This window comes from Streptomyces sp. SBT349, assembly GCF_001083795.1.
Classification (GTDB): Bacteria; Actinomycetota; Actinomycetes; order Streptomycetales; family Streptomycetaceae; genus Streptomyces.
The window spans coordinates 1-55024 of sequence record NZ_LAVK01000007.1; the positions used below are offsets into that span (position 1 = coordinate 1).

Below are 55024 nucleotides of genomic sequence, written 5' to 3' on the forward strand. Positions count from 1 at the left end.
CTGGTGAGTAGGGGGTGGGATTGTATGGCATGCAAGAGGTCAGGAGTTCAATTCTCCTTAGCTCCACAGGTCAGAGGCCGTCTCCCGTAGGGGAGGCGGCCTCTGTGGTGTGGGTGAGTGACTATCTGAGTGACTGCTGTGGCGGTGGCGCCGGTCTGGATGAGGGGTCGATCTGCTTTCGATGGATCCTCTCTGTGGTGGTTGTGCTGGTGTGGCCGACGAGGGGGGTGATCTTGTCGGTGGTGATGCCGTCGTCCGAGGGGACGGACACGAAGGTGGGTCGCCCCTCGCGTGGTGTCCATTCCGCGGGGTCGATGCCGTCGATGGTGGCGAGGGGGCATCGGGAGGCGCGGCGTCCATGGGGGTGCCCGTGGTGGTGGTGGAGACGAGCCCGGTGTCCCGCCAGGTGAGGGCGGTGGCGCGGCGGGTGGGGAGGGCGAGGGTTCTGCGGGATCGGTGGGTCTTGGTGTCTCCGGTGCGGCGGACGGAGCGCCGGACGGCGATGAGGGGCGGGATGAGTGGTTCTGTCTGGGGGACTGCGGAAGAACATCGTGAAGGTGATGGGCCGAGTCCAGTACGGCCGCGAACACATCCAGGCCGTGCGCTACCAGGACCCGCAGGCGGTCATCGTCCCGGTCGACTGGTACGAGCAGGCCTGCCGAGCCATGGGCGAGGAAGCCCGTCTCCCCACGGGAGACGACGACCCCGACAGCACCCCGCGATAACGCACCCTCCCACCGCCGGGACAACGCGAGCCTTATGCGCGCCCCGGCCCTCCGTCAACAAGCGCCGAGGCCGCGCCGCGGCTTCTGGTACGCGGGAACGACGAATCCCGAGGGCCGTCAAGGCCGATCCAACTGTCGAGCACCCCCGCCCGCACGCGGAGGACTCCGGCACCACCTACGACGACTGCGGCCGCCAGCTCACCGCCACCGATCTGACGGCCGATGTCAGCGTCACCGGCTCGGCCCTGACCCGCACCGCCCGTACCGACGGCCGCACCACGACCACCGTCCACAGCCCCGCCACGGGCTTCCCCACCACCATCACCGAGACCACACCGCGTGCCGATCCGGACGACGCGGCGAGCGCGCTGTCCACGACCACAACTCTCGACCCCCGGCGCGGCCTGCCCACCCAGACCACGGACGCCAACGGCAACGTGACGGTGCAGTCCTACGACGCGCTCGGCCGCTCGGCGCGCGTCTGGCTCCCCGACCGGCGTACCGCCCAGGCCCCCAGCTTCGAGTTCACCTACCGCGTCGAGGAGGGCCACCCAGTCAGCGTCGGCAGCCGCGCGCTGAACAACTCCGGCGGGCAGACCTCCACCTCCTACACCCTCTACGACGGGCTGCTGCGCGCACGGCAGACCCAGCAGCCGGGACCGGAGGACGGGATGCTCCTGAGCGACACCTTCTACGACGAACGAGGTCTCGTCCGCCAGACGTTCGCCTCCTACTTCGCCGAAGGAGACCCCGCGCCGGAGGTCTTCAAGCCCACAGACCTCGCGAACGTGCAGACACAGACCCGGCACGCCTACGACGCGCTCGGCCGCGAGACAGAGAGCGTTCAGGTCGCGGGGGACAGCGATGGCGGCGAGGTGCTCGCCACCACGACGACCAGCTACCGCGGCGACCGCGTGACGGTGATTCCGCCCGAGGGCGCCCCGCCACCACGACCATCTCCGACGCCCGTGGCCGCGCGGTCGAACTGCGTCAGCATCGCGAACGTTCACCGGACACCGACTTCGACACCACCACCTACGCCCACACCCCGGCCGGGCAGATCGAGACGGTCACCGACGCGGCCGGTAACGACTGGACGTTCGCCTATGACCAACTCGGCCGCACGGTCGAGACCACCGATCCCGACGCCGGCCGGACAACCAGCACATACAACGACCGCGGTGAGCTGACCACGCGTGCCGGTGCCCGTGGCATCACCCTCGCCCATGTCTATGACGGGCTGGGGCGGCAAACCGAGCTGCGCGAAGGGGACGCGGCGGGTGAGCTGCGGGCGGAATGGGTCTACGACACCGTCTCCGGTGCCCGCGGCCATCTGGCAAGGTCCACCCGCTACGACGAGGCCGAGGCGTACACCAGCGAAGTCGTCTCCTACGACCGGCTCTACCGTGCGACGCGCAGCCAGGTCACCATTCCGGACGCGGAAGGCGCGCTGGCCGACACCTACCAGTCCACGACCACGTTCCTGCCTTCGGGGCTGGTCCGGTCCACCGGCTTGCCGGAGGCTGGCGGTCTGCCGGCCGAAACCGTCGACCGCACCTACGATGACGTGACACTCCGCCTCCTCAGGACGGCTGCCACGGGTGGCGCCGCTGTCGACCTGACCCACACGCTCACCGGCAAGCCCGCCACGTTCGACTTCTCCAGTCGGGGCGCGGCCGTGGCCCGTGGGACGAACTTCTACGAGCGGGGCACCCAGCGGCTGGCCTCCACTTCCGTCCAGCGCTGGCTGCAGGATGAGAACGACCGCGACGAGACCTACGCGTACGACGATGCGGGCAATGTCCTGTCCATCGCCGATGTCTCACGCACCGGCACGGACGTGCAGTGCTTCCAGTACGACCATGTGCGCCGTCTGACCGAGGCGTGGTCGCAGGCCCCGCGTACCTGCGCGTCCGAGCCTTCGGACGCCGCCGTCGGCGGGCCCGCGCCGTACTGGCACTCCTACTCCTACGACCTGGCGGGCAACCGCCTCACCGAAACCCTGCACGAACAGGACACCGAACGCGCCTACGACTACCCCGAGCCGGGCGCGGCGCGGCCCAACGCTGTCACCTCGGTGACGCAGCGGACGCCCGATGTGACCTCGCTCGAACAGTACGGCTACGACGAGGCCGGGAACACCGCCAGCCGTCAACTCGGCGGCGATGAGCAGGAACTGTCCTGGGACGCCGAGGGCCGTCTCGCCTCCGTCGAGGAGGCGGACGGCTCGGTGACGGAGTACCTGTACGACGCGGACGGCAACCGGCTGATCTCCCGTTCCGAGTCGGGGACGACGCTCTACCTCGGCAGCACCGAGGTCACCCAGGCCACGGGCTCCACCACCGCGGAGGCGACCCGGTATGTCGACCTCGGCGGCGGCCATATGGCGGTGATCGCCGACGACGGATCGGTCAGCTTCACCCTGGCCGACCACCATGGCACCGGCCAACTCGCCATCGACGCGACCTCGTTGACCATCTCCCAGCGCCGGACCGCTCCCTTCGGCCAGATCCGGGGGCAGCAGCCGGAATCCTGGCCGGGCAGCCGGGGTTTCGTCGGCGGCATAGCCGACGGCACCGGCCTGACCCATCTCGGGGCCCGGGAGTACGACCCGGCGTTGGGCCGGTTCGTCTCCCCCGACCCGGTGCTGGTCACCGCGGACCCGCAGCAGTTGAACGCGTACCAGTACGGGGGGAACAGCCCGGTCACGGTCGCCGATCCGCTGGGGACGATGCTGCGGGAGTGCTGGTCGGGCCAGTACACATGCAGTCACAACAGCCAGGGCGACGTCACGGACGTCGACTACGGGAAGAACTACGGGCGCCAGACCGGCGCCAGCGGTGGCACCCCGGCCCCGCGGTGGGTGGGTGAGCAGCAGAGTAACTCCCGGAGCTGCCGCAACGATCCGGGCTGCTCGGGTACGGCGGCCCAGCAGATGCTTCAGGCGCAGAACGACCGGCGTGCGGAGTATCTGGCTGCCGTGCGGCTGGCGGAGCAGATGGCCGCTGCCGCCGCGGCGCAGCAGAACCAGTCGTGGTGGCAGACGGGTCTGAGTATCGCGGCCGATGTGACCGGCATCAGTGACGGGTGGGCCCGCATCACGCAGGGCGACGCGATGGCGTGCGCCATGACGGTTCTCACCATCGCCACGGGCGGCAGTGGCCGAACGGCGGCGCTGGCGCTGCGTTATGGCGATGACATCATCGGCGCCGCGCGTCAGGCTGAGAACACCATGGGGAGTTGTGCGCGGCACTCGTTCCTGTCCGGCACCGAGGTGCTGATGGCGGACGGCACCCGCAGGGACATCGACGATCTGGAGGTCGGCGACGAGATCCTGGCGACCGACCCGGAGACGGGCGAGACCAAGCCGCGGCGCGTGGTGGCCACGATCATCACGGACTCCGACAAGGAGTACACCCGCGTCTCCGTGACCGGCGCCGACGGTGACGAGAGCGAGATCATCGCCACCGCCCACCACCCGTTCCGGGACGAGGCCACCGACACCTGGACCAACGCCACCGACCTCACCCCCGGCGCCCAATTCCGCACCCCCGACGGCACCACCACCGAAGTCACCGCCGCCCTCACCTACAACGACACCGCCCGCACCTACGACCTCACCGTCGAAGAACTCCACACGTACTCTGTGCACGCGGGGGCGACGCCGGTCCTGGTGCACGACAGCAATTGCACTGTGGGGCGGTGGATGTCGGAAGATGAATATCGAGCGATGGGGGATACGGGACAGGTTCAGGCAGGCCGTGGTGGTGCTTCGACCTATGTAGCCAGTCCGGCTAATTCCGATGCCTATCGAAGGCAGGCCGCACCAGGGACGATCTATGCGGAGTTCGATCTTCCATGCTCGTGCCTGAAACCCGCTGGCGAGCCTGGGTGGGCGCAAATACCTGGCCCTCGCCATCCTCTTTACTCAAGGCTGAACGCCCGGAATGGTCTACCGCCGCCAGAGATTGCCTGCTTTCGGAAATATAAGGATTGTCGATAGGAAATGACTATTTCCTTGACTGGGATACTCGAGGCGCGGATCGAGAAGGTGCGCAAGCAGCTCGAAGAATCTGGTTTTACTCTGGAGCTGTTCAGCGGGCCGAGGCGTGCAGGAAAGGAATCCTTCGCTGTCTACCTACAGAGAAGGGATAGGGGGTGTCACTTTACTGTCTGGAACTCGGGTGAGGTGCAGGTTTCGGTCATTGACTACGGCCGCGACCCCTCCCCTAGGGAGACGTATCTGTCCGATGTCGGCGGAGATCGAATGGAATCGGAGCTCCAGAAAGTGATTGTTTGGGTTTCAAGCGGTTCCGAAGCGGGGTAAGGATATCGCTTGAGGGCCTTTGCTTCACTGGGATGTTCGGGCGGCGTTCGGTCATCGTGCCCAGGGGGAACGCCGACAGCAGGAACGTCGAGTTCGATCAGTCAGTTGATCTATGGCTTGGGGCGCCTCCGGGGGCTGCGGCTCGTGGTGAGCGTGCAGGGAAAGGTTTGGATTAATGGGGAGTCATGGCTCTATCGTGAATCGAAATCTCGGGAATCGGATCATCGAGATCACAGAAATCGATGACGTGTCATCCGGCGAGCGTGTGATTGAATTCCGTGACCCTGGAAGGTTCGAAGTTGGAGCCCATGTCGCAATCATCATCCCTGAGGGCGGAGGTTGGGCTGAGGCTATGGTTAGCATTAATCCTCATATCTCAGAGATTTCAGCAGAATTCATTGTGTGGCTTATTGGAACCGCGCAGGCCATCGTGCAAAACCCGTGATGGGCAGTGCTGATGGAGGGCGGGGGGCGAGGGGTGACATTGATGTTCCTCTGGTTGGTGTTGCCCCCTCTCGCGCCGTCAGGAATGGAAGTAACCGTCACCACCACTCGAACCACCACCACAACGGCGACGGTCCACAACCTCACCGTCGAAGGCGTCCACACGTACTATGTGCTCGTCGGCGGGACTCCGATCCTCGCTCACAACAGCAACTGCGGCGTGACCATTGACGACGGCAAGTGGGATTACTTCTTCGGACATGTTGACTCTAATCCGCACAATGCGGAGAGACCGACACGGAATGCTTATCGGTTGGAGTCGATCGGAATCCGTGACAACGCTGCCGGGCACGAGATCCTCACCGAGCACTTCAACGAGGCGATGAGGAGTGGAGTCGTGGATTCTCATGTGAATCCGAGAACTGGACTCACGAACGTGCGGACGGAGTCGCTCCTCTATGGACCGCGCGGCGCTCTCTTGATTCGCGCTAATTTTGAAATGACTGGCAGCGGAGCGAGGCTCACCACGATGATCCCTATTGGAGGACGGGGCTATGGCAGGTGATGTCATGGAGGTTCCGGGAGACCTCGAATTCATCGAGGTCTTCGGATCTGCCCCGGAGCCGACGGAGCATGATCCGGACGTATGGCGAGTCGAGACCTCCATAGGCGATGCCGACGATTCCGTGGCGCTGAGCTTCGATATTGGGGCGCGGTCGGTACGGTTGACCAGGGAGTCGATGGGCGAATGTGAAATCGAGATCTATCGTGAGCAGGTCGATCGAATTCTTCTGTACTCCCGGGGCGGAGAGCGTGGCATTGTTCTGGAAGTGAACGTTCCTGGTTTCGCATGCGAGCTCAGGGTCGTCGTGTTTCCCCGGTTTCGCCTGGTGAACCCCATGCTGTACGTGGGGCGTTGACAGATTCTCGCCAGGGTTGGGATGGAGAACGAGGGGGAGTGAGACCCTCATCGCTGAGGATGAGCGAAATCTGAGCGCCGGCGATTCATAGCGGCGCGATCGTCGCCGCCGTCGACCACGCGACCACGGCCGCTGCCGTGCACAACCTCACCGCGGAGGGCACCCACACCTACCATGTGCTGGCGTGGAACATAGAAATAGGCCGTACGTCGTATTCGAGCCCCGGAGCAGGTGGGCACTTGCGAGCATCAGAGCAGATCATCAATGAGGTTGCTCAAGGATTCCGCAGTTTGGAAAACGCTATGGCCTGGTTCTCTTCGCTGGAGCAAGTTCAGCAACGGGCGGTACTGCAGGAGGTTGTTCGCTACTCCATGCAGGCCCATGCCACGGTAAATGACGCACGTGAGGGACTACTGCGATCAGGCGTCAAGTCGACAATGACCTCGGCGGTGTTGATTGTTCAAGAACCGATTCTCGAACAAATGGGGGCGCATGACTCACGTGGATAGTCGGACAGGCTCACGTGTCGCCTATGATCAGACTCGAGGGGTTTTGATTATCGAGAACTCATATATGATCCATGGTTTCAGATATAGTGAGGACGCTTTCGCGACCAGCGGAAGGTACGTGATGCCGTGAAAGCAAGTCTGCGCGTCATGCGGGAGGGGCAACATTACCTGGTCCGCTTCACAGAGCCGCAACGTGACCTGGTTCGAGAGACGCTCTTGTTCGTCAAGGACCGCACGGGTGGAAATATCGCCTCCATGTTGCGTACCGGGGTCGACCGCGCAAGGCTGGACCAGGTGCGCGAGAAACTATCTGGATGCGAAGTGATGCTATCGGCGGCGGAAGTGCATGTCCTTTTCTCCGCGCTGGTCACTGCTGTGGTGGAAATTCGCACCGAACAGGAGTTTTTCACGCGCGTTGGGTTCTTCAAGGAGCAGGCGGTGTCGCTGGCGAATGCGCTGGTACGTGATATCGCATCAGCAGGTGATCCGGGCTGAAGAGCACCGTGAAGCACCCTCTGGTGTTCAGTTAGGTCGGTCAGGCGCTGCCACCTGGCTTGGTCGCCGAATTTTTCGCATGGTGGCGAACTCGTCACCTCGGAGCTGGCCGACATGATCCGGCCTGGCGCGACGATTGCCGACGGTCTGCACGGCCCCAGATTGGGACGGTGCCCCTGCGGTGCTCGTCAACGGCCCCTGCCGCTCGATCACCTTCGGACGGTGCTTGAAGTGCCGGAACAACCCCGCGGGCGGGGCCAAGCGGACACCTCCTGAACGAACTCGCGGATGACGCGGCCGCGCTGGCGGTCGTGGAGGCCGACTACAACATCCCATGGGGCCCGAGCCTGGAGGCCATCGACGCCGCCGCGCCGGACAAGCAGTACGGGACGACTTGGCGGCGGCTGCAGAAGATCCTGGGGGCGCCCGCCCGGTCTCCCGTGTGGTCGGCCGCCGAGGAAGCTCGTCGGCAGATCGCCGAGTACGTGGACGCCAGCGACGACGTCGACGCGATCGCTCTCGCAGCCCGGCCACTGATGCCGCGCAGGCCGGACGATATCGCCGAAAAGATTCTGCGTGACGGCTGGAGGATGAGCCTGGCCCGCCGCGACGTGCCGGCGGCCCAGTGCACGCGCCTGGGCAAGGAACTGGGGGCCGCTCAGCATTTTCCCAAGGCCTGTGAGATCACGGCTGACCCGTCTTCGGCGGCGGACCCCGAGCCCTGGCCTGGCTCATCACCCTGCTCCTGGACGACATCACCAACCGCGCCCCGGACCATGGCGCAGGCCGCCCCCCGGCCGGACTCGTCAGCGCCACCACCGAAGGCTGGCAAGGCCGCAGGCCACCGTTCATCCTCGCTCGCGGCGAGCTGGAGGCACTACGCGACAGTTGACAAAGTGATCGACGCGAAGCCCTACCTCTCGGTGACCCTGTCGTACGCACTCGCCGAAGTGGCCGTGGTGAGTGCGAGCGGCGATTCCCGCGACCTTCCGGCGCATGCGCATCACCGCTTTCCCCTGTCCCGTCGTGGGTGCTTTCCGCAGCCGAATTCCCGGAATGGCAAGCGTGGTTGGTGCCGGCCGCAGGTATAGTCACGGACGGGTTGTCCAGCACGTGTGCGCGGGTGTGGACAAGCAATGGTTGCCTGGGGGGGGGCAGTGATGGGACGTCCCGAGCGTGCACTGGATCCGGAGGCGGGGCCCGTTGAGCGGTTCGCCTTCGACCTGCGGCAGTTACGGGTGGCCGCCGGAAAGGTGAGCTACCGGGCGTTGTCCCGACGTGCGCACTTCTCGGTGACGGCGCTGTCGGAGGCCGCCGCCGGCCATCGGCTGCCGAGTCTGGAGGTCACCCTCGCCTACGTGAGGGCCTGCGGGGGCGACGTCACGGACTGGGAGGAGCGGTGGCGGAAGCTGGCGGCCGCGCAGCACGCCGAATCGCCGGACGAGGACCCGCCGCCCGCGGCGGACGCGCCGTATCTGGGGCTGGCGACGTTCGAACCGGGAGACGCGGAGTGGTTCTTCGGGCGCGAGCGGCTGGTGGCCCGGCTGTGTGCCCGGCTTGAGAGCACCGCGTTCCTCGCGGTGTTCGGCGCGTCGGGAGCGGGCAAGTCGTCGGTCCTGCGGGCGGGCCTGCTGCCCGCCGTCGCGAACGCCACCGCCGCGGAGGGCGGGGCCTGGCCGACCGCGCTGCTGGTTCCCGGCGCGCGTCCCCTGGAGGAGCTGGCGATCCGCCTGGCCAACCTCGGCGGGGTGGCGGCGAGTTCGCTGCACGGCGCGCTCCGGGCCGAGCCGGACGGCATCCGTCTCGTGCTGCGGCAGGTGCTCGCCGAGCGGTCCGAGAAGGCCCGTGTACTGATCGTTGTCGACCAGTTCGAGGAGGTCTTCACGCTCTGTCGCGACCAGCAGGAACGCGACCGGTTCATCGACTGCCTCGTCGCCGCCGCTCAGGAGCCGCGCGGCCGGGTGGTCCTCGGGGTGCGGGCCGACTTCTACGCCCGCTGCGCGGAGCACGCCGGGCTGGTGGCCGTCCTGGACGGCCACCACATGCTGGTCGGGCCGATGAACGAGGAGGATCTGCGCAGCGTGGTCACGGGGCCCGCCGGGCGCGCCGGGATCAGGGTCGAAGCGGAGCTGGTGGAGGCCGTCGTGGCCGACGCCCACGGCCAGCCGGGCGCTCTCCCGCTGGTCTCCCACGCGCTGCGGGAGACCTGGCGCCGGCGCAGGGGCGTCGCCCTGACACCGGCCGGGTACCGGGCGGCCGGCGGCGTGCGCGGGGCCATCGCGCAGAGCGCCGAGCGCGTGTACGGCAACTTCGACGCGGAGCAACGGCGCGTCGCGGCGGCGCTGTTCCTCCGGCTGACCGCGCCGGGCGACGGCACCGAGGACACCCGCCGACGGGCCCCTCGCGCGGAGTTCCTGGGCGGAACGGAGGGCCGCGCGGTGGCCGCCGTGCTGGACCGGTTGATCGCGGCCCGGCTGGTGACCGCCGACGAGGACACGGTGACCGTCGCCCACGAGGCGTTGATCCGGAACTGGCCGCGGCTTGCCGCCTGGCTGGCCGAGGACCGGGATCTGCTCCGCGCCCACCGTCGGCTGACCGATTCCGCGGCCGAATGGCACCTGCACGGGGAGGACGAGGCGCTGCTGTACCGCGGGGTGCGCCTCGCCGGGTGGAGGAGCCGCCCGCTCGACCGGCTCAACGCGCGGGAGTCCGCGTTCCTCGAAGCCTCGCGCGTCCGTGAGGCCGCCGAGCGCACGGCCGAGCGGCGGCGGGTGCGGCTGACCGTGACCGGGCTCGGCACGGTGCTCCTGGTGGTGAGCGTCCTGGCGGGGGTGGCCGCGGTGCAGGCGGATCAGGCCGCGAGGGAACGGCGCGTGGCGCACTCCCGGCAGCTGGCGGCCGAAGCCCGCGGGCAGTTGCAGGTCGACCCGGAACGTGGCCTGCGGACCGCCCTGCGCGCCTACCGGGTCTCACCGACCGCGCAGGCCGACGCGGCGCTGCGGCAGGCCGTGGCGGACGACCGGATGCTCGCGGTCGTGTCGGGGGGACGAGAGCGGGTGCTCGGGGTGGCGATCAGCCCGGACGGCACGCGGCTGGCCGACACCGACTCCGAGGGCACCGTCCGGGTGTCCCGCTTATCGGGTGGCGCCGTCTCCGACGCGCCTTCGCTCGTGCTGCGCGGCCACGGCACGGAGGCGTGGTCCCCGGCCTTCAGCCCGGACGGCACGCGCCTGGCCACGGCGGGACTCGACGGCACGGTTCGCGTCTGGGACCTCGGCGGCGGCGAGCCGCTCGTGCTGCGCGGACACCGCGGGCCCGTGTGGAACGTGGCGTTCAGCCCGGACGGCACGCGGCTGGCCGGCGCCGGCGACGACGGCACCGTCCGGGTGTGGAACGCGTCCGGGCAGGGCGAGCCGCTGGTGCTGCGCGGCCATCGCGGCCCCGCGGTGGGCGTCGCGTTCAGCCCGGACGGGCGGCACCTGGCGAGCAGCGGCCACGACCGCACCATCCGGATATGGGACGTGTCGGGACGGGGCGAGCCGCGGGTCCTGCGCGGCCACGAGGACGCGGTGAAGACGCTGGCGTTCAGCCCGGACGGCACGCTGCTTGCCAGCGCCAGCATCGATGGCACGGCCCGGGTGTGGGACACGGAAGAGGAGCGCGCCCCCGTCGTGTTGCGCGACCACGACGGCACCGTCGAGGGGCTCGCCTTCGGCCCGGACGGTCATCTCCTCGCCACCACCAGCGACGACGGCACCGTCCGGGTGTGGAACGCGGACGGCCGCAGCCCGCCCCTCGTGCTGCGTGGCCACCGGGAAACGGTCTGGGCCGCCGCCTTCAGCCCGGACGGCACGCGGCTGGCCAGCGCCGGCGACGACGGAACCGTCCGCGTCTGGGACCCCCGGGGCCCGGGGCGACCCCTAACGCTGGGCCGCCACACGGGCGAGGCGTGGACCGCCGCGCTCAGCGCGGACGGGCGGCGCGTCGTCAGCGGCGGGGCCGACGGCACCGTCCGCGTCTGGGACGCCGACGGCCGTTCGGACCCCCTGCTGCTGCGCGGGCACGGCGGGCCGGTGCTCAGCGTCGCCACCGACTCCCCCGGCCGGCGGGTGGCCGCCGCGGGCGAGGACGACACCGTGCGCGTCTGGGACACCGCCGGGTCCGACGGCCCCCGCCTCCTGCGCGGACACGGGGGATCCGCGTGGTCCGTCGCCCTCAGCGCCGACGGGCGGCGTGTCGCGACGACCGGCGACGACGGAGCGGTCCGGGTGTGGGACGCCGCCGATGCCGGCGAGCCACGGATCCTGCGCGGACACCGGGGCTACGCGTGGGACGTGGCGTTCAGCCCCGACGGGCGACGCCTGGTCACCAGCGGCGAGGACGGCACGGTACGGGTGTGGGACCTCGCCGGCGGCGCGGACCCGCTGATCCTGCGCGGACACGGGGGACTGCCGTTCGCCGTGGCGTTCACCCCGGACGGGCAGCGCGTCGTGAGCGCCGGTGACGACGGAACGGTGCGCGTGTGGGACACCACCGGCACCGGCCGGCCGCTGGTCCTGCGCGGGCACCAGGGGTTCGTGTGGAACATAGCGATCAGCCCCGAGGGGCGCTGGATCGCCAGCACCGGCAAGGACGGCACCGTACGCGTCTGGGACGCCGAGGCCGTCGAGGCCATGGCGGACACCGCGGAACCAGTCGTCCTGACCGGCTTCGCCGCCTCCGTCGAGGGCCTCGCGTTCCAGCCCGACGACGGGCGACTGGTCACCACGCACGGAGACGGCACCGTCCGGCTGTGGCACTGCGACACGTGCGCCTCCCCCGAACGGATCCTGACGCTGGCCGACCAGCGCATCGCCCAGGCCACGGCACCCGCACCTGCACCCGCACCCGGACTCGGAAGCCCTCATCCCTAAGCTGGCCCGTACGAAGCCGCCGAGCGTGGGCCCGCTGGTCGAGCTCCACCGTCCGCGCCGTCGGCGAGAAGCGCGCACGTCCGAACAACTCCCGGCAACCCGCCCCGGCGGCCGCCCACGACTGCCGCAGCTCGCGAGCGCACAGCTCAACGACCCCCGCCTCCGGATCCGGCGCACGCCGGGGACGCCCCCTCACCGCCCCCGGACGACCGTTGTTTGTCCACGGCCGCACCCACGTGCTGGACAACTCATTTGCGCCTATATCTAGGCATCGCACCACAAGGAACGCGCTTTCCGGCCCGGCACTGACACGGCCGGGGGGCGCCAGGCCATACGAGCGGGAAAGTAGGGGTGGACCCAATGAAGGTACGTTCACGCTTGATCAGAACGGCGACGGTGGCGGCGGCGGTCTGCGCGGTCGTCGGAGTCGGCGTCGCTCCTTCGGCGGCAGCGCCGGCGACGGCACCGACGACGGCACCGGCGACGTCCCAGCCCGGCACCATGGGCTGTCAGCCGGTCAACGTCGCCCTGTACTACTGGTTCTACACGTCCTCCGGCGCCCTCGACTACCGGATGTACGACTGCAGCGGGAACAAGGGCCTCAACTCCGACGGCTACGCGGTGGACGCCGGGAGCTGGTCCGGGTACGTCCGCTTCTCGGGGGGGAGCTGGACCTGGTTCTGCGACAACGAGGTGCTGTATCTCGAGGGCCGACGCGTCGTCCGCCTCGACATCGCCGCGTCGCGGATCACCGAGTGCGGCGGGCTCGCGTCGGCCGACGGACAGAACCAGCCGACCGACGGACAGAACCAGCTGAGCGCCGAGGACCGGCTCGCCCTCGTCGGGCAGGGGTCGTGAGGCACCAGCAGGGATGATCGGCGGGGCGCCCGGGACATCGGACCCGGGCGCCTACGCCCGCCGCGTCACGGGGTGTGGTTGTGATCGAGACGATGCGCCGGACGGACGACGCGCCGACGAGGGCGGTCGGGACCGAACGCGAAACACCGGACCAGAGGCTCACTCGGAGGCTGACGCTCTCCTCTCCGGGCCGGCCGTTGCCCAGGGGCCGAGGGCGAACCCACCACCCTCCCGCCGGACTTCCACGGCGCCCGCGCCACCGAAGTGCGCGGGGACGATGAGCTCCCGTTCATCGGCCGCCCGCCCGAGGATCCGCCGGCGACTGGCCACCGCCTGGTCCGGGGCCAGGCAGGCGTTGCTGTTGCAGCAGGGCTGGAGGATCTGCACCGGGCTGTGCAGCAGGTCTCCGACGAAGGCCGCCCGGTCGCTCCCGGACGCGAGGCGCAGCACGGATGAGCCGGGAGTGTGGCCGGGCGCGGACTCCAGGGTGAGGTGTTCGTCGATGCGGTGGAGGCCGTCCCACAGCACGGCCTGTCCGGCCTGCCGGACGGGCGCGACGCTGTCCTCGTAGATCAGGCGGTCGACCTCCAGCAGGCCGTTCCCGTACGCGTTCTCCGGACCGTAGTGGAAAGCGTCGGCGGCCGGGATGAGGTAACGCGCGTGGGGAAACGTCGGCACCCACTCCCCGTCCGCGTCAACGGTGTTCCAGCCGACGTGGTCGACGTGGAGGTGGGTGTTGACGACGACGTCGACATCCTCCGGCCGCACACCGGCCCTCGCCAGGAGGCCGAGGAGATCACCCCGACAGTGGTGGAACGGCGGCATGCCCGGCCGCTCGCGCCCGTTGCCCGCTCCGGTGTCGACCAGGACGGTCCGCCCGGCGCTGCGCAGCACCCAGGTCTGCAACGCGATCACCGCCAGGTCGCTGTCCGGTTCCCAGTGGTCCGGCGCCAGCCAGTCCTGGTTGTCCTTCCACACGTCGGCGGTTGCTCCCGGGAACATGGCGGAGGTGGGCGCGAAGGGCCTGTGCCACTCGACGACCCGGATGACCTCGACGTCCCCCAGCATCATGCTCTCCACGCGCTCGTTCCCGTTCGTCATGCCCTCGACCCTAGGAAGGCGGAACGATCCACTCAATGCCCGTCCGGCTCAAGGGAATACGCGTCCGTCTCACGCTTCGCGCGCGGCGATATCCTGGGTGGATGGATGTGGTGAGCGACGCGATCTCCGCCGCACACCTCGGGCACCCCTCCTCCCACCGGGTGCGGATGAGGGGGAGCTGGTGCGCGCGGCTGGACCCGTACGAGGGCGCGGGCTTCTACGTCGTCCTGAAGGGCACCTGCCGGCTACGCACCGACGGCGGCGCCCCGATACCTCTCGCCGTGGGTGACGCGGTGCTGCTGCCTCATGGCACGGGCCATATGATCAGCGATTCCGCGGTCGACGCGGCGGTCGCGGAGGAGAAGGCGGTGCCGTTCGCGCGGTGGCTCGCGGGGCCGGAGCCGCGAGCCCTGCCCGATCGCCACGAGACGGAGTTGCTCTGTGGCACGTACTGGCTCGACTGCAGCCGCATGCACCCGCTCATGGCAGAGCTGCCCGAGGTCGTCCACCTTCCCCACCGGGTGGGCGGCCACCTCGAACTCCGTGCCGCGATCGACCTGCTCGCCGGTGAGCTGGACGAGAGGCGGCCCGGCTCATGCATCGCGCTCCCGAACCTGCTCGACCTCCTCCTCGTCTACATGATCCGCTCCTGGATGACCGAGACCACCGACGGAGTCTGGCCCGGCGCACTGGGCGACCCGGTGACGGCCGCCGCCCTGCGGGCGCTGCACTCGAACCCGGCCGCGCCGTGGAGCATCGACCGCCTGGCCGGGGAGGCGGGCGTCTCCCGCCCCACCCTGGCGCGCCGGTTCACCACCCTGGTCGGCCGCCCGCCGATGGCGTACCTCACGTGGTGGCGCCTGATCCTGGCCGCCACCCTGCTCCGCGACACCCCGGAGACCCTGGCCGCCATCGCCGGCCGAGTCGGCTACGGCAGCCCGTACGCGCTCTCGCACGCCTTCGCGAGGGAGTTCGGCATCACACCGGGGCGGTATCGCGCGCAGGCCGCGGGTCGATCCGCTCCCCCCGGGTGATCCGCCGCGTCTTCGTGTGCACGCGTCGGCGCCTCCGTCGTCCGGGGGCGGGCTCGGGATGCCCCCGCCGTCGTGTGACGGCGGAGGCGGTGTTCCGTTGACGCTCTCGGTCCGGTCAGTACCAGCGCTGGAGCTGCCAGTAGGAGATCGGGCCGCCGCCGTAGCAGCGCATGGTCCAGTTGTAGCGGACCTGCAGGTCGAGCGCGGCGTGCTCGCACTGGTAGTAGAAGAAGAACTCGTCGATGGTGTGCCAACTGGCGGCGGCCTGGAAGTCGCCGGAGGCAGCCTCCCTGGACGTGACTCGCACGCCGGAGTCACCGCTGTCGGCCACAGCCGGGCCGGCGGCAAGACCCCCGGCGAGTGCGGCGGTGGCCGCGGTGGCGGCTAGAAGGCGTCGGATGCGCATGTGATGTCCCCTCCTGGTGGTTCGTGGGGGAATCGTGCGCCGCGGCCGGGTCGGCGACCAGGGGCAGGCCATGTCCAGGACGGATCCGGACATGGAAGAAGATGACCAGGCATGTCCGACGAGGACCGGACACCCACCGGCACCCCGCCACGGACGTGACGGCGTGGGGGCCGTTCTCGACCACCTCGTCCGGCGTCGCGCCCACCCGGCCGACCCCGCGCGGCCGGCGTCGGGGTGGCTTCGTGGCACGGGAGTCAACCCGGAGCGGACGGGCGCTCGTTGGCCCCGTTCAGAGATCCACGACGAGGACGGGGGCGCGGGCCATGCGGGCGGGCACCACCGTGAACGGGGCCCCCGAGGTGTTGACCTCGTTGACGAACGTCTCCTCGTACAGGTGCGTCTCGGGGGTGCAGCCAGCGCGGCCTCGCGGCCGGGTTGTCCTGGTGGGACGGTGCGGAGGACGACGGCGTTGTGGTTGAGGCAGGAGTGGGTGGCTTCGCCTTGGTGACCGGCCATGCCTCGACGTGGTCGATGGTGAGGTCGTTGAGTTCGATGTCGCCGAGGGCGGGGGTGATGTGGGTGTTGCCCAGGGTGCGGTAGTTGACCACCGCGTCCTCCACCGTGTGGCCAGCCGGGTCCGAGCGCTCGGCGGCGAGTGCGTCGCTGCTGGCGAGCAGCTCTTTGGTACGGCCGCTGGCGCGTTTGGTGTCGCGTGTGCCATCCGGGTGGTGGCCGAGGCTGGCGGTGGCTCCGCACCGCGCTTAGTTGGGAGTGAGGGCAGGTGATGCCCCCGGGAGAGGGCTTGCTCCTTGCGTCAGAACGCACTCGTAGCAGTCGGGCTCGCGCAGCCTCACATCCGGGATCTCAGCACATCGACCTCACAGCCCGGCGCGAACGCGTCGAAGCCGTGCTCGACCAGCCAGCGAACTCCCAGCAGGCTTCGCAACGACCACCACGCGTGGATCACGTCGAGGTCGACGTCGGTGCCATAACCGGCGATGACGTCGCTCAGGTGTTCCTCGTGTCCGAGCGTGAAGGTGGCGAGGTCGAAGAGGGCGTCACCCCCGGCCGCTTCGGACCAGTCGATGATGCCGGTGACCTCGTCGCCGTCGACGAAGACGTGATCGATCTGCAGGTCGCCGTGCGCGAACACCGGCGTCCACGGCCGGATCGCGGCCTCGGCGACCTGGCGGTTGCGGGTGACCAGGTCGGTGGGCAGGACGCCGTTCGTCACGAGCAACTCGCACTCGCCGTCGAGTTCCGCCGCCAACTCGTCGGGATCCCGTCGGCGCCGGCCGGGCCAGGGCGGCAACGGCGCCTCGTGCAACTTCCGGATGGCGGCACCCGCCGCGGCCCACGCCGCCGGGGACGCGGTCGACGGCTCACCGAGGCGGCCGAGCGCCGTCCCCGGGAGTGCGGCGATCGCGAGCACGGACGGCTTGCGCCACAGGACCTCCGGGGTCGGGACCGGCGCCAGGGCCATCGCCTCGACCTCGACGTCGATGCGCACCTGATCGGCGTCCACCTTCAGGAACACGTCGCCGACGCGCAGCGTCGCGCGCTCGGAATGGGCGACGACGACCTTGACCTCATCCATGGGCGACCAGTATCCCGGGGATGATCGCCGACGTCACCGGGATTATCGCGTGCGACTGCGCGGCTGCTGACCGCGTCCCCCGCTGGATTTCTCGACCCGGTTGAGTTGGTCGATCATGGTCAGCACGGCCTGCTGACTGCCGCCGGACAGGCGAGCGACGCGTACGGCTGCGTCGCGTGCGTTCTCGTGTTCCAGCGCCTTCAGGATCTCGGCATCGTCGAGGATTTCGGTGAGGGCTTTTCGGGCGTCTGCGTCGAGCATGGTGAGGCGCAGGGTGAGTTCGCGGGTGTCCTCGTCGCCGAAGTCGTCCAGCATCCGTAGCTTTCCGAGGAGCCCTTGGATGATGGGGAGGTCCCCGTTGGCGTCGTTCGTGCCGGGGCGGTTGAGGTCTCGCACGTCGTCGCGTTCGAGCGCGTGCAGCAGTTCCAGCTCCGCCTCCAGCTGTCGGGAGTCGGCTTGTTCGTCGGCGAGATACCCGACGGGGACGGAGAAGTACTTCGCCAGGGCCCGGAGGTGGTGGAGCTTGGGGTTGGTCGTTCTGCCGGTCGTGAGTTCCCAGAAGTAGGGGCCGGAGATGCTGACGTCCGTGGCCTTGGTGATCTGCCGGGCGGTGACCTCGTAGGAGGGGGGCGGCTCGCCCTTGGGGACTTTCATGTCCCGGAGCCACTTCAGCTTTTCGGCCAGGGTGCGCCGTCTCCGGGCCGTGGCTGGCATCGGTGCCCCTCACTTCCTCGCTCGTGGTGATCGCTCATGTCGGCTTTGTGTGCACCTTATCGTCGTTCACAGGTGTGGATGGCCGTTCACCGAGTCGGGGTCGTCGAACTGCGTCCCGTCCGGAGTGAGCGTGCGGATTACCCCCTCTGGTGAGCAGGCCGTGGATGCGCTGCTCGTTCTCGTCCCTGTTCCATCTCGTCACTGATCGGGCGGTCCGCGGTGACTGGCGCGAGACACGGCCCGCCGGGCCGAACGGGTGGCGTGCCCGAACTCGCCTCGAACCCGTGCCATGATCCGGTGCTCTGGAGGGTCAATGGGCTGGTGGATCTCTGTTCTCGGTGCGGTGCTGATCGCGGCCGTGCTCCGGGACCTGTTCCACACGATCTGGCATCCCACCCGCCGCGCCGGGATCATCCACCTGGTGATGGCGGGGTTCTGGCGCCTTTCCCGGAGACGGTCCACCCGATTCCCGCTCCTCGGGCTCACCGGCTCACTGGCCATGGTGGTCGTGGTCACCGGGTGGTCGCTCACCCTCGTGGCCGGCTGGACCCTGGTCTACTGGCCGCACATGCCAGACGGCTTCACCCTCAGCTCGGAGATGGAGTCCTCCGGCGCCACGGACCTGCTCGACTCGTTCTACCTGTCGCTGGTCATGATCTCCACCCTCGGTCTCGGCGACATCACCCCGGCGGACACCTGGCTGCGACTGGTGACGCCGCTCGAGTCGCTGATCGGCTTCCTGCTGCTGACGGCCGTGGTGGCCTGGGTACTGGGCATCTACCCGGCGCTCGCGCGACGCAGGGTCGCGGTCTCCCACCTGGCTCTGCTGCGAAGGGCCGGCCTCACCGATCCCGTGCTCGACTCCCCCGGTGGCGCGGCAATCCTCGGGAACCTGGCCAGAGACCTGCTCTGCATCCACGTCGATCTCAGCCAGTACCCGGAGACGTACTACTTCCACGACAGCGAACGGGGCCTGGAGAGCGATGCCACCCTGTCGGCCACGGTCGGCTACGCCACCGACCTGGCCCGCCGGGGCCGGGCGGCCACCCGAGCCGACGTGCAACTGAGCGGCACCCTGCTCGCCGGCGCCCTCGACGAACTCGCCACCGTTCTCGACACGCACTTCCTGCGCACCGGCGGCACCACCGACGAGATCCTGACCCACTACGCCGCCGAACACACCCCCGGCTGAACACCACGCCTCATGTGCGAAGAAGACTGCCCGTTCCACACCCCGGTCTTCGTCGTGACCCACGAGAAGCGCGATCCGTGGGAGCGGCCGGGCGGCACGACCTTCCATTTCGTCAACGACGGCATCGAGAGCGCGCTCGACCAGGCCCGCGGGGCCGCCGGCGACCGCGACGTCCGCATCGCCGGCGGTGGCGAGACCATCCAGGAGTACCTGGACACCGGCCTGGTCGACGAGTTCTCGATCACCCTCGCGCCCGTGCTGTTCGGCACCGGCATCCGCCTGTTCGACCGTGTGGCACCCGACCGCCTAGCCCTGAACCAGGTCCGCACCGTCTCCTCGACCCGGGTGACCCACCTGACCTACACCGTCGGCGAGCGGTAGCCGGCACCACGCCGGCGGGCCGGGTACCCGGCGAGGCGGCCCGTGGCCGATGTCACGTCTCGTTGAGTCACGTGCCGCCGATCCGGCGGATCTCCTCCAGCGGATATGGGGTCTGCCGACTCCGGCGCTGGAACCTGAGGTTGAAGTCCGATATCACGGCCGCGATGGGAGAGTGCCGGGTGAGGATCGCTGCGGCCTCCTCGGGGATTCCGGTGGGACGTTTGCCCTCCGCGTAGGCGCGCACCAGCTCGTAGCGGCCGTCCCGGTCCTCCCTCTGGTATCCGAACAGAGCGGTGACCAGCCAGTTCACCAGATACGTGGCGGTGAAACAGCGGTCGTAGGTCTGATGCCGGTCGAAGAAGCCGGCCTCGTCCTGCGACAGCTCGAACCGGGAGGAGATCGCGAGGCCGTAGTCCGCGAAGAAGAGGCGCCGGCCGTCGGTCAGGATGTTCTCGAAGTGCGCGTCGAAGTGCAGGAGTCCGCGGTCGTTCATGAACGAGATACCGGCTGCCAGTTCTCTCTCCACCATGGCGCAGGCCCGGTTGGCGACCTCGTCGCCCGCTTCGACCTGGGTGCTCAACCACTGGTGCAGGTTTTGCGGGATGTACTCCAGGAACAGCGCGACGCTCGCCGAGGACCGCTGGAGGGCCTCGATCCGGCGGCGCACCTGCGATCCGCCGCCCCGGTACGCGACAGCCCGTTCGATGTCGGCCAGGTCCTCGGGCAGGGGCGTCGAGTCCGGCAGTACTCGCCAGTGGTACATCAGAGGGAAGCCCTCGTGTTCCGCCGCCAGCACCCAGTTCGTCGTCATGGTGTGCACGGCGAGCTCTCTCCAGGCCCCGAAGCCCGGCCCGGCGAGGGTGCCGACGCCGTAGTGGCAGAAGGCGGGCAGCTCGAACAGGTTCGCCGTGGACCGGACGTGCTCGGGCTGCCTCTCCATGTCGCTGAGGGGCACCCGCTTCACGAAGACCGGGGTTCCGGCGACCTCCAGCAGGGACGACGTCCCGCCGATGCCGGATCCGATCGGCTTGGCCGTGTCCACGAGCTCGCGCAGTGCGCGATCACCGCACAGGGCGAGGGAAGTGGAGACGGCACCATGGGCGGTGAGACGCGCACCGTGCGACATGTCAGGGGCTTTCACTGTTGCCTCCACCTGGATGCCGGCCTCGATCCCGCGATGGCGGCGGCACGTCTGAGCCAAGCCGCGACCACGTTCGACACGTGGCTCCGCGGTGTGGCCGGAGCGGGTTGTACCCTCTCGGCCGCACTGTACGTGACGATCGACGACGGGTCGGGGGATCGATGCGCGACTTCGAGCGCGTCTGCCCGGCCGCTCGAACTCCTCCTTGGACGGGCTGATCTCCCTCCGCCCGGCTTCGGTGGCGAGGGCGTGGAGGTTGACCTTGCCCAACGGGTCGTCCTCGCTGATCCACCCGCGGGTGCGGCGACGACGACGCCCGCATCTCGGCGGCGGCATGCCGCGCCTGGGGCGATCCCCGCGCGCGCGGGGTGCGGGGGCCGCGTTGGCTCAGCCCAGCGTGTTCATCAGGGTGGTGACATAGACGTCCAGCCGCTCCTCCACGGCTCGCGTCGTCAGTTCTGTCCTCCCCGCCTCCCGCCATGGCTGCGACACCAACCGCACTTCTTCCGAGCACGCCAGCCCGTCGCGCACCAGCCAGTACAGCCGCTCGCTCGCGGACGCGGCCAGCACCCCGCCGGCCCTCTCGTACGCCTCAGGGAACCGCAGACCCCACGCCGGGCCGTGCAGCAGCGCGAGACTGGTGGAGCAGTGCGCCACATCGAGATCCGCCGGGCCCCAGGAGGTCGCTGCCCAGTCGACGACGCCGGTGATCCGGGCACCTGCCGGGCTTGAACGCGGCACGTCGAACAGCACGTTGCCGGGGTGGAAGTCCCGGTGCAGGAATCGCCCTGCATAGCGCGGCGCCGGCGTGCGGATCACGTCGATCGCCGCGGCCCATGCCGCCGCGTCGGCGCCCTTCGGGACCACGACGGTGTCGGCGGTCGTCAACGCCACGTACTCCCCGGGCCGTTCAGCGGGTCGCAACGCGTGGATCGCCACGAGTTGGCGGGCCAGCAGGGGGACGCGCGCCTCCACTCCCTCATCGTCGAGGACCGTCCGGCCCGCCACATGTGTCATGAGGAGCGACGGATACTCGCAATGCGCCGCGGTCGGATCAACCGCGACCAGTCCGGGAGCCGGCACGCCGGTTTCCGGGAGCAGGGTCAAGGCGCCGGCCTCCCTGTTCAGCGAGTCCTCGGCGCGCTCCACGAAGAACGGGTCGACGAAGCTCCGCAGCACCAGGTCACGGGTGCCTCCGTCCCGCGTGCCGATGGTCAGCCTCCGCATGTCGGCAGTGACGCCGCCGTGCAGCGCCTCGATTCCGACGACCCGTTCGCCGATGTCCAGGTGCCGGCTCACCCAGGCCAGTGTCAACGGTCGGAGAGCCGCCGCCTCGTCGTGATCGGTCACCGTGCGACCTCATCATCCGGACGGCGGCACGCGCGAACGTTTTATCGGAGGCGATGACGAGTGGTGCAGGTGGTGGGGAAGTCGGGCGAGCAGGTCCGTGCGCGCACCCATCGCGATGTCGCCTGACGCGCCGGGAGTGGAGAAGCACGGGACGCCGGAGGTGCCGGAGTTGGAACGGCGCCTGCCGCTGGGGCTCGGCGTCGTCGGGGCGGGGATCGGCGCCGGCTGGGTGTTGCGGCGGGGTGCACTGTCCGCAAGGGCATCCGCCTGCACAGGCGCGACGACGAAGACCTGTACCTGACCACCGCCAGCAGGGCCGAGGAAGCCGCACAGGTGGTCGATTCGGCCACGCGCATGCGAGTTCCTCAGCGACTTCGCGGAGACAGCGCGTGCCGCTTCGGACCTCCTCTTCGGAAGTCCGGCGAGACGGTGGTGTCTTGTCGGCGTTCACAGTGACTGCCTGAGGGTCGCCGCTCTCCGTGGTACGTGCCGCGCGATCGCACCGGATCAGCGTGCCGTCCAGGATCGCGTGATTCGGGCAAGGGACATGGGAGGTCAACGTGGAGACTCTGGTTCGGCGGACGATTGTTCGCCGAGGAAACCGCGTTGGCCCATTCGGCTCCGGCTGACCGCCCAGGGGAACGAATGCGGGGGTGTCTCTTCGGGTGACGGCAGCAGGGAAAGCGAAGCTGGGCGTTCGTTCGCATGCAGGCAGACGGTGCCCGTCAAGGGCTCACCGGCTTGGGTGCCCAGATACCGCACACCGGGAGCAGAGAAGACCCATGTCGCACCACCTCGACACTCCGCTGGCTGCCCAGAACGGCCAGCTCTACCTCGATGACCTGTATGTCTTTCCCGGCGAGGGAAGCACCGTGTTCATCATGGACGCCAACTCCAACATCACCGGGGTATACGCGGAACCGGGTTTCCACCACGAGGCCCGCTACGAGTTCAGGGTGCACTTCGACGGTGCCGAATTCGAGGCCCTGACCTACCGGTTCTCCTTCGGCGAGCCGGACGGCGACGGCCGCCAGAGCGTGCGCCTGCACAGCCTGACCGGCGCGGATGCCCGCGAGGACGACGCCGAGGGCGAGTTCGTGCTGGAGGGTCACACCGGCGAGACCGCTACCGCCGACCGCATCCGGGTCTGGGCCGGCCGCATCGCGGACGCCTTCTACATCGACCTCGACCTGCTGGCGATCGTCAACGGCGCCATGGGCAAGGGCACGGCCGTGGACCTGTCCTCCTGGCATCCGCGGGAGGCCCAGAACAGCTTCCACGGCACGTCCGTCCAGACGATCGTTCTCGAAGTCCCGCACGGCCATCCGCAGTTGAAGCCGGGTGCGCGGGCAGGGATCTGGTGCGCGTCCAAGCTGGCCACCGACGCCGGCGGTTGGCGGCAGATCAACCGCGCGGGCAACCCGATGATGTGGCCGATCTTCTGGCCGGGCGACACGGACTTCTCCAACCCGGCCAACACCCGCCACCCTTCGGAGGACATGGCCGCCGCCGGTGACCACATCGCCGCCCAGGTCGCCGCCGTCGTCAAGGCCACGGGCACCTCGGGCGACCCCGAAGGCTACGGGCAGATGGTGGCCCGGCAACTCTTCCCGGACATGCTCCCGTACGTGATCGGGACGCCCGCATCCTTCGGCTTCGCCACCCGCAACGGCCGTACCCGCGCGGACAACGTGCCCGAGACGATGCTCTCGCTCGTGACGAACATGGCCGTCCCCTCGGGCCTCGGCCCCGCCGCATCCGCCGACCAGCGGGTCCCGCGGTTCCCGTACGTCGTCCCAGCACAGTGAGGGCGATCGCCTTGGTCGGCAGCCTCTCGTCGGCGGCCTCGACGTTCGGGTCGTCGCCTCCTCAGCGGTCGCCGTCGCCGTCGCTGGTGCGGATGAGGGTGCCGTGGGGGTCGCGTTCGTAGGTGCGACGGGCGTTCTTCCCGATCTTGCGGGTGACCTCGTCGGCGAGGTCGAGGCCGTTCATCTCGGCGATGGCGGCGAGGTAGATGAAGACGTCGGCGAGTTCTTCGCCGAGGTCGGGAAGCCGCCTGCACCAGGCGGTGAAGGCCTCGCCGACCTCGGCGTTGAGGAGGCCGAACTCCAGGGCGATGTCCGTGGTGTTGAAGCCCTTGGCGCGCTTGTTGTCCCAGGCCAGCGTCTGAGCGGTGCGGATGTCCACGGCGTTCCTCCGGCGGTGGGGCGAGGGGATACGCCTGAGCCTAGGGGAGGTGGGCGGTGCCGCTGATCTCACGGCGTCATGTGGTCAGTTCCGCTTCCCCGTGGGCGAACGGGTGGAGATCGTGATGTCGAGTTCGATGGTCTCTTCCTCGTGCCCGTCGCAGCCGTTCTGCAGAGCGGTCCGCATCTCACTCCACGAGGTGCAGGGGACGATGCCGGTCTTCTCCGTCTCGCAGACCATCACCTCCCGGGAGCCCTTGTCGCGCACCAGTCGCACACCCATGTGGTGGGTGGGCGTCTCGATCCGCGCGTAGTGCTCCTTGCTGCCCTTGTCCTGGAGGAACTGCGTGGCTCGGATGATGTGGGAGGTCAGTTCCTTGCCTGCCTCGGTCACCTTGCAGGTGATCTCCTTGTGGCTGCCGGGCTCCCACTCGCCCAAGCTTTTCGGCGCCGCCGTCGAGTCGCCGAGGAGGTCCGTCACGTCCCGGTACCCGGCTTGGGGTTCGAGCTCGCGCATCACGTTCCAGGCCGTGCTGACGGCGATGACGACGTCCTTGACCTCCTCGTCCAACGCGCCGACGCCGCCGTCGCGCAGCAGCCTGGCCAGCTCTTCGAGATCCTTCGCGGCGGGCTCGTCCCGGCTCCCCTCGGGCTGCCAGTCGACCAGTGCCTCCCACATCGGCTCCAGCCAGAGCGGCTCGCGCTGGTGAATCCTCACCCAGCCACCGCACAGCCCGTTCTTCTTGACATCCCCGAGCCACTCCTGCATGTCGGCGGCCGCGTCGTCGCTCAGCCGGCTCGCATAGAGCAGCTGGCAGACGTAGGCCATCCGCGCCTGGACCGTGGACTGATCCAGGCTGGCCGGGGCGTTCCCGGCGGGAGTGCCGGCTTCTTCGCCGCCCGGTTTCCAGCGGTCCTTCTCTTCCTGCCTGGATTCCCTGGTGCCGCCGCGCTTTTCCCGCATGGCTTTCTCTTTTCTGACCCGCTGGACCGGAGCGGTGGCCGTGCTGCCGCCGCCGGTCGGCGCCGCCGTGAGCCGGGGAGTGCCAACGTCTCGCGCCGGCGCCCTCCTCGCCTCGGTGTCCACCGCCTCGGCCTTGCGTTCGAACCGGTCGTCAGGATCGTTGAGGTCCAGGTCCAGGTCCGCGCCGTGGTCGTGCCGGTCCTGCCGGAGCAGGCCGACGACGGCCCTGTTGCCGAGGGTGCGTTGCAGGGTGAGGACGGCCTCGGGGGAGAGGCGTCCGGCCGGGGCCGAGCGCACGAGGGGTGCGGCTTGAACCGGCGCGGCCCTCTCCGGCCGACGTGGGGCATGGTCCGGTGTACCGGTGCCTTCGTGGTCGCGCATCGGGGCCCTCCAAAGCGGCAATGACGATTCTGGTTATCGCAGCGCAGGGCCGGGCTGGAAGGTCGCCTCAGCCCGCCGCGTTGTCGACGCGCAGCCGGACCTGCTCCTCCAGACGCTGAAGGCTGGTGTCCAGGGCGTCGCGCACGGCCGCGGCGCCCGGGTCGTGGGCGTCGTCGAAGAACGACAGGTGCACCGTCACCTCACTGGCTCCGCCGTCGATGCCCGCGACCTGGAGCCAGCCGGTGTAGCTGTCCTGATCCCGGGTGCCCCATTCGAGCCGCATCTGGTCCCGCTGGGCCCGGAACAGGGCGGAGGTGTCCTCGTCGGTGCGGTCCTCGTGCACGGTGACGGCGGGAGGGTCCCCGGCGTTCACGTGCAGGGCGTCCGGGAGCCAGGCGTCCAGCTGGTTGAGATCGGCGGCCTGGTCGAAGACGTGCTCGGGCTGGGCGGGCATCGTGCGTGAACGTTCGTACTCGGTCATCGCGGTACCGTCCTCGGCTCGGTGTCGTTCAACGGAACGCGTACAACGGAACGCGTGCCCGGCCCCGGCGAGGACACGCCCCGTGGCCTGCCCCCGCGCCCGGGGGCCCTGAAGCGAGAATATGCGGCCTGACACGGAGGCGCCTGCGCTGGTGGGACGGGCCCGCTGCCCCGGCTCACCGGTTCGTGTCCGCGGCGTCCGCGGACTGCGCGACGCCGCCCCTCTCAGGCCCGGCACGTGGGCGCCGTTCCTCCACGCGGGTACCCGGGCGCGGGTACCCGAGCCACGTCGAGGCGTGCGGGTGGCCGGGCGCCCGGACTCAGACGCGGGGAGCGTTGCGCGTGGTGGACGACCGCACCACCAGTTCGGTGGCCAGCTCCAGCCGTGCGGCGTCGAGGGCCTCGCCGCGCGAGAGCCGCAGCAGGGTCCGCAGGGCCACGGTGCCCATCCTGGCGAGGGGCTGGCGAACGGTGGTCAGCGCGGGCGCGGACAGCCTCGTCGCCGGCAGGTCGTCCATCCCGACCACGCTGACGTCCTCCGGAACGCGCAGCCCGCGCCGGCGCAACGCCTCGCGCGCGCCCATCGCCATCGGGTCGTTGGCCGCGAAGACGGCCGTCGGGGGCCGTGGCAGCCGCATGAGCCTGCGGCAGGCGTCGAAGCCCGAGTCCGGTTCGTGGTCGCCGACCACGGTGAGGGCGTCGTCGACCGCGACGCCGGCCGTCTCCAGCGCGGTCCGGTACCCGCCGAGGCGGGCCTGGCTGCACCGCAGCAGCGGCGGGCCGGCGATGAAGCCGATCCGCCGGTGGCCCAGGCGCAGGAGGTGCTCGGTGGCCGTCCGGCCCGCCGCCCAGTTGGTCGCGCCGATGGTCGGCGCGTTCACCCCGGGCAGCCCGACCAGGTCCACCACCACGACCGGCAGGCCCAGCCCGCGCAGCCTCTCCCAGAGCGCGCGGTCCAGGGACCACACGGCGAGGACGATGCCGGCCGGCGCGCGGCGGCGCAGGTCGGCCAGCCACCGCCGTTCCGCGTCCGGCGCCTTCTCGGGGAGCGCGGAGACCAGGGTGCCCAGGCCGGCGGCCCGGGCGGACTGCTCCACGCCGCGCAGGATCTCCGTGGCCCAGGGGTTGATCCCGTTGACGACCACCTCCACGAGGACGCTCCGGTCCCGGGACGCCCGGCCGTGCGGGGGGTGGCCGTGGCGGCGCAGCAGCTCCTCCACCCGTTCCCGGGTTCCGCGGGCGACGTCCCCCCGCCCGTTGACCACCCGGGACGCGGTGGCCGGCGAGACGCCCGCCTCGCGGGCGATCGCCGTGATCGTCATCTTGTCCGCGGCCATGTCCCTTCTCCCTTCCGCTCGCGCCCCGGATCGGGCTGGTCCTCGCCCGCCCGGCGCGCGCCGGGCGGGCGAGGACCAGCCCGATCCGGGGCGCGAGCGGAAGGGAGAAGGGACATGGCCGCGGACAAGATGACGATCACGGCGATCGCCCGCGAGGCGGGCGTCTCGCCGGCCACCGCGTCCCGGGTGGTCAACGGGCGGGGGGACGTCGCCCGCGGAACCCGGGAACGGGTGGAGGAGCTGCTGCGCCGCCACGGCCACCCCCCGCACGGCCGGGCGTCCCGGGACCGGAGCGTCCTCGTGGAGGTGGTCGTCAACGGGATCAACCCCTGGGCCACGGAGATCCTGCGCGGCGTGGAGCAGTCCGCCCGGGCCGCCGGCCTGGGCACCCTGGTCTCCGCGCTCCCCGAGAAGGCGCCGGACGCGGAACGGCGGTGGCTGGCCGACCTGCGCCGCCGCGCGCCGGCCGGCATCGTCCTCGCCGTGTGGTCCCTGGACCGCGCGCTCTGGGAGAGGCTGCGCGGGCTGGGCCTGCCGGTCGTGGTGGTGGACCTGGTCGGGCTGCCCGGGGTGAACGCGCCGACCATCGGCGCGACCAACTGGGCGGCGGGCCGGACGGCCACCGAGCACCTCCTGCGCCTGGGCCACCGGCGGATCGGCTTCATCGCCGGCCCGCCGCTGCTGCGGTGCAGCCAGGCCCGCCTCGGCGGGTACCGGACCGCGCTGGAGACGGCCGGCGTCGCGGTCGACGACGCCCTCACCGTGGTCGGCGACCACGAACCGGACTCGGGCTTCGACGCCTGCCGCAGGCTCATGCGGCTGCCACGGCCCCCGACGGCCGTCTTCGCGGCCAACGACCCGATGGCGATGGGCGCGCGCGAGGCGTTGCGCCGGCGCGGGCTGCGCGTTCCGGAGGACGTCAGCGTGGTCGGGATGGACGACCTGCCGGCGACGAGGCTGTCCGCGCCCGCGCTGACCACCGTTCGCCAGCCCCTCGCCAGGATGGGCACCGTGGCCCTGCGGACCCTGCTGCGGCTCTCGCGCGGCGAGGCCCTCGACGCCGCACGGCTGGAGCTGGCCACCGAACTGGTGGTGCGGTCGTCCACCACGCGCAACGCTCCCCGCGTCTGAGTCCGGGCGCCCGGCCACCCGCACGCCTCGACGTGGCTCGGGTACCCGCGCCCGGGTACCCGCGTGGAGGAACGGCGCCCACGTGCCGGGCCTGAGAGGGGCGGCGTCGCGCAGTCCGCGGACGCCGCGGACACGAACCGGTGAGCCGGGGCAGCGGGCCCGTCCCACCAGCGCAGGCGCCTCCGTGTCAGGCCGCATATTCTCGCTTCAGGGCCCCCGGGCGCGGGGGCAGGCCACGGGGCGTGTCCTCGCCGGGGCCGGGCACGCGTTCCGTTGTACGCGTTCCGTTGAACGACACCGAGCCGAGGACGGTACCGCGATGACCGAGTACGAACGTTCACGCACGATGCCCGCCCAGCCCGAGCACGTCTTCGACCAGGCCGCCGATCTCAACCAGCTGGACGCCTGGCTCCCGGACGCCCTGCACGTGAACGCCGGGGACCCTCCCGCCGTCACCGTGCACGAGGACCGCACCGACGAGGACACCTCCGCCCTGTTCCGGGCCCAGCGGGACCAGATGCGGCTCGAATGGGGCACCCGGGATCAGGACAGCTACACCGGCTGGCTCCAGGTCGCGGGCATCGACGGCGGAGCCAGTGAGGTGACGGTGCACCTGTCGTTCTTCGACGACGCCCACGACCCGGGCGCCGCGGCCGTGCGCGACGCCCTGGACACCAGCCTTCAGCGTCTGGAGGAGCAGGTCCGGCTGCGCGTCGACAACGCGGCGGGCTGAGGCGACCTTCCAGCCCGGCCCTGCGCTGCGATAACCAGAATCGTCATTGCCGCTTTGGAGGGCCCCGATGCGCGACCACGAAGGCACCGGTACACCGGACCATGCCCCACGTCGGCCGGAGAGGGCCGCGCCGGTTCAAGCCGCACCCCTCGTGCGCTCGGCCCCGGCCGGACGCCTCTCCCCCGAGGCCGTCCTCACCCTGCAACGCACCCTCGGCAACAGGGCCGTCGTCGGCCTGCTCCGGCAGGACCGGCACGACCACGGCGCGGACCTGGACCTGGACCTCAACGATCCTGACGACCGGTTCGAACGCAAGGCCGAGGCGGTGGACACCGAGGCGAGGAGGGCGCCGGCGCGAGACGTTGGCACTCCCCGGCTCACGGCGGCGCCGACCGGCGGCGGCAGCACGGCCACCGCTCCGGTCCAGCGGGTCAGAAAAGAGAAAGCCATGCGGGAAAAGCGCGGCGGCACCAGGGAATCCAGGCAGGAAGAGAAGGACCGCTGGAAACCGGGCGGCGAAGAAGCCGGCACTCCCGCCGGGAACGCCCCGGCCAGCCTGGATCAGTCCACGGTCCAGGCGCGGATGGCCTACGTCTGCCAGCTGCTCTATGCGAGCCGGCTGAGCGACGACGCGGCCGCCGACATGCAGGAGTGGCTCGGGGATGTCAAGAAGAACGGGCTGTGCGGTGGCTGGGTGAGGATTCACCAGCGCGAGCCGCTCTGGCTGGAGCCGATGTGGGAGGCACTGGTCGACTGGCAGCCCGAGGGGAGCCGGGACGAGCCCGCCGCGAAGGATCTCGAAGAGCTGGCCAGGCTGCTGCGCGACGGCGGCGTCGGCGCGTTGGACGAGGAGGTCAAGGACGTCGTCATCGCCGTCAGCACGGCCTGGAACGTGATGCGCGAGCTCGAACCCCAAGCCGGGTACCGGGACGTGACGGACCTCCTCGGCGACTCGACGGCGGCGCCGAAAAGCTTGGGCGAGTGGGAGCCCGGCAGCCACAAGGAGATCACCTGCAAGGTGACCGAGGCAGGCAAGGAACTGACCTCCCACATCATCCGAGCCACGCAGTTCCTCCAGGACAAGGGCAGCAAGGAGCACTACGCGCGGATCGAGACGCCCACCCACCACATGGGTGTGCGACTGGTGCGCGACAAGGGCTCCCGGGAGGTGATGGTCTGCGAGACGGAGAAGACCGGCATCGTCCCCTGCACCTCGTGGAGTGAGATGCGGACCGCTCTGCAGAACGGCTGCGACGGGCACGAGGAAGAGACCATCGAACTCGACATCACGATCTCCACCCGTTCGCCCACGGGGAAGCGGAACTGACCACATGACGCCGTGAGATCAGCGGCACCGCCCACCTCCCCTAGGCTCAGGCGTATCCCCTCGCCCCACCGCCGGAGGAACGCCGTGGACATCCGCACCGCTCAGACGCTGGCCTGGGACAACAAGCGCGCCAAGGGCTTCAACACCACGGACATCGCCCTGGAGTTCGGCCTCCTCAACGCCGAGGTCGGCGAGGCCTTCACCGCCTGGTGCAGGCGGCTTCCCGACCTCGGCGAAGAACTCGCCGACGTCTTCATCTACCTCGCCGCCATCGCCGAGATGAACGGCCTCGACCTCGCCGACGAGGTCACCCGCAAGATCGGGAAGAACGCCCGTCGCACCTACGAACGCGACCCCCACGGCACCCTCATCCGCACCAGCGACGGCGACGGCGACCGCTGAGGAGGCGACGACCCGAACGTCGAGGCCGCCGACGAGAGGCTGCCGACCAAGGCGATCGCCCTCACTGTGCTGGGACGACGTACGGGAACCGCGGGACCCGCTGGTCGGCGGATGCGGCGGGGCCGAGGCCCGAGGGGACGGCCATGTTCGTCACGAGCGAGAGCATCGTCTCGGGCACGTTGTCCGCGCGGGTACGGCCGTTGCGGGTGGCGAAGCCGAAGGATGCGGGCGTCCCGATCACGTACGGGAGCATGTCCGGGAAGAGTTGCCGGGCCACCATCTGCCCGTAGCCTTCGGGGTCGCCCGAGGTGCCCGTGGCCTTGACGACGGCGGCGACCTGGGCGGCGATGTGGTCACCGGCGGCGGCCATGTCCTCCGAAGGGTGGCGGGTGTTGGCCGGGTTGGAGAAGTCCGTGTCGCCCGGCCAGAAGATCGGCCACATCATCGGGTTGCCCGCGCGGTTGATCTGCCGCCAACCGCCGGCGTCGGTGGCCAGCTTGGACGCGCACCAGATCCCTGCCCGCGCACCCGGCTTCAACTGCGGATGGCCGTGCGGGACTTCGAGAACGATCGTCTGGACGGACGTGCCGTGGAAGCTGTTCTGGGCCTCCCGCGGATGCCAGGAGGACAGGTCCACGGCCGTGCCCTTGCCCATGGCGCCGTTGACGATCGCCAGCAGGTCGAGGTCGATGTAGAAGGCGTCCGCGATGCGGCCGGCCCAGACCCGGATGCGGTCGGCGGTAGCGGTCTCGCCGGTGTGACCCTCCAGCACGAACTCGCCCTCGGCGTCGTCCTCGCGGGCATCCGCGCCGGTCAGGCTGTGCAGGCGCACGCTCTGGCGGCCGTCGCCGTCCGGCTCGCCGAAGGAGAACCGGTAGGTCAGGGCCTCGAATTCGGCACCGTCGAAGTGCACCCTGAACTCGTAGCGGGCCTCGTGGTGGAAACCCGGTTCCGCGTATACCCCGGTGATGTTGGAGTTGGCGTCCATGATGAACACGGTGCTTCCCTCGCCGGGAAAGACATACAGGTCATCGAGGTAGAGCTGGCCGTTCTGGGCAGCCAGCGGAGTGTCGAGGTGGTGCGACATGGGTCTTCTCTGCTCCCGGTGTGCGGTATCTGGGCACCCAAGCCGGTGAGCCCTTGACGGGCACCGTCTGCCTGCATGCGAACGAACGCCCAGCTTCGCTTTCCCTGCTGCCGTCACCCGAAGAGACACCCCCGCATTCGTTCCCCTGGGCGGTCAGCCGGAGCCGAATGGGCCAACGCGGTTTCCTCGGCGAACAATCGTCCGCCGAACCAGAGTCTCCACGTTGACCTCCCATGTCCCTTGCCCGAATCACGCGATCCTGGACGGCACGCTGATCCGGTGCGATCGCGCGGCACGTACCACGGAGAGCGGCGACCCTCAGGCAGTCACTGTGAACGCCGACAAGACACCACCGTCTCGCCGGACTTCCGAAGAGGAGGTCCGAAGCGGCACGCGCTGTCTCCGCGAAGTCGCTGAGGAACTCGCATGCGCGTGGCCGAATCGACCACCTGTGCGGCTTCCTCGGCCCTGCTGGCGGTGGTCAGGTACAGGTCTTCGTCGTCGCGCCTGTGCAGGCGGATGCCCTTGCGGACAGTGCACCCCGCCGCAACACCCAGCCGGCGCCGATCCCCGCCCCGACGACGCCGAGCCCCAGCGGCAGGCGCCGTTCCAACTCCGGCACCTCCGGCGTCCCGTGCTTCTCCACTCCCGGCGCGTCAGGCGACATCGCGATGGGTGCGCGCACGGACCTGCTCGCCCGACTTCCCCACCACCTGCACCACTCGTCATCGCCTCCGATAAAACGTTCGCGCGTGCCGCCGTCCGGATGATGAGGTCGCACGGTGACCGATCACGACGAGGCGGCGGCTCTCCGACCGTTGACACTGGCCTGGGTGAGCCGGCACCTGGACATCGGCGAACGGGTCGTCGGAATCGAGGCGCTGCACGGCGGCGTCACTGCCGACATGCGGAGGCTGACCATCGGCACGCGGGACGGAGGCACCCGTGACCTGGTGCTGCGGAGCTTCGTCGACCCGTTCTTCGTGGAGCGCGCCGAGGACTCGCTGAACAGGGAGGCCGGCGCCTTGACCCTGCTCCCGGAAACCGGCGTGCCGGCTCCCGGACTGGTCGCGGTTGATCCGACCGCGGCGCATTGCGAGTATCCGTCGCTCCTCATGACACATGTGGCGGGCCGGACGGTCCTCGACGATGAGGGAGTGGAGGCGCGCGTCCCCCTGCTGGCCCGCCAACTCGTGGCGATCCACGCGTTGCGACCCGCTGAACGGCCCGGGGAGTACGTGGCGTTGACGACCGCCGACACCGTCGTGGTCCCGAAGGGCGCCGACGCGGCGGCATGGGCCGCGGCGATCGACGTGATCCGCACGCCGGCGCCGCGCTATGCAGGGCGATTCCTGCACCGGGACTTCCACCCCGGCAACGTGCTGTTCGACGTGCCGCGTTCAAGCCCGGCAGGTGCCCGGATCACCGGCGTCGTCGACTGGGCAGCGACCTCCTGGGGCCCGGCGGATCTCGATGTGGCGCACTGCTCCACCAGTCTCGCGCTGCTGCACGGCCCGGCGTGGGGTCTGCGGTTCCCTGAGGCGTACGAGAGGGCCGGCGGGGTGCTGGCCGCGTCCGCGAGCGAGCGGCTGTACTGGCTGGTGCGCGACGGGCTGGCGTGCTCGGAAGAAGTGCGGTTGGTGTCGCAGCCATGGCGGGAGGCGGGGAGGACAGAACTGACGACGCGAGCCGTGGAGGAGCGGCTGGACGTCTATGTCACCACCCTGATGAACACGCTGGGCTGAGCCAACGCGGCCCCCGCACCCCGCGCGCGCGGGGATCGCCCCAGGCGCGGCATGCCGCCGCCGAGATGCGGGCGTCGTCGTCGCCGCACCCGCGGGTGGATCAGCGAGGACGACCCGTTGGGCAAGGTCAACCTCCACGCCCTCGCCACCGAAGCCGGGCGGAGGGAGATCAGCCCGTCCAAGGAGGAGTTCGAGCGGCCGGGCAGACGCGCTCGAAGTCGCGCATCGATCCCCCGACCCGTCGTCGATCGTCACGTACAGTGCGGCCGAGAGGGTACAACCCGCTCCGGCCACACCGCGGAGCCACGTGTCGAACGTGGTCGCGGCTTGGCTCAGACGTGCCGCCGCCATCGCGGGATCGAGGCCGGCATCCAGGTGGAGGCAACAGTGAAAGCCCCTGACATGTCGCACGGTGCGCGTCTCACCGCCCATGGTGCCGTCTCCACTTCCCTCGCCCTGTGCGGTGATCGCGCACTGCGCGAGCTCGTGGACACGGCCAAGCCGATCGGATCCGGCATCGGCGGGACGTCGTCCCTGCTGGAGGTCGCCGGAACCCCGGTCTTCGTGAAGCGGGTGCCCCTCAGCGACATGGAGAGGCAGCCCGAGCACGTCCGGTCCACGGCGAACCTGTTCGAGCTGCCCGCCTTCTGCCACTACGGCGTCGGCACCCTCGCCGGGCCGGGCTTCGGGGCCTGGAGAGAGCTCGCCGTGCACACCATGACGACGAACTGGGTGCTGGCGGCGGAACACGAGGGCTTCCCTCTGATGTACCACTGGCGAGTACTGCCGGACTCGACGCCCCTGCCCGAGGACCTGGCCGACATCGAACGGGCTGTCGCGTACCGGGGCGGCGGATCGCAGGTGCGCCGCCGGATCGAGGCCCTCCAGCGGTCCTCGGCGAGCGTCGCGCTGTTCCTGGAGTACATCCCGCAAAACCTGCACCAGTGGTTGAGCACCCAGGTCGAAGCGGGCGACGAGGTCGCCAACCGGGCCTGCGCCATGGTGGAGAGAGAACTGGCAGCCGGTATCTCGTTCATGAACGACCGCGGACTCCTGCACTTCGACGCGCACTTCGAGAACATCCTGACCGACGGCCGGCGCCTCTTCTTCGCGGACTACGGCCTCGCGATCTCCTCCCGGTTCGAGCTGTCGCAGGACGAGGCCGGCTTCTTCGACCGGCATCAGACCTACGACCGCTGTTTCACCGCCACGTATCTGGTGAACTGGCTGGTCACCGCTCTGTTCGGATACCAGAGGGAGGACCGGGACGGCCGCTACGAGCTGGTGCGCGCCTACGCGGAGGGCAAACGTCCCACCGGAATCCCCGAGGAGGCCGCAGCGATCCTCACCCGGCACTCTCCCATCGCGGCCGTGATATCGGACTTCAACCTCAGGTTCCAGCGCCGGAGTCGGCAGACCCCATATCCGCTGGAGGAGATCCGCCGGATCGGCGGCACGTGACTCAACGAGACGTGACATCGGCCACGGGCCGCCTCGCCGGGTACCCGGCCCGCCGGCGTGGTGCCGGCTACCGCTCGCCGACGGTGTAGGTCAGGTGGGTCACCCGGGTCGAGGAGACGGTGCGGACCTGGTTCAGGGCTAGGCGGTCGGGTGCCACACGGTCGAACAGGCGGATGCCGGTGCCGAACAGCACGGGCGCGAGGGTGATCGAGAACTCGTCGACCAGGCCGGTGTCCAGGTACTCCTGGATGGTCTCGCCACCGCCGGCGATGCGGACGTCGCGGTCGCCGGCGGCCCCGCGGGCCTGGTCGAGCGCGCTCTCGATGCCGTCGTTGACGAAATGGAAGGTCGTGCCGCCCGGCCGCTCCCACGGATCGCGCTTCTCGTGGGTCACGACGAAGACCGGGGTGTGGAACGGGCAGTCTTCTTCGCACATGAGGCGTGGTGTTCAGCCGGGGGTGTGTTCGGCGGCGTAGTGGGTCAGGATCTCGTCGGTGGTGCCGCCGGTGCGCAGGAAGTGCGTGTCGAGAACGGTGGCGAGTTCGTCGAGGGCGCCGGCGAGCAGGGTGCCGCTCAGTTGCACGTCGGCTCGGGTGGCCGCCCGGCCCCGGCGGGCCAGGTCGGTGGCGTAGCCGACCGTGGCCGACAGGGTGGCATCGCTCTCCAGGCCCCGTTCGCTGTCGTGGAAGTAGTACGTCTCCGGGTACTGGCTGAGATCGACGTGGATGCAGAGCAGGTCTCTGGCCAGGTTCCCGAGGATTGCCGCGCCACCGGGGGAGTCGAGCACGGGATCGGTGAGGCCGGCCCTTCGCAGCAGAGCCAGGTGGGAGACCGCGACCCTGCGTCGCGCGAGCGCCGGGTAGATGCCCAGTACCCAGGCCACCACGGCCGTCAGCAGCAGGAAGCCGATCAGCGACTCGAGCGGCGTCACCAGTCGCAGCCAGGTGTCCGCCGGGGTGATGTCGCCGAGACCGAGGGTGGAGATCATGACCAGCGACAGGTAGAACGAGTCGAGCAGGTCCGTGGCGCCGGAGGACTCCATCTCCGAGCTGAGGGTGAAGCCGTCTGGCATGTGCGGCCAGTAGACCAGGGTCCAGCCGGCCACGAGGGTGAGCGACCACCCGGTGACCACGACCACCATGGCCAGTGAGCCGGTGAGCCCGAGGAGCGGGAATCGGGTGGACCGTCTCCGGGAAAGGCGCCAGAACCCCGCCATCACCAGGTGGATGATCCCGGCGCGGCGGGTGGGATGCCAGATCGTGTGGAACAGGTCCCGGAGCACGGCCGCGATCAGCACCGCACCGAGAACAGAGATCCACCAGCCCATTGACCCTCCAGAGCACCGGATCATGGCACGGGTTCGAGGCGAGTTCGGGCACGCCACCCGTTCGGCCCGGCGGGCCGTGTCTCGCGCCAGTCACCGCGGACCGCCCGATCAGTGACGAGATGGAACAGGGACGAGAACGAGCAGCGCATCCACGGCCTGCTCACCAGAGGGGGTAATCCGCACGCTCACTCCGGACGGGACGCAGTTCGACGACCCCGACTCGGTGAACGGCCATCCACACCTGTGAACGACGATAAGGTGCACACAAAGCCGACATGAGCGATCACCACGAGCGAGGAAGTGAGGGGCACCGATGCCAGCCACGGCCCGGAGACGGCGCACCCTGGCCGAAAAGCTGAAGTGGCTCCGGGACATGAAAGTCCCCAAGGGCGAGCCGCCCCCCTCCTACGAGGTCACCGCCCGGCAGATCACCAAGGCCACGGACGTCAGCATCTCCGGCCCCTACTTCTGGGAACTCACGACCGGCAGAACGACCAACCCCAAGCTCCACCACCTCCGGGCCCTGGCGAAGTACTTCTCCGTCCCCGTCGGGTATCTCGCCGACGAACAAGCCGACTCCCGACAGCTGGAGGCGGAGCTGGAACTGCTGCACGCGCTCGAACGCGACGACGTGCGAGACCTCAACCGCCCCGGCACGAACGACGCCAACGGGGACCTCCCCATCATCCAAGGGCTCCTCGGAAAGCTACGGATGCTGGACGACTTCGGCGACGAGGACACCCGCGAACTCACCCTGCGCCTCACCATGCTCGACGCAGACGCCCGAAAAGCCCTCACCGAAATCCTCGACGATGCCGAGATCCTGAAGGCGCTGGAACACGAGAACGCACGCGACGCAGCCGTACGCGTCGCTCGCCTGTCCGGCGGCAGTCAGCAGGCCGTGCTGACCATGATCGACCAACTCAACCGGGTCGAGAAATCCAGCGGGGGACGCGGTCAGCAGCCGCGCAGTCGCACGCGATAATCCCGGTGACGTCGGCGATCATCCCCGGGATACTGGTCGCCCATGGATGAGGTCAAGGTCGTCGTCGCCCATTCCGAGCGCGCGACGCTGCGCGTCGGCGACGTGTTCCTGAAGGTGGACGCCGATCAGGTGCGCATCGACGTCGAGGTCGAGGCGATGGCCCTGGCGCCGGTCCCGACCCCGGAGGTCCTGTGGCGCAAGCCGTCCGTGCTCGCGATCGCCGCACTCCCGGGGACGGCGCTCGGCCGCCTCGGTGAGCCGTCGACCGCGTCCCCGGCGGCGTGGGCCGCGGCGGGTGCCGCCATCCGGAAGTTGCACGAGGCGCCGTTGCCGCCCTGGCCCGGCCGGCGCCGACGGGATCCCGACGAGTTGGCGGCGGAACTCGACGGCGAGTGCGAGTTGCTCGTGACGAACGGCGTCCTGCCCACCGACCTGGTCACCCGCAACCGCCAGGTCGCCGAGGCCGCGATCCGGCCGTGGACGCCGGTGTTCGCGCACGGCGACCTGCAGATCGATCACGTCTTCGTCGACGGCGACGAGGTCACCGGCATCATCGACTGGTCCGAAGCGGCCGGGGGTGACGCCCTCTTCGACCTCGCCACCTTCACGCTCGGACACGAGGAACACCTGAGCGACGTCATCGCCGGTTATGGCACCGACGTCGACCTCGACGTGATCCACGCGTGGTGGTCGTTGCGAAGCCTGCTGGGAGTTCGCTGGCTGGTCGAGCACGGCTTCGACGCGTTCGCGCCGGGCTGTGAGGTCGATGTGCTGAGATCCCGGATGTGAGGCTGCGCGAGCCCGACTGCTACGAGTGCGTTCTGACGCAAGGAGCAAGCCCTCTCCCGGGGGCATCACCTGCCCTCACTCCCAACTAAGCGCGGTGCGGAGCCACCGCCAGCCTCGGCCACCACCCGGATGGCACACGCGACACCAAACGCGCCAGCGGCCGTACCAAAGAGCTGCTCGCCAGCAGCGACGCACTCGCCGCCGAGCGCTCGGACCCGGCTGGCCACACGGTGGAGGACGCGGTGGTCAACTACCGCACCCTGGGCAACACCCACATCACCCCCGCCCTCGGCGACATCGAACTCAACGACCTCACCATCGACCACGTCGAGGCATGGCCGGTCACCAAGGCGAAGCCACCCACTCCTGCCTCAACCACAACGCCGTCGTCCTCCGCACCGTCCCACCAGGACAACCCGGCCGCGAGGCCGCGCTGGCTGCACCCCCGAGACGCACCTGTACGAGGAGACGTTCGTCAACGAGGTCAACACCTCGGGGGCCCCGTTCACGGTGGTGCCCGCCCGCATGGCCCGCGCCCCCGTCCTCGTCGTGGATCTCTGAACGGGGCCAACGAGCGCCCGTCCGCTCCGGGTTGACTCCCGTGCCACGAAGCCACCCCGACGCCGGCCGCGCGGGGTCGGCCGGGTGGGCGCGACGCCGGACGAGGTGGTCGAGAACGGCCCCCACGCCGTCACGTCCGTGGCGGGGTGCCGGTGGGTGTCCGGTCCTCGTCGGACATGCCTGGTCATCTTCTTCCATGTCCGGATCCGTCCTGGACATGGCCTGCCCCTGGTCGCCGACCCGGCCGCGGCGCACGATTCCCCCACGAACCACCAGGAGGGGACATCACATGCGCATCCGACGCCTTCTAGCCGCCACCGCGGCCACCGCCGCACTCGCCGGGGGTCTTGCCGCCGGCCCGGCTGTGGCCGACAGCGGTGACTCCGGCGTGCGAGTCACGTCCAGGGAGGCTGCCTCCGGCGACTTCCAGGCCGCCGCCAGTTGGCACACCATCGACGAGTTCTTCTTCTACTACCAGTGCGAGCACGCCGCGCTCGACCTGCAGGTCCGCTACAACTGGACCATGCGCTGCTACGGCGGCGGCCCGATCTCCTACTGGCAGCTCCAGCGCTGGTACTGACCGGACCGAGAGCGTCAACGGAACACCGCCTCCGCCGTCACACGACGGCGGGGGCATCCCGAGCCCGCCCCCGGACGACGGAGGCGCCGACGCGTGCACACGAAGACGCGGCGGATCACCCGGGGGGAGCGGATCGACCCGCGGCCTGCGCGCGATACCGCCCCGGTGTGATGCCGAACTCCCTCGCGAAGGCGTGCGAGAGCGCGTACGGGCTGCCGTAGCCGACTCGGCCGGCGATGGCGGCCAGGGTCTCCGGGGTGTCGCGGAGCAGGGTGGCGGCCAGGATCAGGCGCCACCACGTGAGGTACGCCATCGGCGGGCGGCCGACCAGGGTGGTGAACCGGCGCGCCAGGGTGGGGCGGGAGACGCCCGCCTCCCCGGCCAGGCGGTCGATGCTCCACGGCGCGGCCGGGTTCGAGTGCAGCGCCCGCAGGGCGGCGGCCGTCACCGGGTCGCCCAGTGCGCCGGGCCAGACTCCGTCGGTGGTCTCGGTCATCCAGGAGCGGATCATGTAGACGAGGAGGAGGTCGAGCAGGTTCGGGAGCGCGATGCATGAGCCGGGCCGCCTCTCGTCCAGCTCACCGGCGAGCAGGTCGATCGCGGCACGGAGTTCGAGGTGGCCGCCCACCCGGTGGGGAAGGTGGACGACCTCGGGCAGCTCTGCCATGAGCGGGTGCATGCGGCTGCAGTCGAGCCAGTACGTGCCACAGAGCAACTCCGTCTCGTGGCGATCGGGCAGGGCTCGCGGCTCCGGCCCCGCGAGCCACCGCGCGAACGGCACCGCCTTCTCCTCCGCGACCGCCGCGTCGACCGCGGAATCGCTGATCATATGGCCCGTGCCATGAGGCAGCAGCACCGCGTCACCCACGGCGAGAGGTATCGGGGCGCCGCCGTCGGTGCGTAGCCGGCAGGTGCCCTTCAGGACGACGTAGAAGCCCGCGCCCTCGTACGGGTCCAGCCGCGCGCACCAGCTCCCCCTCATCCGCACCCGGTGGGAGGAGGGGTGCCCGAGGTGTGCGGCGGAGATCGCGTCGCTCACCACATCCATCCACCCAGGATATCGCCGCGCGCGAAGCGTGAGACGGACGCGTATTCCCTTGAGCCGGACGGGCATTGAGTGGATCGTTCCGCCTTCCTAGGGTCGAGGGCATGACGAACGGGAACGAGCGCGTGGAGAGCATGATGCTGGGGGACGTCGAGGTCATCCGGGTCGTCGAGTGGCACAGGCCCTTCGCGCCCACCTCCGCCATGTTCCCGGGAGCAACCGCCGACGTGTGGAAGGACAACCAGGACTGGCTGGCGCCGGACCACTGGGAACCGGACAGCGACCTGGCGGTGATCGCGTTGCAGACCTGGGTGCTGCGCAGCGCCGGGCGGACCGTCCTGGTCGACACCGGAGCGGGCAACGGGCGCGAGCGGCCGGGCATGCCGCCGTTCCACCACTGTCGGGGTGATCTCCTCGGCCTCCTGGCGAGGGCCGGTGTGCGGCCGGAGGATGTCGACGTCGTCGTCAACACCCACCTCCACGTCGACCACGTCGGCTGGAACACCGTTGACGCGGACGGGGAGTGGGTGCCGACGTTTCCCCACGCGCGTTACCTCATCCCGGCCGCCGACGCTTTCCACTACGGTCCGGAGAACGCGTACGGGAACGGCCTGCTGGAGGTCGACCGCCTGATCTACGAGGACAGCGTCGCGCCCGTCCGGCAGGCCGGACAGGCCGTGCTGTGGGACGGCCTCCACCGCATCGACGAACACCTCACCCTGGAGTCCGCGCCCGGCCACACTCCCGGCTCATCCGTGCTGCGCCTCGCGTCCGGGAGCGACCGGGCGGCCTTCGTCGGAGACCTGCTGCACAGCCCGGTGCAGATCCTCCAGCCCTGCTGCAACAGCAACGCCTGCCTGGCCCCGGACCAGGCGGTGGCCAGTCGCCGGCGGATCCTCGGGCGGGCGGCCGATGAACGGGAGCTCATCGTCCCCGCGCACTTCGGTGGCGCGGGCGCCGTGGAAGTCCGGCGGGAGGGTGGTGGGTTCGCCCTCGGCCCCTGGGCAACGGCCGGCCCGGAGAGGAGAGCGTCAGCCTCCGAGTGAGCCTCTGGTCCGGTGTTTCGCGTTCGGTCCCGACCGCCCTCGTCGGCGCGTCGTCCGTCCGGCGCATCGTCTCGATCACAACCACACCCCGTGACGCGGCGGGCGTAGGCGCCCGGGTCCGATGTCCCGGGCGCCCCGCCGATCATCCCTGCTGGTGCCTCACGACCCCTGCCCGACGAGGGCGAGCCGGTCCTCGGCGCTCAGCTGGTTCTGTCCGTCGGTCGGCTGGTTCTGTCCGTCGGCCGACGCGAGCCCGCCGCACTCGGTGATCCGCGACGCGGCGATGTCGAGGCGGACGACGCGTCGGCCCTCGAGATACAGCACCTCGTTGTCGCAGAACCAGGTCCAGCTCCCCCCCGAGAAGCGGACGTACCCGGACCAGCTCCCGGCGTCCACCGCGTAGCCGTCGGAGTTGAGGCCCTTGTTCCCGCTGCAGTCGTACATCCGGTAGTCGAGGGCGCCGGAGGACGTGTAGAACCAGTAGTACAGGGCGACGTTGACCGGCTGACAGCCCATGGTGCCGGGCTGGGACGTCGCCGGTGCCGTCGTCGGTGCCGTCGCCGGCGCTGCCGCCGAAGGAGCGACGCCGACTCCGACGACCGCGCAGACCGCCGCCGCCACCGTCGCCGTTCTGATCAAGCGTGAACGTACCTTCATTGGGTCCACCCCTACTTTCCCGCTCGTATGGCCTGGCGCCCCCCGGCCGTGTCAGTGCCGGGCCGGAAAGCGCGTTCCTTGTGGTGCGATGCCTAGATATAGGCGCAAATGAGTTGTCCAGCACGTGGGTGCGGCCGTGGACAAACAACGGTCGTCCGGGGGCGGTGAGGGGGCGTCCCCGGCGTGCGCCGGATCCGGAGGCGGGGGTCGTTGAGCTGTGCGCTCGCGAGCTGCGGCAGTCGTGGGCGGCCGCCGGGGCGGGTTGCCGGGAGTTGTTCGGACGTGCGCGCTTCTCGCCGACGGCGCGGACGGTGGAGCTCGACCAGCGGGCCCACGCTCGGCGGCTTCGTACGGGCCAGCTTAGGGATGAGGGCTTCCGAGTCCGGGTGCGGGTGCAGGTGCGGGTGCCGTGGCCTGGGCGATGCGCTGGTCGGCCAGCGTCAGGATCCGTTCGGGGGAGGCGCACGTGTCGCAGTGCCACAGCCGGACGGTGCCGTCTCCGTGCGTGGTGACCAGTCGCCCGTCGTCGGGCTGGAACGCGAGGCCCTCGACGGAGGCGGCGAAGCCGGTCAGGACGACTGGTTCCGCGGTGTCCGCCATGGCCTCGACGGCCTCGGCGTCCCAGACGCGTACGGTGCCGTCCTTGCCGGTGCTGGCGATCCAGCGCCCCTCGGGGCTGATCGCTATGTTCCACACGAACCCCTGGTGCCCGCGCAGGACCAGCGGCCGGCCGGTGCCGGTGGTGTCCCACACGCGCACCGTTCCGTCGTCACCGGCGCTCACGACGCGCTGCCCGTCCGGGGTGAACGCCACGGCGAACGGCAGTCCCCCGTGTCCGCGCAGGATCAGCGGGTCCGCGCCGCCGGCGAGGTCCCACACCCGTACCGTGCCGTCCTCGCCGCTGGTGACCAGGCGTCGCCCGTCGGGGCTGAACGCCACGTCCCACGCGTAGCCCCGGTGTCCGCGCAGGATCCGTGGCTCGCCGGCATCGGCGGCGTCCCACACCCGGACCGCTCCGTCGTCGCCGGTCGTCGCGACACGCCGCCCGTCGGCGCTGAGGGCGACGGACCACGCGGATCCCCCGTGTCCGCGCAGGAGGCGGGGGCCGTCGGACCCGGCGGTGTCCCAGACGCGCACGGTGTCGTCCTCGCCCGCGGCGGCCACCCGCCGGCCGGGGGAGTCGGTGGCGACGCTGAGCACCGGCCCGCCGTGCCCGCGCAGCAGCAGGGGGTCCGAACGGCCGTCGGCGTCCCAGACGCGGACGGTGCCGTCGGCCCCGCCGCTGACGACGCGCCGCCCGTCCGCGCTGAGCGCGGCGGTCCACGCCTCGCCCGTGTGGCGGCCCAGCGTTAGGGGTCGCCCCGGGCCCCGGGGGTCCCAGACGCGGACGGTTCCGTCGTCGCCGGCGCTGGCCAGCCGCGTGCCGTCCGGGCTGAAGGCGGCGGCCCAGACCGTTTCCCGGTGGCCACGCAGCACGAGGGGCGGGCTGCGGCCGTCCGCGTTCCACACCCGGACGGTGCCGTCGTCGCTGGTGGTGGCGAGGAGATGACCGTCCGGGCCGAAGGCGAGCCCCTCGACGGTGCCGTCGTGGTCGCGCAACACGACGGGGGCGCGCTCCTCTTCCGTGTCCCACACCCGGGCCGTGCCATCGATGCTGGCGCTGGCAAGCAGCGTGCCGTCCGGGCTGAACGCCAGCGTCTTCACCGCGTCCTCGTGGCCGCGCAGGACCCGCGGCTCGCCCCGTCCCGACACGTCCCATATCCGGATGGTGCGGTCGTGGCCGCTGCTCGCCAGGTGCCGCCCGTCCGGGCTGAACGCGACGCCCACCGCGGGGCCGCGATGGCCGCGCAGCACCAGCGGCTCGCCCTGCCCGGACGCGTTCCACACCCGGACGGTGCCGTCGTCGCCGGCGCCGGCCAGCCGCGTGCCGTCCGGGCTGAACGCCACGTTCCACACGGGCCCGCGGTGTCCGCGCAGCACGAGCGGCTCGCCGCCGCCGAGGTCCCAGACGCGAACCGTGCCGTCGAGTCCCGCCGTGGCCAGGCGCGTGCCGTCCGGGCTGAAGGCCGGGGACCACGCCTCCGTGCCGTGGCCGCGCAGCACGAGCGAAGGCGCGTCGGAGACGGCGCCACCCGATAAGCGGGACACCCGGACGGTGCCCTCGGAGTCGGTGTCGGCCAGCCGCGTGCCGTCCGGGCTGATCGCCACCCCGAGCACCCGCTCTCGTCCCCCCGACACGACCGCGAGCATCCGGTCGTCCGCCACGGCCTGCCGCAGCGCCGCGTCGGCCTGCGCGGTCGGTGAGACCCGGTAGGCGCGCAGGGCGGTCCGCAGGCCACGTTCCGGGTCGACCTGCAACTGCCCGCGGGCTTCGGCCGCCAGCTGCCGGGAGTGCGCCACGCGCCGTTCCCTCGCGGCCTGATCCGCCTGCACCGCGGCCACCCCCGCCAGGACGCTCACCACCAGGAGCACCGTGCCGAGCCCGGTCACGGTCAGCCGCACCCGCCGCCGCTCGGCCGTGCGCTCGGCGGCCTCACGGACGCGCGAGGCTTCGAGGAACGCGGACTCCCGCGCGTTGAGCCGGTCGAGCGGGCGGCTCCTCCACCCGGCGAGGCGCACCCCGCGGTACAGCAGCGCCTCGTCCTCCCCGTGCAGGTGCCATTCGGCCGCGGAATCGGTCAGCCGACGGTGGGCGCGGAGCAGATCCCGGTCCTCGGCCAGCCAGGCGGCAAGCCGCGGCCAGTTCCGGATCAACGCCTCGTGGGCGACGGTCACCGTGTCCTCGTCGGCGGTCACCAGCCGGGCCGCGATCAACCGGTCCAGCACGGCGGCCACCGCGCGGCCCTCCGTTCCGCCCAGGAACTCCGCGCGAGGGGCCCGTCGGCGGGTGTCCTCGGTGCCGTCGCCCGGCGCGGTCAGCCGGAGGAACAGCGCCGCCGCGACGCGCCGTTGCTCCGCGTCGAAGTTGCCGTACACGCGCTCGGCGCTCTGCGCGATGGCCCCGCGCACGCCGCCGGCCGCCCGGTACCCGGCCGGTGTCAGGGCGACGCCCCTGCGCCGGCGCCAGGTCTCCCGCAGCGCGTGGGAGACCAGCGGGAGAGCGCCCGGCTGGCCGTGGGCGTCGGCCACGACGGCCTCCACCAGCTCCGCTTCGACCCTGATCCCGGCGCGCCCGGCGGGCCCCGTGACCACGCTGCGCAGATCCTCCTCGTTCATCGGCCCGACCAGCATGTGGTGGCCGTCCAGGACGGCCACCAGCCCGGCGTGCTCCGCGCAGCGGGCGTAGAAGTCGGCCCGCACCCCGAGGACCACCCGGCCGCGCGGCTCCTGAGCGGCGGCGACGAGGCAGTCGATGAACCGGTCGCGTTCCTGCTGGTCGCGACAGAGCGTGAAGACCTCCTCGAACTGGTCGACAACGATCAGTACACGGGCCTTCTCGGACCGCTCGGCGAGCACCTGCCGCAGCACGAGACGGATGCCGTCCGGCTCGGCCCGGAGCGCGCCGTGCAGCGAACTCGCCGCCACCCCGCCGAGGTTGGCCAGGCGGATCGCCAGCTCCTCCAGGGGACGCGCGCCGGGAACCAGCAGCGCGGTCGGCCAGGCCCCGCCCTCCGCGGCGGTGGCGTTCGCGACGGCGGGCAGCAGGCCCGCCCGCAGGACCGACGACTTGCCCGCTCCCGACGCGCCGAACACCGCGAGGAACGCGGTGCTCTCAAGCCGGGCACACAGCCGGGCCACCAGCCGCTCGCGCCCGAAGAACCACTCCGCGTCTCCCGGTTCGAACGTCGCCAGCCCCAGATACGGCGCGTCCGCCGCGGGCGGCGGGTCCTCGTCCGGCGATTCGGCGTGCTGCGCGGCCGCCAGCTTCCGCCACCGCTCCTCCCAGTCCGTGACGTCGCCCCCGCAGGCCCTCACGTAGGCGAGGGTGACCTCCAGACTCGGCAGCCGATGGCCGGCGGCGGCCTCCGACAGCGCCGTCACCGAGAAGTGCGCACGTCGGGACAACGCCCGGTAGCTCACCTTTCCGGCGGCCACCCGTAACTGCCGCAGGTCGAAGGCGAACCGCTCAACGGGCCCCGCCTCCGGATCCAGTGCACGCTCGGGACGTCCCATCACTGCCCCCCCCCAGGCAACCATTGCTTGTCCACACCCGCGCACACGTGCTGGACAACCCGTCCGTGACTATACCTGCGGCCGGCACCAACCACGCTTGCCATTCCGGGAATTCGGCTGCGGAAAGCACCCACGACGGGACAGGGGAAAGCGGTGATGCGCATGCGCCGGAAGGTCGCGGGAATCGCCGCTCGCACTCACCACGGCCACTTCGGCGAGTGCGTACGACAGGGTCACCGAGAGGTAGGGCTTCGCGTCGATCACTTTGTCAACTGTCGCGTAGTGCCTCCAGCTCGCCGCGAGCGAGGATGAACGGTGGCCTGCGGCCTTGCCAGCCTTCGGTGGTGGCGCTGACGAGTCCGGCCGGGGGGCGGCCTGCGCCATGGTCCGGGGCGCGGTTGGTGATGTCGTCCAGGAGCAGGGTGATGAGCCAGGCCAGGGCTCGGGGTCCGCCGCCGAAGACGGGTCAGCCGTGATCTCACAGGCCTTGGGAAAATGCTGAGCGGCCCCCAGTTCCTTGCCCAGGCGCGTGCACTGGGCCGCCGGCACGTCGCGGCGGGCCAGGCTCATCCTCCAGCCGTCACGCAGAATCTTTTCGGCGATATCGTCCGGCCTGCGCGGCATCAGTGGCCGGGCTGCGAGAGCGATCGCGTCGACGTCGTCGCTGGCGTCCACGTACTCGGCGATCTGCCGACGAGCTTCCTCGGCGGCCGACCACACGGGAGACCGGGCGGGCGCCCCCAGGATCTTCTGCAGCCGCCGCCAAGTCGTCCCGTACTGCTTGTCCGGCGCGGCGGCGTCGATGGCCTCCAGGCTCGGGCCCCATGGGATGTTGTAGTCGGCCTCCACGACCGCCAGCGCGGCCGCGTCATCCGCGAGTTCGTTCAGGAGGTGTCCGCTTGGCCCCGCCCGCGGGGTTGTTCCGGCACTTCAAGCACCGTCCGAAGGTGATCGAGCGGCAGGGGCCGTTGACGAGCACCGCAGGGGCACCGTCCCAATCTGGGGCCGTGCAGACCGTCGGCAATCGTCGCGCCAGGCCGGATCATGTCGGCCAGCTCCGAGGTGACGAGTTCGCCACCATGCGAAAAATTCGGCGACCAAGCCAGGTGGCAGCGCCTGACCGACCTAACTGAACACCAGAGGGTGCTTCACGGTGCTCTTCAGCCCGGATCACCTGCTGATGCGATATCACGTACCAGCGCATTCGCCAGCGACACCGCCTGCTCCTTGAAGAACCCAACGCGCGTGAAAAACTCCTGTTCGGTGCGAATTTCCACCACAGCAGTGACCAGCGCGGAGAAAAGGACATGCACTTCCGCCGCCGATAGCATCACTTCGCATCCAGATAGTTTCTCGCGCACCTGGTCCAGCCTTGCGCGGTCGACCCCGGTACGCAACATGGAGGCGATATTTCCACCCGTGCGGTCCTTGACGAACAAGAGCGTCTCTCGAACCAGGTCACGTTGCGGCTCTGTGAAGCGGACCAGGTAATGTTGCCCCTCCCGCATGACGCGCAGACTTGCTTTCACGGCATCACGTACCTTCCGCTGGTCGCGAAAGCGTCCTCACTATATCTGAAACCATGGATCATATATGAGTTCTCGATAATCAAAACCCCTCGAGTCTGATCATAGGCGACACGTGAGCCTGTCCGACTATCCACGTGAGTCATGCGCCCCCATTTGTTCGAGAATCGGTTCTTGAACAATCAACACCGCCGAGGTCATTGTCGACTTGACGCCTGATCGCAGTAGTCCCTCACGTGCGTCATTTACCGTGGCATGGGCCTGCATGGAGTAGCGAACAACCTCCTGCAGTACCGCCCGTTGCTGAACTTGCTCCAGCGAAGAGAACCAGGCCATAGCGTTTTCCAAACTGCGGAATCCTTGAGCAACCTCATTGATGATCTGCTCTGATGCTCGCAAGTGCCCACCTGCTCCGGGGCTCGAATACGACGTACGGCCTATTTCTATGTTCCACGCCAGCACATGGTAGGTGTGGGTGCCCTCCGCGGTGAGGTTGTGCACGGCAGCGGCCGTGGTCGCGTGGTCGACGGCGGCGACGATCGCGCCGCTATGAATCGCCGGCGCTCAGATTTCGCTCATCCTCAGCGATGAGGGTCTCACTCCCCCTCGTTCTCCATCCCAACCCTGGCGAGAATCTGTCAACGCCCCACGTACAGCATGGGGTTCACCAGGCGAAACCGGGGAAACACGACGACCCTGAGCTCGCATGCGAAACCAGGAACGTTCACTTCCAGAACAATGCCACGCTCTCCGCCCCGGGAGTACAGAAGAATTCGATCGACCTGCTCACGATAGATCTCGATTTCACATTCGCCCATCGACTCCCTGGTCAACCGTACCGACCGCGCCCCAATATCGAAGCTCAGCGCCACGGAATCGTCGGCATCGCCTATGGAGGTCTCGACTCGCCATACGTCCGGATCATGCTCCGTCGGCTCCGGGGCAGATCCGAAGACCTCGATGAATTCGAGGTCTCCCGGAACCTCCATGACATCACCTGCCATAGCCCCGTCCTCCAATAGGGATCATCGTGGTGAGCCTCGCTCCGCTGCCAGTCATTTCAAAATTAGCGCGAATCAAGAGAGCGCCGCGCGGTCCATAGAGGAGCGACTCCGTCCGCACGTTCGTGAGTCCAGTTCTCGGATTCACATGAGAATCCACGACTCCACTCCTCATCGCCTCGTTGAAGTGCTCGGTGAGGATCTCGTGCCCGGCAGCGTTGTCACGGATTCCGATCGACTCCAACCGATAAGCATTCCGTGTCGGTCTCTCCGCATTGTGCGGATTAGAGTCAACATGTCCGAAGAAGTAATCCCACTTGCCGTCGTCAATGGTCACGCCGCAGTTGCTGTTGTGAGCGAGGATCGGAGTCCCGCCGACGAGCACATAGTACGTGTGGACGCCTTCGACGGTGAGGTTGTGGACCGTCGCCGTTGTGGTGGTGGTTCGAGTGGTGGTGACGGTTACTTCCATTCCTGACGGCGCGAGAGGGGGCAACACCAACCAGAGGAACATCAATGTCACCCCTCGCCCCCCGCCCTCCATCAGCACTGCCCATCACGGGTTTTGCACGATGGCCTGCGCGGTTCCAATAAGCCACACAATGAATTCTGCTGAAATCTCTGAGATATGAGGATTAATGCTAACCATAGCCTCAGCCCAACCTCCGCCCTCAGGGATGATGATTGCGACATGGGCTCCAACTTCGAACCTTCCAGGGTCACGGAATTCAATCACACGCTCGCCGGATGACACGTCATCGATTTCTGTGATCTCGATGATCCGATTCCCGAGATTTCGATTCACGATAGAGCCATGACTCCCCATTAATCCAAACCTTTCCCTGCACGCTCACCACGAGCCGCAGCCCCCGGAGGCGCCCCAAGCCATAGATCAACTGACTGATCGAACTCGACGTTCCTGCTGTCGGCGTTCCCCCTGGGCACGATGACCGAACGCCGCCCGAACATCCCAGTGAAGCAAAGGCCCTCAAGCGATATCCTTACCCCGCTTCGGAACCGCTTGAAACCCAAACAATCACTTTCTGGAGCTCCGATTCCATTCGATCTCCGCCGACATCGGACAGATACGTCTCCCTAGGGGAGGGGTCGCGGCCGTAGTCAATGACCGAAACCTGCACCTCACCCGAGTTCCAGACAGTAAAGTGACACCCCCTATCCCTTCTCTGTAGGTAGACAGCGAAGGATTCCTTTCCTGCACGCCTCGGCCCGCTGAACAGCTCCAGAGTAAAACCAGATTCTTCGAGCTGCTTGCGCACCTTCTCGATCCGCGCCTCGAGTATCCCAGTCAAGGAAATAGTCATTTCCTATCGACAATCCTTATATTTCCGAAAGCAGGCAATCTCTGGCGGCGGTAGACCATTCCGGGCGTTCAGCCTTGAGTAAAGAGGATGGCGAGGGCCAGGTATTTGCGCCCACCCAGGCTCGCCAGCGGGTTTCAGGCACGAGCATGGAAGATCGAACTCCGCATAGATCGTCCCTGGTGCGGCCTGCCTTCGATAGGCATCGGAATTAGCCGGACTGGCTACATAGGTCGAAGCACCACCACGGCCTGCCTGAACCTGTCCCGTATCCCCCATCGCTCGATATTCATCTTCCGACATCCACCGCCCCACAGTGCAATTGCTGTCGTGCACCAGGACCGGCGTCGCCCCCGCGTGCACAGAGTACGTGTGGAGTTCTTCGACGGTGAGGTCGTAGGTGCGGGCGGTGTCGTTGTAGGTGAGGGCGGCGGTGACTTCGGTGGTGGTGCCGTCGGGGGTGCGGAATTGGGCGCCGGGGGTGAGGTCGGTGGCGTTGGTCCAGGTGTCGGTGGCCTCGTCCCGGAACGGGTGGTGGGCGGTGGCGATGATCTCGCTCTCGTCACCGTCGGCGCCGGTCACGGAGACGCGGGTGTACTCCTTGTCGGAGTCCGTGATGATCGTGGCCACCACGCGCCGCGGCTTGGTCTCGCCCGTCTCCGGGTCGGTCGCCAGGATCTCGTCGCCGACCTCCAGATCGTCGATGTCCCTGCGGGTGCCGTCCGCCATCAGCACCTCGGTGCCGGACAGGAACGAGTGCCGCGCACAACTCCCCATGGTGTTCTCAGCCTGACGCGCGGCGCCGATGATGTCATCGCCATAACGCAGCGCCAGCGCCGCCGTTCGGCCACTGCCGCCCGTGGCGATGGTGAGAACCGTCATGGCGCACGCCATCGCGTCGCCCTGCGTGATGCGGGCCCACCCGTCACTGATGCCGGTCACATCGGCCGCGATACTCAGACCCGTCTGCCACCACGACTGGTTCTGCTGCGCCGCGGCGGCAGCGGCCATCTGCTCCGCCAGCCGCACGGCAGCCAGATACTCCGCACGCCGGTCGTTCTGCGCCTGAAGCATCTGCTGGGCCGCCGTACCCGAGCAGCCCGGATCGTTGCGGCAGCTCCGGGAGTTACTCTGCTGCTCACCCACCCACCGCGGGGCCGGGGTGCCACCGCTGGCGCCGGTCTGGCGCCCGTAGTTCTTCCCGTAGTCGACGTCCGTGACGTCGCCCTGGCTGTTGTGACTGCATGTGTACTGGCCCGACCAGCACTCCCGCAGCATCGTCCCCAGCGGATCGGCGACCGTGACCGGGCTGTTCCCCCCGTACTGGTACGCGTTCAACTGCTGCGGGTCCGCGGTGACCAGCACCGGGTCGGGGGAGACGAACCGGCCCAACGCCGGGTCGTACTCCCGGGCCCCGAGATGGGTCAGGCCGGTGCCGTCGGCTATGCCGCCGACGAAACCCCGGCTGCCCGGCCAGGATTCCGGCTGCTGCCCCCGGATCTGGCCGAAGGGAGCGGTCCGGCGCTGGGAGATGGTCAACGAGGTCGCGTCGATGGCGAGTTGGCCGGTGCCATGGTGGTCGGCCAGGGTGAAGCTGACCGATCCGTCGTCGGCGATCACCGCCATATGGCCGCCGCCGAGGTCGACATACCGGGTCGCCTCCGCGGTGGTGGAGCCCGTGGCCTGGGTGACCTCGGTGCTGCCGAGGTAGAGCGTCGTCCCCGACTCGGAACGGGAGATCAGCCGGTTGCCGTCCGCGTCGTACAGGTACTCCGTCACCGAGCCGTCCGCCTCCTCGACGGAGGCGAGACGGCCCTCGGCGTCCCAGGACAGTTCCTGCTCATCGCCGCCGAGTTGACGGCTGGCGGTGTTCCCGGCCTCGTCGTAGCCGTACTGTTCGAGCGAGGTCACATCGGGCGTCCGCTGCGTCACCGAGGTGACAGCGTTGGGCCGCGCCGCGCCCGGCTCGGGGTAGTCGTAGGCGCGTTCGGTGTCCTGTTCGTGCAGGGTTTCGGTGAGGCGGTTGCCCGCCAGGTCGTAGGAGTAGGAGTGCCAGTACGGCGCGGGCCCGCCGACGGCGGCGTCCGAAGGCTCGGACGCGCAGGTACGCGGGGCCTGCGACCACGCCTCGGTCAGACGGCGCACATGGTCGTACTGGAAGCACTGCACGTCCGTGCCGGTGCGTGAGACATCGGCGATGGACAGGACATTGCCCGCATCGTCGTACGCGTAGGTCTCGTCGCGGTCGTTCTCATCCTGCAGCCAGCGCTGGACGGAAGTGGAGGCCAGCCGCTGGGTGCCCCGCTCGTAGAAGTTCGTCCCACGGGCCACGGCCGCGCCCCGACTGGAGAAGTCGAACGTGGCGGGCTTGCCGGTGAGCGTGTGGGTCAGGTCGACAGCGGCGCCACCCGTGGCAGCCGTCCTGAGGAGGCGGAGTGTCACGTCATCGTAGGTGCGGTCGACGGTTTCGGCCGGCAGACCGCCAGCCTCCGGCAAGCCGGTGGACCGGACCAGCCCCGAAGGCAGGAACGTGGTCGTGGACTGGTAGGTGTCGGCCAGCGCGCCTTCCGCGTCCGGAATGGTGACCTGGCTGCGCGTCGCACGGTAGAGCCGGTCGTAGGAGACGACTTCGCTGGTGTACGCCTCGGCCTCGTCGTAGCGGGTGGACCTTGCCAGATGGCCGCGGGCACCGGAGACGGTGTCGTAGACCCATTCCGCCCGCAGCTCACCCGCCGCGTCCCCTTCGCGCAGCTCGGTTTGCCGCCCCAGCCCGTCATAGACATGGGCGAGGGTGATGCCACGGGCACCGGCACGCGTGGTCAGCTCACCGCGGTCGTTGTATGTGCTGGTTGTCCGGCCGGCGTCGGGATCGGTGGTCTCGACCGTGCGGCCGAGTTGGTCATAGGCGAACGTCCAGTCGTTACCGGCCGCGTCGGTGACCGTCTCGATCTGCCCGGCCGGGGTGTGGGCGTAGGTGGTGGTGTCGAAGTCGGTGTCCGGTGAACGTTCGCGATGCTGACGCAGTTCGACCGCGCGGCCACGGGCGTCGGAGATGGTCGTGGTGGCGGGGCGCCCTCGGGCGGAATCACCGTCACGCGGTCGCCGCGGTAGCTGGTCGTCGTGGTGGCGAGCACCTCGCCGCCATCGCTGTCCCCCGCGACCTGAACGCTCTCTGTCTCGCGGCCGAGCGCGTCGTAGGCGTGCCGGGTCTGTGTCTGCACGTTCGCGAGGTCTGTGGGCTTGAAGACCTCCGGCGCGGGGTCTCCTTCGGCGAAGTAGGAGGCGAACGTCTGGCGGACGAGACCTCGTTCGTCGTAGAAGGTGTCGCTCAGGAGCATCCCGTCCTCCGGTCCCGGCTGCTGGGTCTGCCGTGCGCGCAGCAGCCCGTCGTAGAGGGTGTAGGAGGTGGAGGTCTGCCCGCCGGAGTTGTTCAGCGCGCGGCTGCCGACGCTGACTGGGTGGCCCTCCTCGACGCGGTAGGTGAACTCGAAGCTGGGGGCCTGGGCGGTACGCCGGTCGGGGAGCCAGACGCGCGCCGAGCGGCCGAGCGCGTCGTAGGACTGCACCGTCACGTTGCCGTTGGCGTCCGTGGTCTGGGTGGGCAGGCCGCGCCGGGGGTCGAGAGTTGTGGTCGTGGACAGCGCGCTCGCCGCGTCGTCCGGATCGGCACGCGGTGTGGTCTCGGTGATGGTGGTGGGGAAGCCCGTGGCGGGGCTGTGGACGGTGGTCGTGGTGCGGCCGTCGGTACGGGCGGTGCGGGTCAGGGCCGAGCCGGTGACGCTGACATCGGCCGTCAGATCGGTGGCGGTGAGCTGGCGGCCGCAGTCGTCGTAGGTGGTGCCGGAGTCCTCCGCGTGCGGGCGGGGGTGCTCGACAGTTGGATCGGCCTTGACGGCCCTCGGGATTCGTCGTTCCCGCGTACCAGAAGCCGCGGCGCGGCCTCGGCGCTTGTTGACGGAGGGCCGGGGCGCGCATAAGGCTCGCGTTGTCCCGGCGGTGGGAGGGTGCGTTATCGCGGGGTGCTGTCGGGGTCGTCGTCTCCCGTGGGGAGACGGGCTTCCTCGCCCATGGCTCGGCAGGCCTGCTCGTACCAGTCGACCGGGACGATGACCGCCTGCGGGTCCTGGTAGCGCACGGCCTGGATGTGTTCGCGGCCGTACTGGACTCGGCCCATCACCTTCACGATGTTCTTCCGCAGTCCCCCAGACAGAACCACTCATCCCGCCCCTCATCGCCGTCCGGCGCTCCGTCCGCCGCACCGGAGACACCAAGACCCACCGATCCCGCAGAACCCTCGCCCTCCCCACCCGCCGCGCCACCGCCCTCACCTGGCGGGACACCGGGCTCGTCTCCACCACCACCACGGGCACCCCCATGGACGCCGCGCCTCCCGATGCCCCCTCGCCACCATCGACGGCATCGACCCCGCGGAATGGACACCACGCGAGGGGCGACCCACCTTCGTGTCCGTCCCCTCGGACGACGGCATCACCACCGACAAGATCACCCCCCTCGTCGGCCACACCAGCACAACCACCACAGAGAGGATCCATCGAAAGCAGATCGACCCCTCATCCAGACCGGCGCCACCGCCACAGCAGTCACTCAGATAGTCACTCACCCACACCACAGAGGCCGCCTCCCCTACGGGAGACGGCCTCTGACCTGTGGAGCTAAGGAGAATTGAACTCCTGACCTCTTGCATGCCATACAATCCCACCCCCTACTCACCAG

54 protein-coding genes are annotated in these 55024 nt (G+C 69.6%); 27 read left to right on the plus strand and 27 right to left on the minus strand.

Going from position 1 to position 55024, the window contains the following annotated elements:
- Positions 1 to 560: 560 nt before the first annotated feature.
- A complete protein-coding gene (locus tag ADY01_RS01715) occupies positions 561 to 725 on the plus strand; it encodes a hypothetical protein (protein WP_159000888.1) in 165 nt (54 codons plus the stop codon).
- Between the two features lie 175 nt (positions 726 to 900).
- Here the strand turns inward: ADY01_RS01715 and ADY01_RS40145 are convergent, their stop codons facing one another.
- Positions 901 to 1101, minus strand: coding sequence for a hypothetical protein (locus tag ADY01_RS40145; protein ID WP_234319993.1), 201 nt, complete (start codon positions 1099 to 1101; stop codon positions 901 to 903).
- Between the two features lie 61 nt (positions 1102 to 1162).
- Between ADY01_RS40145 and ADY01_RS40150 the strand changes: the two genes are divergently transcribed.
- The 11 genes from ADY01_RS40150 to ADY01_RS37830 all read left to right on the plus strand — a co-directional run bounded on the left by ADY01_RS40150 (position 1163) and on the right by ADY01_RS37830 (position 13191).
- Positions 1163 to 1915: a hypothetical protein gene (locus ADY01_RS40150; RefSeq protein ID WP_234319995.1), complete on the plus strand. Its 753-nt coding sequence runs from the start codon at positions 1163 to 1165 to the stop codon at positions 1913 to 1915.
- A gap of 377 nt (positions 1916 to 2292) precedes the next feature.
- On the plus strand, positions 2293 to 4728 hold the full coding sequence (locus ADY01_RS40155) for an RHS repeat-associated core domain-containing protein (protein ID WP_234319999.1): 2436 nt from the start codon (positions 2293 to 2295) through the stop codon (positions 4726 to 4728).
- A gap of 3 nt (positions 4729 to 4731) precedes the next feature.
- The gene (locus ADY01_RS01730; RefSeq protein WP_049564497.1) at positions 4732 to 5052 is read left to right on the plus strand and encodes a hypothetical protein; all 321 of its coding nucleotides are present in this window, start codon (positions 4732 to 4734) and stop codon (positions 5050 to 5052) included.
- 196 nt (positions 5053 to 5248) lie between these two features.
- On the plus strand, positions 5249 to 5497 hold the full coding sequence (locus ADY01_RS38785; RefSeq protein ID WP_159000890.1) for a hypothetical protein: 249 nt from the start codon (positions 5249 to 5251) through the stop codon (positions 5495 to 5497).
- A 42-nt stretch (positions 5498 to 5539) separates the two neighbouring features.
- Entirely contained in the window at positions 5540 to 6061 is a 522-nt protein-coding gene (locus ADY01_RS37825; protein WP_159000892.1) for a hypothetical protein, read from the plus strand.
- Entirely contained in the window at positions 6051 to 6416 is a 366-nt protein-coding gene (locus tag ADY01_RS01735) for a hypothetical protein (protein ID WP_049564500.1), read from the plus strand. The genes ADY01_RS37825 and ADY01_RS01735 overlap by 11 nt, the downstream gene beginning before the upstream one ends.
- A gap of 137 nt (positions 6417 to 6553) precedes the next feature.
- Positions 6554 to 6925 carry a DUF5958 family protein gene (locus ADY01_RS38790; RefSeq protein WP_159000894.1) on the plus strand — a complete coding sequence of 124 codons (372 nt, stop codon included), beginning with the start codon at positions 6554 to 6556 and terminating at the stop codon, positions 6923 to 6925.
- A 126-nt stretch (positions 6926 to 7051) separates the two neighbouring features.
- Complete coding sequence (locus tag ADY01_RS01740) at positions 7052 to 7420, plus strand: hypothetical protein (protein ID WP_159000896.1); 369 nt, start codon at positions 7052 to 7054, stop codon at positions 7418 to 7420.
- A gap of 311 nt (positions 7421 to 7731) precedes the next feature.
- Positions 7732 to 8511: a hypothetical protein gene (locus ADY01_RS01745; RefSeq protein ID WP_049564503.1), complete on the plus strand. Its 780-nt coding sequence runs from the start codon at positions 7732 to 7734 to the stop codon at positions 8509 to 8511.
- Between the two features lie 69 nt (positions 8512 to 8580).
- Positions 8581 to 12333, plus strand: coding sequence for a hypothetical protein (locus tag ADY01_RS41230; protein ID WP_049564506.1), 3753 nt, complete (start codon positions 8581 to 8583; stop codon positions 12331 to 12333).
- A gap of 378 nt (positions 12334 to 12711) precedes the next feature.
- Positions 12712 to 13191, plus strand: coding sequence for a hypothetical protein (locus ADY01_RS37830; RefSeq protein ID WP_159000898.1), 480 nt, complete (start codon positions 12712 to 12714; stop codon positions 13189 to 13191).
- Positions 13192 to 13350: 159 nt separating this feature from the next.
- Here the strand turns inward: ADY01_RS37830 and ADY01_RS01760 are convergent, their stop codons facing one another.
- Entirely contained in the window at positions 13351 to 14292 is a 942-nt protein-coding gene (locus ADY01_RS01760; RefSeq protein WP_049564510.1) for an MBL fold metallo-hydrolase, read from the minus strand.
- Positions 14293 to 14393: 101 nt separating this feature from the next.
- On the opposite strand from ADY01_RS01760, the gene ADY01_RS01765 reads away from it, so the two are divergent.
- Positions 14394 to 15326, plus strand: a complete 933-nt coding sequence (locus tag ADY01_RS01765) for an AraC family transcriptional regulator (RefSeq protein WP_049564511.1) — start codon at positions 14394 to 14396, stop codon at positions 15324 to 15326.
- Positions 15327 to 15441: 115 nt separating this feature from the next.
- Here ADY01_RS01765 and ADY01_RS01770 read toward each other — a convergent pair whose 3' ends face one another.
- The 3 genes from ADY01_RS01770 to ADY01_RS35860 all read right to left on the minus strand — a co-directional run bounded on the left by ADY01_RS01770 (position 15442) and on the right by ADY01_RS35860 (position 18043).
- Positions 15442 to 15732: a hypothetical protein gene (locus tag ADY01_RS01770; RefSeq protein ID WP_049564513.1), complete on the minus strand. Its 291-nt coding sequence runs from the start codon at positions 15730 to 15732 to the stop codon at positions 15442 to 15444.
- Positions 15733 to 16582: 850 nt separating this feature from the next.
- Positions 16583 to 17329, minus strand: coding sequence for a phosphotransferase family protein (locus ADY01_RS01775; protein ID WP_049564515.1), 747 nt, complete (start codon positions 17327 to 17329; stop codon positions 16583 to 16585).
- Positions 17330 to 17371: 42 nt separating this feature from the next.
- Positions 17372 to 18043 carry a hypothetical protein gene (locus ADY01_RS35860; protein WP_053170419.1) on the minus strand — a complete coding sequence of 224 codons (672 nt, stop codon included), beginning with the start codon at positions 18041 to 18043 and terminating at the stop codon, positions 17372 to 17374.
- 313 nt (positions 18044 to 18356) lie between these two features.
- Between ADY01_RS35860 and ADY01_RS01785 the strand changes: the two genes are divergently transcribed.
- Positions 18357 to 19235, plus strand: coding sequence for a potassium channel family protein (locus ADY01_RS01785; RefSeq protein ID WP_049564517.1), 879 nt, complete (start codon positions 18357 to 18359; stop codon positions 19233 to 19235).
- Between the two features lie 12 nt (positions 19236 to 19247).
- The gene (locus tag ADY01_RS01790; RefSeq protein WP_078899912.1) at positions 19248 to 19616 is read left to right on the plus strand and encodes a dihydrofolate reductase family protein; all 369 of its coding nucleotides are present in this window, start codon (positions 19248 to 19250) and stop codon (positions 19614 to 19616) included.
- 67 nt (positions 19617 to 19683) lie between these two features.
- Here ADY01_RS01790 and ADY01_RS01795 read toward each other — a convergent pair whose 3' ends face one another.
- Complete coding sequence (locus ADY01_RS01795) at positions 19684 to 20742, minus strand: hypothetical protein (protein ID WP_049564519.1); 1059 nt, start codon at positions 20740 to 20742, stop codon at positions 19684 to 19686.
- Positions 20743 to 21144: 402 nt separating this feature from the next.
- Positions 21145 to 22107, minus strand: a complete 963-nt coding sequence (locus ADY01_RS01800) for a phosphotransferase family protein (RefSeq protein WP_049564522.1) — start codon at positions 22105 to 22107, stop codon at positions 21145 to 21147.
- A gap of 782 nt (positions 22108 to 22889) precedes the next feature.
- Here ADY01_RS01800 and ADY01_RS01805 point away from each other — a divergent pair.
- A complete protein-coding gene (locus tag ADY01_RS01805) occupies positions 22890 to 23915 on the plus strand; it encodes a DUF4331 family protein (protein WP_049564524.1) in 1026 nt (341 codons plus the stop codon).
- Between the two features lie 61 nt (positions 23916 to 23976).
- On the opposite strand, the gene ADY01_RS01810 is transcribed toward ADY01_RS01805, so the two are convergent.
- From ADY01_RS01810 to ADY01_RS01825, 4 genes are all read right to left on the minus strand, one after another.
- On the minus strand, positions 23977 to 24294 hold the full coding sequence (locus tag ADY01_RS01810) for a hypothetical protein (protein WP_049564526.1): 318 nt from the start codon (positions 24292 to 24294) through the stop codon (positions 23977 to 23979).
- An 84-nt stretch (positions 24295 to 24378) separates the two neighbouring features.
- Entirely contained in the window at positions 24379 to 25554 is a 1176-nt protein-coding gene (locus ADY01_RS01815; RefSeq protein WP_049564528.1) for a hypothetical protein, read from the minus strand.
- Positions 25555 to 25705: 151 nt separating this feature from the next.
- Positions 25706 to 26119, minus strand: coding sequence for an SRPBCC family protein (locus ADY01_RS01820; RefSeq protein ID WP_049564530.1), 414 nt, complete (start codon positions 26117 to 26119; stop codon positions 25706 to 25708).
- 319 nt (positions 26120 to 26438) lie between these two features.
- Positions 26439 to 27455 carry a LacI family DNA-binding transcriptional regulator gene (locus ADY01_RS01825; RefSeq protein WP_049564532.1) on the minus strand — a complete coding sequence of 339 codons (1017 nt, stop codon included), beginning with the start codon at positions 27453 to 27455 and terminating at the stop codon, positions 26439 to 26441.
- A 114-nt stretch (positions 27456 to 27569) separates the two neighbouring features.
- Between ADY01_RS01825 and ADY01_RS01830 the strand changes: the two genes are divergently transcribed.
- The 4 genes from ADY01_RS01830 to ADY01_RS01845 all read left to right on the plus strand — a co-directional run bounded on the left by ADY01_RS01830 (position 27570) and on the right by ADY01_RS01845 (position 31048).
- Positions 27570 to 28586 (plus strand): LacI family DNA-binding transcriptional regulator, encoded by a 1017-nt coding sequence (locus ADY01_RS01830; protein ID WP_049564532.1) that lies wholly within the window; start codon positions 27570 to 27572, stop codon positions 28584 to 28586.
- 319 nt (positions 28587 to 28905) lie between these two features.
- Positions 28906 to 29319: an SRPBCC family protein gene (locus ADY01_RS01835; RefSeq protein WP_049564530.1), complete on the plus strand. Its 414-nt coding sequence runs from the start codon at positions 28906 to 28908 to the stop codon at positions 29317 to 29319.
- 151 nt (positions 29320 to 29470) lie between these two features.
- Positions 29471 to 30646, plus strand: a complete 1176-nt coding sequence (locus ADY01_RS01840) for a hypothetical protein (RefSeq protein ID WP_049564528.1) — start codon at positions 29471 to 29473, stop codon at positions 30644 to 30646.
- Between the two features lie 84 nt (positions 30647 to 30730).
- A complete protein-coding gene (locus ADY01_RS01845; RefSeq protein WP_049564526.1) occupies positions 30731 to 31048 on the plus strand; it encodes a hypothetical protein in 318 nt (105 codons plus the stop codon).
- 61 nt (positions 31049 to 31109) lie between these two features.
- On the opposite strand, the gene ADY01_RS01850 is transcribed toward ADY01_RS01845, so the two are convergent.
- The gene (locus ADY01_RS01850; RefSeq protein WP_049564524.1) at positions 31110 to 32135 is read right to left on the minus strand and encodes a DUF4331 family protein; all 1026 of its coding nucleotides are present in this window, start codon (positions 32133 to 32135) and stop codon (positions 31110 to 31112) included.
- A gap of 782 nt (positions 32136 to 32917) precedes the next feature.
- Between ADY01_RS01850 and ADY01_RS01855 the strand changes: the two genes are divergently transcribed.
- A complete protein-coding gene (locus tag ADY01_RS01855; protein WP_049564522.1) occupies positions 32918 to 33880 on the plus strand; it encodes a phosphotransferase family protein in 963 nt (320 codons plus the stop codon).
- Between the two features lie 402 nt (positions 33881 to 34282).
- Positions 34283 to 35341, plus strand: coding sequence for a hypothetical protein (locus ADY01_RS01860; protein WP_049564519.1), 1059 nt, complete (start codon positions 34283 to 34285; stop codon positions 35339 to 35341).
- A gap of 67 nt (positions 35342 to 35408) precedes the next feature.
- Here the strand turns inward: ADY01_RS01860 and ADY01_RS01865 are convergent, their stop codons facing one another.
- Together ADY01_RS01865 and ADY01_RS01870 are read right to left on the minus strand one after the other, a co-directional pair.
- Entirely contained in the window at positions 35409 to 35777 is a 369-nt protein-coding gene (locus ADY01_RS01865; protein WP_078899912.1) for a dihydrofolate reductase family protein, read from the minus strand.
- Positions 35778 to 35789: 12 nt separating this feature from the next.
- A complete protein-coding gene (locus ADY01_RS01870) occupies positions 35790 to 36668 on the minus strand; it encodes a potassium channel family protein (protein WP_049564517.1) in 879 nt (292 codons plus the stop codon).
- A gap of 313 nt (positions 36669 to 36981) precedes the next feature.
- On the opposite strand from ADY01_RS01870, the gene ADY01_RS35865 reads away from it, so the two are divergent.
- The 3 genes from ADY01_RS35865 (at position 36982) to ADY01_RS01885 (ending at position 39583) form a co-directional block, all read left to right on the plus strand.
- Positions 36982 to 37653, plus strand: coding sequence for a hypothetical protein (locus tag ADY01_RS35865; RefSeq protein WP_053170419.1), 672 nt, complete (start codon positions 36982 to 36984; stop codon positions 37651 to 37653).
- Positions 37654 to 37695: 42 nt separating this feature from the next.
- Positions 37696 to 38442: a phosphotransferase family protein gene (locus ADY01_RS01880; RefSeq protein WP_049564515.1), complete on the plus strand. Its 747-nt coding sequence runs from the start codon at positions 37696 to 37698 to the stop codon at positions 38440 to 38442.
- An 850-nt stretch (positions 38443 to 39292) separates the two neighbouring features.
- Positions 39293 to 39583 carry a hypothetical protein gene (locus ADY01_RS01885; protein WP_049564513.1) on the plus strand — a complete coding sequence of 97 codons (291 nt, stop codon included), beginning with the start codon at positions 39293 to 39295 and terminating at the stop codon, positions 39581 to 39583.
- A 115-nt stretch (positions 39584 to 39698) separates the two neighbouring features.
- Here the strand turns inward: ADY01_RS01885 and ADY01_RS01890 are convergent, their stop codons facing one another.
- The gene (locus ADY01_RS01890) at positions 39699 to 40631 is read right to left on the minus strand and encodes an AraC family transcriptional regulator (protein ID WP_049564511.1); all 933 of its coding nucleotides are present in this window, start codon (positions 40629 to 40631) and stop codon (positions 39699 to 39701) included.
- A 101-nt stretch (positions 40632 to 40732) separates the two neighbouring features.
- On the opposite strand from ADY01_RS01890, the gene ADY01_RS01895 reads away from it, so the two are divergent.
- Entirely contained in the window at positions 40733 to 41674 is a 942-nt protein-coding gene (locus ADY01_RS01895; protein WP_049564510.1) for an MBL fold metallo-hydrolase, read from the plus strand.
- A gap of 159 nt (positions 41675 to 41833) precedes the next feature.
- Here ADY01_RS01895 and ADY01_RS37835 read toward each other — a convergent pair whose 3' ends face one another.
- The 11 genes from ADY01_RS37835 to ADY01_RS40185 all read right to left on the minus strand — a co-directional run bounded on the left by ADY01_RS37835 (position 41834) and on the right by ADY01_RS40185 (position 53862).
- Positions 41834 to 42313 carry a hypothetical protein gene (locus ADY01_RS37835; protein WP_159000898.1) on the minus strand — a complete coding sequence of 160 codons (480 nt, stop codon included), beginning with the start codon at positions 42311 to 42313 and terminating at the stop codon, positions 41834 to 41836.
- A gap of 378 nt (positions 42314 to 42691) precedes the next feature.
- Positions 42692 to 46444, minus strand: a complete 3753-nt coding sequence (locus tag ADY01_RS41225; protein WP_049564506.1) for a hypothetical protein — start codon at positions 46442 to 46444, stop codon at positions 42692 to 42694.
- A gap of 69 nt (positions 46445 to 46513) precedes the next feature.
- On the minus strand, positions 46514 to 47293 hold the full coding sequence (locus ADY01_RS01910; RefSeq protein WP_049564503.1) for a hypothetical protein: 780 nt from the start codon (positions 47291 to 47293) through the stop codon (positions 46514 to 46516).
- A 311-nt stretch (positions 47294 to 47604) separates the two neighbouring features.
- On the minus strand, positions 47605 to 47973 hold the full coding sequence (locus ADY01_RS01915) for a hypothetical protein (protein WP_159000896.1): 369 nt from the start codon (positions 47971 to 47973) through the stop codon (positions 47605 to 47607).
- 126 nt (positions 47974 to 48099) lie between these two features.
- The gene (locus ADY01_RS38795; RefSeq protein WP_159000894.1) at positions 48100 to 48471 is read right to left on the minus strand and encodes a DUF5958 family protein; all 372 of its coding nucleotides are present in this window, start codon (positions 48469 to 48471) and stop codon (positions 48100 to 48102) included.
- A 137-nt stretch (positions 48472 to 48608) separates the two neighbouring features.
- A complete protein-coding gene (locus tag ADY01_RS01920; RefSeq protein ID WP_049564500.1) occupies positions 48609 to 48974 on the minus strand; it encodes a hypothetical protein in 366 nt (121 codons plus the stop codon).
- The gene (locus tag ADY01_RS37840) at positions 48964 to 49485 is read right to left on the minus strand and encodes a hypothetical protein (protein WP_159000892.1); all 522 of its coding nucleotides are present in this window, start codon (positions 49483 to 49485) and stop codon (positions 48964 to 48966) included. Before ADY01_RS37840 ends, ADY01_RS01920 begins: the two co-directional genes overlap by 11 nt.
- A 42-nt stretch (positions 49486 to 49527) precedes the next feature.
- A complete protein-coding gene (locus ADY01_RS38800) occupies positions 49528 to 49776 on the minus strand; it encodes a hypothetical protein (protein ID WP_159000890.1) in 249 nt (82 codons plus the stop codon).
- Positions 49777 to 49972: 196 nt separating this feature from the next.
- Positions 49973 to 50293, minus strand: a complete 321-nt coding sequence (locus tag ADY01_RS38805; protein WP_049564497.1) for a hypothetical protein — start codon at positions 50291 to 50293, stop codon at positions 49973 to 49975.
- A 3-nt stretch (positions 50294 to 50296) separates the two neighbouring features.
- Positions 50297 to 52732 carry an RHS repeat-associated core domain-containing protein gene (locus ADY01_RS40180; RefSeq protein WP_234319999.1) on the minus strand — a complete coding sequence of 812 codons (2436 nt, stop codon included), beginning with the start codon at positions 52730 to 52732 and terminating at the stop codon, positions 50297 to 50299.
- Between the two features lie 377 nt (positions 52733 to 53109).
- The gene (locus ADY01_RS40185; RefSeq protein WP_234319995.1) at positions 53110 to 53862 is read right to left on the minus strand and encodes a hypothetical protein; all 753 of its coding nucleotides are present in this window, start codon (positions 53860 to 53862) and stop codon (positions 53110 to 53112) included.
- A gap of 61 nt (positions 53863 to 53923) precedes the next feature.
- Here ADY01_RS40185 and ADY01_RS40190 point away from each other — a divergent pair, with 61 nt between their 5' ends.
- On the plus strand, positions 53924 to 54124 hold the full coding sequence (locus ADY01_RS40190; RefSeq protein ID WP_234319993.1) for a hypothetical protein: 201 nt from the start codon (positions 53924 to 53926) through the stop codon (positions 54122 to 54124).
- 175 nt (positions 54125 to 54299) lie between these two features.
- On the opposite strand, the gene ADY01_RS01935 is transcribed toward ADY01_RS40190, so the two are convergent.
- Positions 54300 to 54464, minus strand: coding sequence for a hypothetical protein (locus ADY01_RS01935; RefSeq protein ID WP_159000888.1), 165 nt, complete (start codon positions 54462 to 54464; stop codon positions 54300 to 54302).
- Between the last annotated feature and the right edge of the window lie 560 nt (positions 54465 to 55024).

Coding starts and splice junctions, on each gene's coding strand:
- ADY01_RS01920 (WP_049564500.1), bottom strand. CDS start 48,974: ATGGCAGGTGATGTCATGGAGGTTCCGGGAGACCTCGAATTCATCGAG.
- ADY01_RS01790 (WP_078899912.1), top strand. CDS start 19,248: ATGTGCGAAGAAGACTGCCCGTTCCACACCCCGGTCTTCGTCGTGACC.
- ADY01_RS01870 (WP_049564517.1), bottom strand. CDS start 36,668: ATGGGCTGGTGGATCTCTGTTCTCGGTGCGGTGCTGATCGCGGCCGTG.
- ADY01_RS41230 (WP_049564506.1), top strand. CDS start 8,581: ATGGGACGTCCCGAGCGTGCACTGGATCCGGAGGCGGGGCCCGTTGAG.
- ADY01_RS01865 (WP_078899912.1), bottom strand. CDS start 35,777: ATGTGCGAAGAAGACTGCCCGTTCCACACCCCGGTCTTCGTCGTGACC.
- ADY01_RS35865 (WP_053170419.1), top strand. CDS start 36,982: ATGCCAGCCACGGCCCGGAGACGGCGCACCCTGGCCGAAAAGCTGAAG.
- ADY01_RS01935 (WP_159000888.1), bottom strand. CDS start 54,464: ATGGGCCGAGTCCAGTACGGCCGCGAACACATCCAGGCCGTGCGCTAC.
- ADY01_RS01715 (WP_159000888.1), top strand. CDS start 561: ATGGGCCGAGTCCAGTACGGCCGCGAACACATCCAGGCCGTGCGCTAC.
- ADY01_RS01890 (WP_049564511.1), bottom strand. CDS start 40,631: ATGGATGTGGTGAGCGACGCGATCTCCGCCGCACACCTCGGGCACCCC.
- ADY01_RS01835 (WP_049564530.1), top strand. CDS start 28,906: ATGACCGAGTACGAACGTTCACGCACGATGCCCGCCCAGCCCGAGCAC.
- ADY01_RS41225 (WP_049564506.1), bottom strand. CDS start 46,444: ATGGGACGTCCCGAGCGTGCACTGGATCCGGAGGCGGGGCCCGTTGAG.
- ADY01_RS37825 (WP_159000892.1), top strand. CDS start 5,540: ATGTTCCTCTGGTTGGTGTTGCCCCCTCTCGCGCCGTCAGGAATGGAA.
- ADY01_RS01765 (WP_049564511.1), top strand. CDS start 14,394: ATGGATGTGGTGAGCGACGCGATCTCCGCCGCACACCTCGGGCACCCC.
- ADY01_RS01885 (WP_049564513.1), top strand. CDS start 39,293: ATGCGCATCCGACGCCTTCTAGCCGCCACCGCGGCCACCGCCGCACTC.
- ADY01_RS01730 (WP_049564497.1), top strand. CDS start 4,732: ATGACTATTTCCTTGACTGGGATACTCGAGGCGCGGATCGAGAAGGTG.
- ADY01_RS01825 (WP_049564532.1), bottom strand. CDS start 27,455: ATGGCCGCGGACAAGATGACGATCACGGCGATCGCCCGCGAGGCGGGC.
- ADY01_RS01770 (WP_049564513.1), bottom strand. CDS start 15,732: ATGCGCATCCGACGCCTTCTAGCCGCCACCGCGGCCACCGCCGCACTC.
- ADY01_RS01880 (WP_049564515.1), top strand. CDS start 37,696: ATGGATGAGGTCAAGGTCGTCGTCGCCCATTCCGAGCGCGCGACGCTG.
- ADY01_RS01805 (WP_049564524.1), top strand. CDS start 22,890: ATGTCGCACCACCTCGACACTCCGCTGGCTGCCCAGAACGGCCAGCTC.
- ADY01_RS01830 (WP_049564532.1), top strand. CDS start 27,570: ATGGCCGCGGACAAGATGACGATCACGGCGATCGCCCGCGAGGCGGGC.
- ADY01_RS01860 (WP_049564519.1), top strand. CDS start 34,283: ATGTCGCACGGTGCGCGTCTCACCGCCCATGGTGCCGTCTCCACTTCC.
- ADY01_RS38805 (WP_049564497.1), bottom strand. CDS start 50,293: ATGACTATTTCCTTGACTGGGATACTCGAGGCGCGGATCGAGAAGGTG.
- ADY01_RS01760 (WP_049564510.1), bottom strand. CDS start 14,292: ATGACGAACGGGAACGAGCGCGTGGAGAGCATGATGCTGGGGGACGTC.
- ADY01_RS01795 (WP_049564519.1), bottom strand. CDS start 20,742: ATGTCGCACGGTGCGCGTCTCACCGCCCATGGTGCCGTCTCCACTTCC.
- ADY01_RS01785 (WP_049564517.1), top strand. CDS start 18,357: ATGGGCTGGTGGATCTCTGTTCTCGGTGCGGTGCTGATCGCGGCCGTG.
- ADY01_RS01775 (WP_049564515.1), bottom strand. CDS start 17,329: ATGGATGAGGTCAAGGTCGTCGTCGCCCATTCCGAGCGCGCGACGCTG.
- ADY01_RS37840 (WP_159000892.1), bottom strand. CDS start 49,485: ATGTTCCTCTGGTTGGTGTTGCCCCCTCTCGCGCCGTCAGGAATGGAA.
- ADY01_RS35860 (WP_053170419.1), bottom strand. CDS start 18,043: ATGCCAGCCACGGCCCGGAGACGGCGCACCCTGGCCGAAAAGCTGAAG.
- ADY01_RS01735 (WP_049564500.1), top strand. CDS start 6,051: ATGGCAGGTGATGTCATGGAGGTTCCGGGAGACCTCGAATTCATCGAG.
- ADY01_RS01820 (WP_049564530.1), bottom strand. CDS start 26,119: ATGACCGAGTACGAACGTTCACGCACGATGCCCGCCCAGCCCGAGCAC.
- ADY01_RS01850 (WP_049564524.1), bottom strand. CDS start 32,135: ATGTCGCACCACCTCGACACTCCGCTGGCTGCCCAGAACGGCCAGCTC.
- ADY01_RS01895 (WP_049564510.1), top strand. CDS start 40,733: ATGACGAACGGGAACGAGCGCGTGGAGAGCATGATGCTGGGGGACGTC.